Source organism: Streptococcus sp. IsoGale022 (assembly GCF_031142805.1).
GTDB lineage: Bacteria > Bacillota > Bacilli > Lactobacillales > Streptococcaceae > Streptococcus > Streptococcus sanguinis_A.
In genome coordinates this window covers 1-57,480 of sequence record NZ_JAKZJI010000003.1, presented here as the reverse complement: position 1 = coordinate 57,480, position 57,480 = coordinate 1, and the positions used below count along the sequence as shown (strand labels likewise).

57 protein-coding genes and 3 pseudogenes (1 of these 60 only partly in view) are annotated in these 57,480 nt (G+C 44.5%); 58 read left to right on the top strand and 2 right to left on the bottom strand.

Annotated features, from left to right (window positions below):
• The 28 genes and pseudogenes from RG608_RS02680 to RG608_RS02545 form a co-directional block, all read left to right on the top strand.
• Positions 1-272, top strand: the final stretch of a protein-coding gene (locus RG608_RS02680; RefSeq protein WP_308946515.1) for an ABC transporter ATP-binding protein. The gene continues 628 nt to the left of window position 1, outside the view; only the last 272 of its 900 coding nucleotides appear in the window; its start codon lies off the left edge, out of view; the stop codon is at positions 270-272.
• Complete coding sequence (locus RG608_RS02675; RefSeq protein ID WP_308946514.1) at positions 262-1,002, top strand: ABC transporter permease; 741 nt, start codon at positions 262-264, stop codon at positions 1,000-1,002. The genes RG608_RS02680 and RG608_RS02675 overlap by 11 nt, the downstream gene beginning before the upstream one ends.
• On the top strand, positions 995-1,576 hold the full coding sequence (locus tag RG608_RS02670; protein ID WP_308946513.1) for a hypothetical protein: 582 nt from the start codon (positions 995-997) through the stop codon (positions 1,574-1,576). Before RG608_RS02675 ends, RG608_RS02670 begins: the two co-directional genes overlap by 8 nt.
• Before the next feature lie 166 nt (positions 1,577-1,742).
• Positions 1,743-3,308: an ABC transporter ATP-binding protein gene (locus RG608_RS02665; protein WP_268687334.1), complete on the top strand. Its 1,566-nt coding sequence runs from the start codon at positions 1,743-1,745 to the stop codon at positions 3,306-3,308.
• Positions 3,309-3,546: 238 nt separating this feature from the next.
• Positions 3,547-4,233, top strand: a complete 687-nt coding sequence (locus RG608_RS02660; RefSeq protein WP_118105779.1) for a hypothetical protein — start codon at positions 3,547-3,549, stop codon at positions 4,231-4,233.
• Positions 4,234-4,524: 291 nt separating this feature from the next.
• Positions 4,525-6,282: a glycoside hydrolase family 13 protein gene (locus RG608_RS02655; protein ID WP_308946512.1), complete on the top strand. Its 1,758-nt coding sequence runs from the start codon at positions 4,525-4,527 to the stop codon at positions 6,280-6,282.
• Between the two features lie 84 nt (positions 6,283-6,366).
• Entirely contained in the window at positions 6,367-6,855 is a 489-nt protein-coding gene (locus RG608_RS02650) for a hypothetical protein (RefSeq protein ID WP_268687332.1), read from the top strand.
• 58 nt (positions 6,856-6,913) lie between these two features.
• Positions 6,914-7,456, top strand: a pseudogene (locus RG608_RS02645) (ClbS/DfsB family four-helix bundle protein).
• 34 nt (positions 7,457-7,490) lie between these two features.
• Positions 7,491-8,336 carry a DUF4300 family protein gene (locus tag RG608_RS02640; protein WP_268687331.1) on the top strand — a complete coding sequence of 282 codons (846 nt, stop codon included), beginning with the start codon at positions 7,491-7,493 and terminating at the stop codon, positions 8,334-8,336.
• Between the two features lie 46 nt (positions 8,337-8,382).
• Complete coding sequence (locus tag RG608_RS02635; RefSeq protein ID WP_268687330.1) at positions 8,383-8,694, top strand: hypothetical protein; 312 nt, start codon at positions 8,383-8,385, stop codon at positions 8,692-8,694.
• A 201-nt stretch (positions 8,695-8,895) separates the two neighbouring features.
• Complete coding sequence (gene rexB, locus RG608_RS02630; protein WP_268687329.1) at positions 8,896-12,177, top strand: ATP-dependent nuclease subunit B; 3,282 nt, start codon at positions 8,896-8,898, stop codon at positions 12,175-12,177.
• Positions 12,174-15,848: a helicase-exonuclease AddAB subunit AddA gene (gene addA / locus RG608_RS02625; protein ID WP_308946511.1), complete on the top strand. Its 3,675-nt coding sequence runs from the start codon at positions 12,174-12,176 to the stop codon at positions 15,846-15,848. Before rexB ends, addA begins: the two co-directional genes overlap by 4 nt.
• Positions 15,849-15,881: 33 nt before the next feature.
• On the top strand, positions 15,882-16,187 hold the full coding sequence (locus RG608_RS02620) for a DUF4298 domain-containing protein (protein WP_268687327.1): 306 nt from the start codon (positions 15,882-15,884) through the stop codon (positions 16,185-16,187).
• Between the two features lie 472 nt (positions 16,188-16,659).
• The gene (gene hisC / locus RG608_RS02615) at positions 16,660-17,718 is read left to right on the top strand and encodes a histidinol-phosphate transaminase (protein WP_268687326.1); all 1,059 of its coding nucleotides are present in this window, start codon (positions 16,660-16,662) and stop codon (positions 17,716-17,718) included.
• A gap of 55 nt (positions 17,719-17,773) precedes the next feature.
• Positions 17,774-18,763 (top strand): ATP phosphoribosyltransferase regulatory subunit, encoded by a 990-nt coding sequence (locus RG608_RS02610; RefSeq protein ID WP_268687325.1) that lies wholly within the window; start codon positions 17,774-17,776, stop codon positions 18,761-18,763.
• On the top strand, positions 18,760-19,404 hold the full coding sequence (gene hisG / locus RG608_RS02605; protein ID WP_268687324.1) for an ATP phosphoribosyltransferase: 645 nt from the start codon (positions 18,760-18,762) through the stop codon (positions 19,402-19,404). Before RG608_RS02610 ends, hisG begins: the two co-directional genes overlap by 4 nt.
• On the top strand, positions 19,401-20,693 hold the full coding sequence (hisD, locus tag RG608_RS02600; RefSeq protein WP_308946510.1) for a histidinol dehydrogenase: 1,293 nt from the start codon (positions 19,401-19,403) through the stop codon (positions 20,691-20,693). Before hisG ends, hisD begins: the two co-directional genes overlap by 4 nt.
• An 11-nt stretch (positions 20,694-20,704) precedes the next feature.
• Entirely contained in the window at positions 20,705-21,289 is a 585-nt protein-coding gene (hisB, locus tag RG608_RS02595; RefSeq protein WP_268687322.1) for an imidazoleglycerol-phosphate dehydratase HisB, read from the top strand.
• Positions 21,290-21,323: 34 nt separating this feature from the next.
• Entirely contained in the window at positions 21,324-21,947 is a 624-nt protein-coding gene (gene hisH / locus RG608_RS02590) for an imidazole glycerol phosphate synthase subunit HisH (RefSeq protein WP_308946509.1), read from the top strand.
• Positions 21,925-22,647 carry a 1-(5-phosphoribosyl)-5-[(5-phosphoribosylamino)methylideneamino]imidazole-4-carboxamide isomerase gene (hisA, locus tag RG608_RS02585; RefSeq protein ID WP_268687320.1) on the top strand — a complete coding sequence of 241 codons (723 nt, stop codon included), beginning with the start codon at positions 21,925-21,927 and terminating at the stop codon, positions 22,645-22,647. Before hisH ends, hisA begins: the two co-directional genes overlap by 23 nt.
• Before the next feature lie 2 nt (positions 22,648-22,649).
• Positions 22,650-23,408 (top strand): imidazole glycerol phosphate synthase subunit HisF, encoded by a 759-nt coding sequence (hisF, locus tag RG608_RS02580; RefSeq protein ID WP_268687319.1) that lies wholly within the window; start codon positions 22,650-22,652, stop codon positions 23,406-23,408.
• The gene (hisI, locus tag RG608_RS02575) at positions 23,408-23,752 is read left to right on the top strand and encodes a phosphoribosyl-AMP cyclohydrolase (RefSeq protein ID WP_268687318.1); all 345 of its coding nucleotides are present in this window, start codon (positions 23,408-23,410) and stop codon (positions 23,750-23,752) included. Before hisF ends, hisI begins: the two co-directional genes overlap by 1 nt.
• Positions 23,753-23,883: 131 nt before the next feature.
• Entirely contained in the window at positions 23,884-24,198 is a 315-nt protein-coding gene (hisE, locus tag RG608_RS02570) for a phosphoribosyl-ATP diphosphatase (RefSeq protein WP_268687317.1), read from the top strand.
• A 33-nt stretch (positions 24,199-24,231) separates the two neighbouring features.
• Positions 24,232-24,981, top strand: a complete 750-nt coding sequence (locus RG608_RS02565; protein ID WP_268687316.1) for a PHP domain-containing protein — start codon at positions 24,232-24,234, stop codon at positions 24,979-24,981.
• 11 nt (positions 24,982-24,992) lie between these two features.
• Complete coding sequence (locus RG608_RS02560; protein ID WP_268687315.1) at positions 24,993-25,463, top strand: GNAT family N-acetyltransferase; 471 nt, start codon at positions 24,993-24,995, stop codon at positions 25,461-25,463.
• Between the two features lie 16 nt (positions 25,464-25,479).
• A complete protein-coding gene (locus RG608_RS02555) occupies positions 25,480-26,406 on the top strand; it encodes a YafY family protein (RefSeq protein WP_268687314.1) in 927 nt (308 codons plus the stop codon).
• 83 nt (positions 26,407-26,489) lie between these two features.
• Entirely contained in the window at positions 26,490-26,855 is a 366-nt protein-coding gene (locus RG608_RS02550; protein ID WP_268687313.1) for a hypothetical protein, read from the top strand.
• Between the two features lie 196 nt (positions 26,856-27,051).
• Positions 27,052-27,449 (top strand): annotated as a pseudogene (locus RG608_RS02545) (hypothetical protein).
• Between the two features lie 91 nt (positions 27,450-27,540).
• Here RG608_RS02545 and RG608_RS02540 read toward each other — a convergent pair.
• Positions 27,541-27,711 (bottom strand): DUF3042 family protein, encoded by a 171-nt coding sequence (locus tag RG608_RS02540; protein WP_002895160.1) that lies wholly within the window; start codon positions 27,709-27,711, stop codon positions 27,541-27,543.
• An 82-nt stretch (positions 27,712-27,793) separates the two neighbouring features.
• On the opposite strand from RG608_RS02540, the gene miaA reads away from it, so the two are divergent.
• From miaA to RG608_RS02400, 28 genes are all read left to right on the top strand, one after another.
• Positions 27,794-28,678 (top strand): tRNA (adenosine(37)-N6)-dimethylallyltransferase MiaA, encoded by an 885-nt coding sequence (gene miaA / locus RG608_RS02535; RefSeq protein ID WP_268687311.1) that lies wholly within the window; start codon positions 27,794-27,796, stop codon positions 28,676-28,678.
• Between the two features lie 31 nt (positions 28,679-28,709).
• Positions 28,710-29,948, top strand: coding sequence for a GTPase HflX (gene hflX / locus RG608_RS02530; RefSeq protein WP_268687310.1), 1,239 nt, complete (start codon positions 28,710-28,712; stop codon positions 29,946-29,948).
• Positions 29,941-30,564: a cystathionine beta-lyase gene (locus RG608_RS02525; protein WP_268687309.1), complete on the top strand. Its 624-nt coding sequence runs from the start codon at positions 29,941-29,943 to the stop codon at positions 30,562-30,564. The genes hflX and RG608_RS02525 overlap by 8 nt, the downstream gene beginning before the upstream one ends.
• Positions 30,565-30,574: 10 nt before the next feature.
• Positions 30,575-31,504: a ribonuclease Z gene (rnz, locus tag RG608_RS02520; protein WP_268687308.1), complete on the top strand. Its 930-nt coding sequence runs from the start codon at positions 30,575-30,577 to the stop codon at positions 31,502-31,504.
• Positions 31,501-32,256, top strand: coding sequence for an SDR family oxidoreductase (locus tag RG608_RS02515; RefSeq protein WP_308946508.1), 756 nt, complete (start codon positions 31,501-31,503; stop codon positions 32,254-32,256). Before rnz ends, RG608_RS02515 begins: the two co-directional genes overlap by 4 nt.
• 6 nt (positions 32,257-32,262) lie before the next feature.
• Complete coding sequence (locus RG608_RS02510) at positions 32,263-32,973, top strand: class I SAM-dependent methyltransferase (RefSeq protein WP_268687306.1); 711 nt, start codon at positions 32,263-32,265, stop codon at positions 32,971-32,973.
• 58 nt (positions 32,974-33,031) lie between these two features.
• Positions 33,032-34,066, top strand: coding sequence for an acyltransferase family protein (locus RG608_RS02505; protein WP_268687305.1), 1,035 nt, complete (start codon positions 33,032-33,034; stop codon positions 34,064-34,066).
• Positions 34,067-34,130: 64 nt separating this feature from the next.
• Positions 34,131-34,721, top strand: coding sequence for an HD domain-containing protein (locus tag RG608_RS02500; RefSeq protein WP_308946507.1), 591 nt, complete (start codon positions 34,131-34,133; stop codon positions 34,719-34,721).
• A 105-nt stretch (positions 34,722-34,826) separates the two neighbouring features.
• Entirely contained in the window at positions 34,827-37,046 is a 2,220-nt protein-coding gene (gene recJ, locus RG608_RS02495; RefSeq protein ID WP_308946535.1) for a single-stranded-DNA-specific exonuclease RecJ, read from the top strand.
• A gap of 46 nt (positions 37,047-37,092) precedes the next feature.
• Positions 37,093-37,620 (top strand): hypothetical protein, encoded by a 528-nt coding sequence (locus tag RG608_RS02490; RefSeq protein ID WP_004186488.1) that lies wholly within the window; start codon positions 37,093-37,095, stop codon positions 37,618-37,620.
• A 197-nt stretch (positions 37,621-37,817) separates the two neighbouring features.
• On the top strand, positions 37,818-38,330 hold the full coding sequence (locus tag RG608_RS02485; RefSeq protein WP_002906315.1) for an adenine phosphoribosyltransferase: 513 nt from the start codon (positions 37,818-37,820) through the stop codon (positions 38,328-38,330).
• A gap of 147 nt (positions 38,331-38,477) precedes the next feature.
• Positions 38,478-39,419 (top strand): homoserine O-succinyltransferase, encoded by a 942-nt coding sequence (gene metA / locus RG608_RS02480; RefSeq protein ID WP_002930858.1) that lies wholly within the window; start codon positions 38,478-38,480, stop codon positions 39,417-39,419.
• A gap of 8 nt (positions 39,420-39,427) precedes the next feature.
• A complete protein-coding gene (locus tag RG608_RS02475; protein WP_002897343.1) occupies positions 39,428-40,108 on the top strand; it encodes a DnaD domain-containing protein in 681 nt (226 codons plus the stop codon).
• 67 nt (positions 40,109-40,175) lie between these two features.
• Positions 40,176-40,964 (top strand): glutathione-dependent disulfide-bond oxidoreductase, encoded by a 789-nt coding sequence (yghU, locus tag RG608_RS02470; RefSeq protein ID WP_268687303.1) that lies wholly within the window; start codon positions 40,176-40,178, stop codon positions 40,962-40,964.
• Between the two features lie 141 nt (positions 40,965-41,105).
• Entirely contained in the window at positions 41,106-41,795 is a 690-nt protein-coding gene (locus tag RG608_RS02465) for a tRNA (adenine(22)-N(1))-methyltransferase TrmK (RefSeq protein ID WP_268687302.1), read from the top strand.
• On the top strand, positions 41,782-42,579 hold the full coding sequence (locus RG608_RS02460; RefSeq protein WP_268687301.1) for a Nif3-like dinuclear metal center hexameric protein: 798 nt from the start codon (positions 41,782-41,784) through the stop codon (positions 42,577-42,579). Before RG608_RS02465 ends, RG608_RS02460 begins: the two co-directional genes overlap by 14 nt.
• Positions 42,580-42,590: 11 nt before the next feature.
• Positions 42,591-43,685, top strand: a complete 1,095-nt coding sequence (locus RG608_RS02455; RefSeq protein ID WP_268687300.1) for an FAD-binding oxidoreductase — start codon at positions 42,591-42,593, stop codon at positions 43,683-43,685.
• Position 43,686: 1 nt separating this feature from the next.
• Complete coding sequence (locus RG608_RS02450) at positions 43,687-44,157, top strand: 8-oxo-dGTP diphosphatase (RefSeq protein ID WP_268687299.1); 471 nt, start codon at positions 43,687-43,689, stop codon at positions 44,155-44,157.
• A 23-nt stretch (positions 44,158-44,180) separates the two neighbouring features.
• Positions 44,181-45,005, top strand: coding sequence for a ZIP family manganese transporter TmpA (tmpA, locus tag RG608_RS02445; RefSeq protein ID WP_308946506.1), 825 nt, complete (start codon positions 44,181-44,183; stop codon positions 45,003-45,005).
• A gap of 135 nt (positions 45,006-45,140) precedes the next feature.
• Complete coding sequence (gene rfbA / locus RG608_RS02440) at positions 45,141-46,010, top strand: glucose-1-phosphate thymidylyltransferase RfbA (protein ID WP_002913447.1); 870 nt, start codon at positions 45,141-45,143, stop codon at positions 46,008-46,010.
• 4 nt (positions 46,011-46,014) lie between these two features.
• Positions 46,015-46,608, top strand: a complete 594-nt coding sequence (locus tag RG608_RS02435; protein ID WP_015605114.1) for a dTDP-4-dehydrorhamnose 3,5-epimerase family protein — start codon at positions 46,015-46,017, stop codon at positions 46,606-46,608.
• A gap of 241 nt (positions 46,609-46,849) precedes the next feature.
• Positions 46,850-47,896, top strand: coding sequence for a dTDP-glucose 4,6-dehydratase (rfbB, locus tag RG608_RS02430; protein ID WP_268685750.1), 1,047 nt, complete (start codon positions 46,850-46,852; stop codon positions 47,894-47,896).
• A gap of 203 nt (positions 47,897-48,099) precedes the next feature.
• Positions 48,100-48,699 (top strand): hypothetical protein, encoded by a 600-nt coding sequence (locus RG608_RS02425; RefSeq protein ID WP_002917067.1) that lies wholly within the window; start codon positions 48,100-48,102, stop codon positions 48,697-48,699.
• Between the two features lie 90 nt (positions 48,700-48,789).
• Entirely contained in the window at positions 48,790-49,650 is an 861-nt protein-coding gene (locus RG608_RS02420; RefSeq protein WP_268687297.1) for a GNAT family N-acetyltransferase, read from the top strand.
• 64 nt (positions 49,651-49,714) lie between these two features.
• Complete coding sequence (locus tag RG608_RS02415; protein ID WP_268687296.1) at positions 49,715-50,347, top strand: copper homeostasis protein CutC; 633 nt, start codon at positions 49,715-49,717, stop codon at positions 50,345-50,347.
• Positions 50,348-50,381: 34 nt separating this feature from the next.
• A complete protein-coding gene (locus RG608_RS02410; RefSeq protein WP_268687295.1) occupies positions 50,382-51,053 on the top strand; it encodes an MmcQ/YjbR family DNA-binding protein in 672 nt (223 codons plus the stop codon).
• An 87-nt stretch (positions 51,054-51,140) separates the two neighbouring features.
• Positions 51,141-52,883, top strand: coding sequence for an ABC transporter ATP-binding protein (locus RG608_RS02405; RefSeq protein WP_268687294.1), 1,743 nt, complete (start codon positions 51,141-51,143; stop codon positions 52,881-52,883).
• A gap of 1 nt (position 52,884) precedes the next feature.
• Complete coding sequence (locus RG608_RS02400; RefSeq protein ID WP_268687293.1) at positions 52,885-54,624, top strand: ABC transporter ATP-binding protein; 1,740 nt, start codon at positions 52,885-52,887, stop codon at positions 54,622-54,624.
• Between the two features lie 49 nt (positions 54,625-54,673).
• Here the strand turns inward: RG608_RS02400 and RG608_RS02395 are convergent, their stop codons facing one another.
• On the bottom strand, positions 54,674-55,993 hold the full coding sequence (locus tag RG608_RS02395) for a PLP-dependent aminotransferase family protein (RefSeq protein ID WP_268687292.1): 1,320 nt from the start codon (positions 55,991-55,993) through the stop codon (positions 54,674-54,676).
• A 39-nt stretch (positions 55,994-56,032) separates the two neighbouring features.
• Between RG608_RS02395 and RG608_RS02390 the strand changes: the two are divergent.
• Positions 56,033-56,898: pseudogene (locus RG608_RS02390) on the top strand (pyridoxamine kinase).
• Complete coding sequence (locus tag RG608_RS02385; RefSeq protein WP_268687290.1) at positions 56,879-57,478, top strand: ECF transporter S component; 600 nt, start codon at positions 56,879-56,881, stop codon at positions 57,476-57,478. The pseudogene RG608_RS02390 and the gene RG608_RS02385 overlap by 20 nt, the downstream one beginning before the upstream one ends.
• Positions 57,479-57,480: the final 2 nt, after the last annotated feature.

Here is a 57,480-nt window from a genome sequence, read left to right as displayed (position 1 = left end):
GGAAAATAATCCAGCAAGGTAGTTTCTCAGAAATCTTTGGGAAAAATACCAGGTGGATTAAATATAGAATTGGTATTTCAGATTCTGAAAAAGATGCTTTTGAGAGACTATTTCCTGATTTATCTTACCAAGTAGAAAATGAAAGATTGATTGTTGAAGTGAAAGATAGTCAGGTGAAAAATAATATCTTTAATAATTTTGAGATGATATTTTTTGAAGAAGTTGAGGAAAGCATCGAAGAAATATTGTATGAGGTTATCAATGATGATTAAAGAAATAAGAAGGGAGTTAAAGAGACAACTGCAAGAGATGATGCAGTTTAAATTCAATTTATTTTTTTCAAATTTTGAAATTTTGATAATGGTTTCAGCTTATCTTCAATACTTTAAAGATACACAAAGTAAATTTTTATTGTTATGTTTATTATTTACTTGGTATTTTACGAGTCATAGTATTACGCACCCAACTTTTTTTATTGAGGATGACCTTTATGATAGAACTTTGATAAGTGTAATCCAGAGCAGTAAGAGTGTTTTTCATGTCTTAATGTTTAAAATTATTGTTCAGATATTGGTGGATCTAGTTAAAGCCATACCTATATTTATCGTTTTATCGACGCTTAATGATATTGATTTTCCGGATAGTATTTTAAAGTTAGTTGGAAACCTGGCTGCATGTATGCTAACTGTTATTAGCATATATGGTTTGGGTTTTTGCCTATCAAGTCTCTGCTTCATTTTTAATCGTACTTCTAGCATTACATCGTTAATTTCTTATTTCATGCTGTATTTTACTGGCATACTAACACCGCTAGGTGGTTTATTTGGCTTTATAGGAAAGCTTTTCCCTTACTATGCCTTGAGAAATTTTATTATTTCTCCGTCCTACCAGAGTGTTTTTTTAATTATAGTTTATTGTGCAGTATATTGGTCAGCTGGAACTTTCCTATTTTTCACTTTATTGAACATTGCTAAAAAAAGAGGGAGCCTTTTCCATGTTTAGTGAATTAAGAAGATATTTTAATTATAGAGTTCGATACACGTTTGATAGTATTTGCGAAGTGATTTATTCCATAATTTTTATTACAGGAATCATTATTATTTTCAATAGTAATAAACCGATAAATCTACTCTATTTTTTTATTTATTATTCTATAACTAATGTGATATTGCTTGCTAATGAGGAGTTGGAATTTGAAATTCGCACTAATCAATATACAAATATCAAAACAACTAGACGGACAACAATGATGATTTATATTGCTAGATCAACAACTTATTTTATTTGGTCAACACCCATTTTTTTGATTTCAATCATTCTATCGCATATGTTTTTTAATGGAAAATTTTTTATGCCTTCATTCCATTTAGTGGATTTGATTTTGATGTCAATACTTAATTATGCTGTATTTTTTATCTTATATACCATTGCAATTAAGTTAACAGAGCACTTTAAACGAGTATCCGTCTTATTGAATTTATTTAATACCATAATGCTATTTTATTCTGGACTAGTATTTCCAGCTCCCTTTGTTAGCTATGCAGATATGTTGAATATATTTTTGAATAAAAAATAAAAGTAAATTGCTATGTTTAGAACTTGTCATTTAAATCTTTCTCTGAAAGATTATAAAGTAGCCCTACGTTTAATGGTTTCATTCAAATATTCAGGCTCCTATTATATCCCCGTCTAGAAAAAACGACTATCTAAGTTGGTAGATAACTTCAGGAGGTTTATATGCTATGCTTAGATCTTATGTAACTAAAAAGTATTTATTCTTCTATTTCGTGGCGATTATGATTACTTGGCTGGAGGCTGTGATTACACCAGCTTTGATTCAGTATATTGTCTCTAGTTTTACCAATCACCAGTTGCATTTGCTGTGGCAGGTCTTGATTTGGGGGATTGTGGGGAATTTGATTCTCTTGGTGGGTTTAGCGGGTAAACGCTATTACTATGCACGAGTGCTGACGGACTTCAAGTCGGGTATTAAGCAGGCTATCTTTCAGACTTTCTTATATAGCCGTCGGATAGCGGATGAAGAGGTTTTGTCCGACCTGGAAAATGATGTAAAACAGCTAGAAGATAACTATATTGAGCCGACTGTCATTATCATTTCTTCTTTGGGATTTACAACTGTCTCCATCTGTTATGCACTCTGGACTAATTTTTTTCTAGGCTTGCTCTTTATCGTTTTTTATTCGATACCTGTCCTTTGTAGTAGTATAGGTTCCAAGCGCTTGGATGCGATTACTAAGCAGAAGTCTATGGCTAACCAAGGCTATGTCTCTCAAGTGACCAATATGATTTCGGGCGCTCGTCCGATACGGCATTATCGGGGACAAAGCATGTTTTACAAACTGTTTTCTAAAGATTTACACAAGGCTTTAGAGCAAGAAATCGCCTATGAAAAGCAACGGACGCTAAACAGTCTCTTTATCAATGGGATTGATGCCTTTTGCTCGGTTGCGCCTATTGTCATTGGTGGTTTCATGACCTATTATAACTACCTATCTGCAGCCAGCTTTGTTGGGATTTACCTAGTATCGCATAATATCGGCTACCAATTTCAGGAGTTATCTTACTTTATCAATACTAGGAAATCAGCTAAGTCTCTTTGTGATAAATATCAAAACTTGCTGGGAGAGGAGTCGACAATGTCTTCTGTTCTTAAAGGTTCCGTCTTTCCTATCCAGCTAGAGCGAGTCAGCGTAGAGCGTGATGGTCAAGAAATCCTAGCCCCTTGCGACCTTACCATTGAGGAAGGAGAAAAGATTGCCATTATCGGAGAAAGCGGGTCTGGGAAAACAACCTTACTTAACCTTATTTATGGAGAAATCAAGCCTAGTCAAGGTCGGATTCGCTACCATGGACAAGAGATAAGCTCGGATGAACTTTATCAGGCAGGAGCCTACATTCTCCAGTCCAGTCATGTCTTTGATGGATTGACACTAGAGGAAAATATCGCTCTGGGGCAAGAGGTAGATTCCGTAAGGATGGAAGAAATCCTGCAGCAAACTGGTTTGGAAGCACTCCAAGGCAAAACACCTAGCAATCAAACTCTGTCAGGTGGTGAGAAGCAACGGCTAGAAATTGCCCGTGCTCTCTATCACAATCGCCAATTTATCCTGGCTGATGAGGTTAAGGCCAATCTGGACCTTAAAAACCAAGAGAAAATCAGCCACCTTCTCTTCTCTCTCCCACAAGCAGTCGTAGAAGTGATTCATCACTATAGCGAAGAGGACTTGAAGCGCTATGATAAGGTGATAAAATTGGAGAGAAGTAGATATGTGGTTGAAAATAAGTAGATGTATATTATTGTAATCTGAGAAAAATAGAAATTAACACAAACCTTGTTATAGGTATTTTGCATACGCATATTATTGATTCTGGTTCGTGCCTATGTTTATTTGTAAAAAGCTATAAAGAATGTTATTTTTCTAAGATACACACTGGAAAAATTAACGGATGTTGTTGGAGTACTATTTGAACAATCATTTGTATTTTCGGATAGGGACAGGTATAAATAAATAGGGAGTAAATATTATGGATACTGTCGATTTGATTATTGATTCGTCAATAAAATTTTTCAATGATTTAAAAGCTGACGAACATGGTCGATATCGTTCGTGGGAGCACTGTTATTCACATTTTACAAATGCTCGAAAGAATAACAATGTAAATGTTGATTATTTAAGTTTACAACTTGCGTTTTATTTAGCAAGCTGGGGGATGTATCGAGGTTCATCGTTTTTACTGCAAAAGGATTATAGAGTTCATATACCAGTAGTGAAAGAATTGTTAAGAAAAAAATATAATCCTTTAGCTGGGATAGAATGTACAGATTTTAGAGAGGTATATAATCAAAAATTGCTACTGGAGATTAATGCATTTTTAAATGAATATTACGATAAGATTAGACGCGAAGTCAAAGGGATAGAACTGAAAAACAAATTATCAGATACGCTCATTACAAAAATTCTCATGGGCACACTTGGGTGTGTACCTGCATATGATAGATACTTTATTGATGGTATAAAAAAGCAGAAGATTGCAACGGGAAATTATAATATTAAATCCATTTTGCAGCTTGTAGAATTCTATGAAAAATATAGTGAACAGCTAGAATCTGCTAGGAAAAAAATGAAAGTGGCAGATATGCTCTACCCGCAGATGAAAATACTTGATATGGGATTTTGGCAGGTAGGGTTTGACTTTGATAGAAATAAGTAACACTAGAATTGAATTTATTAAACAACAATAATCTTGAGCCTTATCTGGTTGTTAGATTCAGCAAAAGTGGGCTAGATGACTTGATTTAGAAAAGTAAGGAATCTTTTTAAAAACTTGAATAACTAAAAGCCTTGTCTCCAAGGCTTTTTAACTTGCACAGATAAGCTCCTGCTCATAAACTAGCCCACAACTTGCAATCCTTTTTTTAAAATAGTATACTAGGGCTAGCTATGGAATCGTTTGCATAAAGTTGCGATGAGTTTAAACAGAGAAATCTAGGAGATGAAAAGTATGGAATTAACAGCCATTTATCATAGACCGGAGTCGGAGTATGCCTACCTTTATAAAGAAGGTCAAGTGCATATCAGAATTAGGACTAAGAAAGAGGATATAGAGAAAATCCTTTTGCACTATGGGGATCCCTTTGTCTTTCTTGAGGATTCTTATGAAGATGTGAAAGAGATGGTCAAAGTGACCTCTGATGCCTTATTTGACTATTGGCAAGTAGCAGTGTCGGTTGATTTTGGTCGGCTCCAGTATCTCTTTGAGCTGAGAGATAAAGAAGGTCAAAGTGTCTTGTATGGAGATAAAGGTTTCACTGCCAATATTCCAGAAAATCTTGCTTCGGAAGGAAACAGATTTAAACTCCCTTATATTCACGAAATTGATGGTTGCCAGGTTCCTGAATGGGTTTCAAAAACGGTCTGGTATCAGATTTTCCCAGAACGATTTGCCAATGGAAATGCTGGACTTTCACCAGAAGAAGCTCTAGATTGGGATTCGTCTATCAGACCTAAAAGTAGTGATTTCTTTGGTGGGGATTTGCAAGGAATTATTGATCATCTTGATTATTTGCAAGACCTAGGGATTACAGGGCTTTATCTCTGTCCTATCTTTGAATCGCCAAGCAATCACAAGTACAATACGACAGATTACTTTGAAATTGATCAACACTTTGGGGACAAGGAGACTTTCCGTCAACTGGTGGAGCAGGCTCATCTGCGTGGTATGAAGGTCATGCTGGATGCGGTTTTCAATCATATGGGCGATCAATCCGCTCAATGGCAGGATGTTCTCAAGCATGGTGAAAAGTCAGCTTATAAAGACTGGTTTCACATTCAAAAGTTCCCAGTGACGAATGACAAGCTTATGAATCCCAAAGAACTGCCTTATCATACCTTTGCCTTTGCCAGCTATATGCCTAAGTTAAACACGGCTAACCCTGAGGTGAAAGACTATCTCTTAAGCGTTGCGACCTATTGGATTGAACATTTTGATATTGATGCTTGGAGATTGGACGTGGCCAATGAGGTTGATCATCAATTCTGGCGAGATTTTCGGAAGGCTGTTTTGGACAAAAAGCCTGACCTCTATATTCTTGGAGAGGTTTGGCATACGTCTCAGCCTTGGTTAAATGGCGATGAGTTTCACGCAGTCATGAACTATCCTCTATCAGATAGTATCAAGGACTACTTTTTGAGTAGGAGCAAGAAGACCAGTCAATTTATAGCTGAGATTAACTGCCAGTCCATGTACTACAAGCAGCAGATTTCTGAGGTCATGTTTAATCTCTTGGATTCGCACGATACAGAGCGCATTTTGACGACAGCTCAAGGAGATATCCAGCTTGTCAAATCCGCACTTGCCTTTCTCTTTTTACAAAGAGGAACGCCTTGTATCTATTATGGGACCGAGTTAGAATTGGGTGGAGGTATGGACCCAGATTGTAGATGGGTCATGCCTTGGGACCGGGTTTCCAATAACAATGATATGCTCAATTTTATGAAGAACTTGATTCAGCTTCGCAAAGATGTTGCGGGCATTATTCAGTATGGGAAATTTACCCTAGAAGAAATCAAGCCTAATGTGCTGGCATTAGAATGGCAACATGATCATCAAGCAATCAGAGCTATTTTTAATCAGTCGAATGAGAATTATCTTTTAGACAGAGATTTAGCTGATTTGGTGAGCCATTGCCAAACTGATGACCAGCAAGTGCTCATCTTACCAAAGGGATTTGTAGTTTATTGTGATGAGTCTAAAAGGTAATGAAGTAGAAATATAGGAATTCGGATAAACAGGAACTTTAAAACTTATTTTTTAAAGTGGTAGATTTTTTTATGGTGGTGTAAGATGAAATCAAAAGAATTTCTGAAGAAAAAGTTGACTAATTTAGCTAGCGGGGAAGTGGCAGCTGTTTTAGTATTTTGGATGAATTTCATTCTGCTTAAAAAGTGGATTTTTACTACCGAAGGCTTCATTTCTATTTCCTTCTCCTTGTTTCTCCTAACTTTTATCTTGATACAAGGTTCCGTTTTTTGGTGGATTTTAATCAAGAGGATTTCCAATCCAGGATTTGCTGGAAAGTATATGGGAAAGATATTGAAGAAATTAGATTTTATTTTACTAGCTGTGGGAATTTTTGTGATATTATTGAATCATGGAGAATTTTCCATATTGTTCATTTCTTTAGGGATTTGGATGTTTGCGCTTATAGAGTGGGTAAATTACTATCTATTGCAATTATCATACAGCTTGAATCCCGCTATTTTATGGAGATACCTTCGACATAGGAAATTGAAAAAGAGTAAAATAGCAAAGGAAATTGAGAAAATCTTATAATGCTGATGATTAGCAAAATGATTTCCAAGAGCCGAAAGTCGCAAAGGAGTGCAATCTTATGCCCAGACCGAAATTTAAAGAAGATTTGCTGTTAGCTGCTAAGGAAAACTATGAGAAACTACAAACTCTCATCTCCAATATGTCTGATGAGGAACTAAACACTCCCTTTGATTTTTCTCAGGATGAAAAGAAGAAAGAGGCCCATTGGAGACGAGATAAAAATCTAAGAGATGTTTTGATTCACCTCTATGAATGACATCAGCTCTTGTTGAATTGGGTGCATTCCAATCAAAAGGGGCAAGAGCGGCCCTTTCTTCCTGCTCCCTATAACTGGAGGACTTATGGAGAGCTGAATCTGGAATTTTGGAAGAAGCATCAGAATACTTCTCTTGAAGAGGCAACTGAGATCTTTCATCAGTCCCATCAAGATGTTTTGGACTTGGCAGACACATTTACAAACGAAGAATTATTTTCAAAAAATGTCTATAAATGGGTCGGAGGGACTGTACTAGGTTCCTATTTTGTAAGTGCTACCTCCAGCCATTATGACTGGGCCATGAAAAAGTTGAAGGCTCATCAGAAAAATTGTAAATTAAAATAGTTAATTGAATACGAGTAGTGGAGAAAAATAAAATATGAAAAAATACAGTAAAATAATCATGTCCTGTGCCTGCCTAGCTTTGACTTTGGGGCTGGCAGCATGCGCTAGTTCCCAGAAAAATAAAGAAAAAAGTCAAACTACATCGACTTATTCAAATCTAAACAGTAAAAAGAGTGTTGAAGAAGTCAAGAATTTGTTGGCGGCCGATTTGGATAAAGACAGTGTCGATAACTTTGTCAATCTAGTCAATGACTACAATGGACTAGTCGGTTCTACTGGATTAACGGGCGATTTCACTAAATTTACCAAAACGGAATATGATGTAGAAAAAATCAATCCTCTCTGGCAGGCAAAGAAGGGCGATTTTATCGGGACAAATTGTCGGATTAATACTTACACTTTGTTGAAAAATAGCATTGACATCCCTCAAATAGAAAAAGATGACGAACTCTTGTTCATAGATAATGATTCGATTGACAAGGGCAAGCTCTTTGATGCCAAGGATAAGGAAGAATTTAATATCCTGTTTTCAAGAGTCAAGACTGAAGCGACTCAAGATGTAAAAGTCCATGCTAAGAAGATGGAGGAATACTTCAAGCAGTTCAAGTTTAGCGAAAAGGCGAGAATGCTTTCTGTCATAGTCCACGACAATCTTGATGGTGATTCTCTCTTTGTAGGCCATGTCGGCGTCTTGGTTCCAGATAAAGACGGCTATCTGTTTGTCGAAAAGCTGACCTTTGAAGAGCCATACCAGGCAATCAAGTTTGCGACCAAGGAAGATGTCTACAAATACTTGCAGACCAAGTATAAAGACTATACAGGGGAAGGACTGGCCAAGCCCTTTATCATGGACAATGATAAGTGGGTAGAGGGTAAGTAGTCTGCTTCAGTTAGCATTAAGAAAATAGAACTGGGAGATTTAGCGTATGGAATTAAAAGATTTTACAGAAAAGGAACAGGAGCAGATCAATCAAGGGCTCAGCACTGCAGAAATTTCCGATAAGGAAGCTGCCAAAAAGATTCTGGCACTTGTGCCCAAAGAGTGGATTAAGAGGATTCCTTTCTTCGTGAGAGGGCATGCAACGACCAAGACGGTTGAGCGAGTTGCCAAGCAATATCCTGAACTATACGCTGTCGCCAAGCAGCAAGGCGAACTTCCTGACAAGGAAAGAGAAGCATTGCGCGTGATTATGACCAGCATTTTTGAAGAAAAGATGAATAAGCATAAGATTAAATGAGCCCTTACTTTGAAAGAAGTAAGAGCCTTAGGAAGTCACTGGAAGCAGTGGCTTTTTCATTTGTTTATGGAAATGACGAGGCTATTCACTAAGGCTATCTTTGGATGATGGGTTCTAATTGGGCTTTGGGACTATTCTCCATGAGAATTATTGGTAAAAATGGTATAATGTTCCTATATTTTCTAGAGGAAAAGGCAGGCTATGAAATTACTTTATACAGATATTCGCCATTCTTTGACCAAGGTTTTGGTGGCTGAGGCTGAGAGCTTGGTGGCGGCTGGTAAGCGAGTCTTTTATATTGCACCAAATTCGCTTTCTTTTGAGAAGGAGCGGGCGGTTTTGGAGTGTTTAGAAAATCAGGCTTCCTTTGCCATTACGGTAACGCGCTTTGCCCAGATGGCTCGGTATTTTGTCCTTAATGATGTTCGGCAAGGGCAGAGTTTGGACGATATTGGTCTGGGAATGTTGATTTATCGGACCTTGACAGAGTTAGATGATGGAGAGCTTAAGGTCTATGGCAGGATTAAGAAGGATCCCCAGTTTATCCAGCAATTGATGGATCTTTACCATGAACTGCAGAGCGCCCAAATGTCCTTTGCGGATCTGGAATTTCTTGAGGAGCCTGAGAAGCGGGAGGATCTGGTCAAGATTTTTACAGCGCTGACCGCTGCTCTGAATAAGGGTGATTTTGATTCATCTTCTCAGATTGCTGCTTTTGCCCAGCATATTCGGTCAGGTGATACAGATGAGGAATTGGAGAATTTAGCCCTGGTCATCGATGGTTTTACTCGTTTTTCTGCCGAAGAGGAATACCTGGTCGGTCTCCTGCATCGAAAAGGTGTGGAGATTGTTATCGGGACCTATGCCAGCCAAAAAGCCTATCGAGCAGCCTTTCGTGAAGGCAATCTCTATCAAGCCAGCGTGGATTTTTTGAGAAAGCTGGCCGAGGACTATCAGGTCAAGCCTGACTATATCCCTCATGCAGAAGCAGAAGATGCCTTCGGACGAATTTCCAAGGTCTTGGAGAGTCGTTATGACTTTTCAGAATCAACGGTTAGTCTTAGTGAGACAGACCGCTCACAGCTTCAAATTTGGGCTACTATGAACCAGAAAGAAGAGCTGGAGTATGTGGCTAAGTCCATCCGGCAGCGGGTTCATGATGGTGTGCGCTATAAGGATATTCGTCTGCTTTTGGGAGATGTGGAAGCCTACCAGCTTCAGCTCAAGACCATTTTTGACCAGTATCAGATTCCCTACTATCTGGGGCGGAGCGAGTCAATGGCCCAGCATCCGCTGGTCCAGTTTGTCAAGTCCTTAGAGCGGCTCAAGCGCTATAACTTCCAACTGGAAGATCTGCTCAATCTCTTAAAGACGGGGCTCTACGGAGATTTGAATCAGGAGGAGCTGGATCATTTTGAGCAATATCTGCGTTTTGCGGACATTAAGGGGGCAGGCAAGCTAGCCAAGGATTTCACGGCTAATAGCCAAGGGAAATTTGACCTAGACCGTCTCAATCATATTCGCCGCCGGGTCATGACTCCGCTGCAAGACTTTTTCAAATCCCGCAGCCAGACGGCGTCGGGGCTCTTAGCTAAGTTTACAGAATTTGTCCAAGCAGCTCGTTTGTCGGATAATTTGACAGCTCTGCTGCAGGGAGCAAGTCAGCAGGAGCAGGAGCGTCATGAGGAAGTCTGGAAGGCTTTTAGTCATGTTCTAGAGCAGTTTGCTCAGGTCTTTGCAGATAGCAAGGTCAAACTGGATGATTTTCTAGCCTTGGTCTTGTCAGGTATGCTTTTGTCCAATTATCGGACGGTGCCAGCGACAGTAGATGTGGTTAAGGTCCAGTCTTATGACCTGATAGAGCCTTTAGCAGCACCTTATGTCTATGCAATCGGGCTGACCCAGGAGCGTTTTCCGAAAATCGCGCAAAACAAGAGTTTGCTCAGTGATGAAGACCGGGCTCGGCTCAATGATGCGACGGATTCTCAGGCGGAACTGCAGATTGCCAGTTCAGAAAATCTCAAGAAGAATCGCTATACGGCTCTATCGCTGATGAATTCTGCTACCAGAGAACTGGTCTTGTCTGCGCCGGCCTTGGTCAATGAAGTAGAAGACAGTATGTCGACCTATCTGCTGGAATTGACTGCTGCTCCCCTTTCCTTGCCCATCATTGTCAAAAAGCCCCAGGCTTCCAGTGACGACATTGGCAACTACCGAGCTTTGCTATCTCAAATCATCGAGCTCCATCAAGAGGAGATTGATCGAGAGTGGACAGCAGAGGAGCAGACTTTTTGGGCGGTGGCTGTCCGGGTTCTCCGCAAGAAATTAGCAGCAGAAGGCATCAGCATTCCGCAAATTAGTAAGGAACTAAAAACAGAGTCTCTACAGTCGGAAACTCTGCAAGCCCTCTACCCTCAGGAACAGCCTCTCCGACTTTCAGCGTCTGCTCTAAACGAGTATTTCCAGCATCAGTATGCTTATTTTCTCAAGTATGTTCTGCGCCTGCAGGAAGAGTGGACCATTCATCCAGATGCTCGCAGTCATGGGATTTTCCTCCATCGGATCTTTGAAAAGGTCCTGCAGGATGATTCGTCAGCTGATTTTGACCGGCGTTTAGCGCAGGCTATGGAAGAGACCAGCCGAGAGGCCGAGTTTGAGAGTATCTACAGTGAGTCAGGACAGACCCGTTTTGCGCGCCAGCTCTTGCTAGATACAGCGCGGGCGACCGGTCGTGTGCTGGCTCATCCAACCGGGATTGAGACCATTGGTGAGGAGACTGGCTTTGGTTCTGCTTCTAAGCCTTTCCTGATCTTGGAAAATGGCAGAGCAGTGACCGTGAGCGGTAAGGTGGACCGAATTGACCGTTTGACCAAGACCGAGAGTCTGGGAGTGGTGGACTATAAGTCTGGCGATATTAAGTTCAGCTTTGAAAAGTTCTTTAACGGACTTAATTCTCAGCTGCCGACCTATCTGGCGGCGATTGAGGAGTTAGCAGACTATCAAGAGGATAAGGGTACTTTTGGCGCCATGTATTTGCAGATGACCGATCCGATTGTGGCGCTTAAAGATACCAAGACCTTGGCTGATGCAGTCAATCAGTCTATGAATCCACTCCAGTACAAGGGACTTTTTGTGGCTGATGCTGTCAAGGAGCTTGGTCCGCTCTATGAGAAAAATAAGACCAACTTGCTGAGCCAGGGGGACTTGGACTTGCTTCTGGCCTACAATGCTTATCTCTACAAAAAAGCTGCAGAAGGCATTTTATCAGGTCATTTTGCAGTCAATCCTTATACAGAGAATGGGCGCAGCATTGCTCCTTATGTAGAGCAGTTTAAGGCCATTACAGGCTTTGAAGCCAATCTCCATCTGGGACAGGCACGTCAGCTGGAAAAGCTGGATACAAGCAAGTTTGATAGGCGGCCGACTGGTGAGAAGTTGCGCCAGGCCTGGCTAGAAAAGATGAGGGAGGAGATGGAAAAATGAAGAGAATTCCTTTTTTAACTTCAGAAGAAATTGCTCTTAAGCAAGCCCAAGAAGCTGCTTCGGACAAGCCACAGAAAAAGACGGCAGAGCAGATTGAGGCCATCTACTCCTCTGGCCAGAATATTCTGGTCTCCGCTTCGGCCGGATCGGGTAAGACTTTTGTCATGGTCCAGCGGATTATAGACCAGATTCTTAGAGGCGTTGCGGTCAGCCAGCTCTTTATCTCGACCTTCACTGTTAAGGCGGCAGGCGAGCTAAAAGAGAGGCTGGAGAAGGAACTGGGTCAGGCCTTGAAGGAGGCCGAGAGTCCTGAACTCAAGCAACATTTGGCCCAGCAATTAGCTGACCTGCCCAATGCTGACATTGGTACTATGGACGCCTTTACCCAGAAAGTGCTGAGTCGCTATGGTTACCTGCTTGGTTTAGCGCCGAATTTTCGGATTCTCCAGTCTGCCAGTGAGCAGCTGATTCTGCAAAATGAAGTCTTCAGTCAAGTGTTTGACCGTTACTATGACAGCGAGCGTCAGGCTTTGTTTAGCCGTTTGGTCAAGAACTTTACTGGTAAGCGCAAGGATTTATCAGGCTTTCGGGAGCAAGTTTATCGGATTTACAGCTTTCTGCAGTCAACCAGCAGTCCTCAGCGCTGGCTGGAAGAAACCTTCCTCTATGGCTATGAGCACAGTGACTTTGCAGCAGAGAGAGAGCGGATATTTGGTCAAATCAAATCAGCCCTTTGGGAGCTGGAAGCTTTCTTTTCTGCCCATCTAGAGCATGAGGGAAGAGAGTTTGCGGGCGCCAAGTATCAGGAAAATGTCCAAGATGCTCTGACCCTCTTAGCATGCCTGAATGAACTGTCACCAATAGAGCAAACAGCTCAGATTCTCAAACAGATCGTGGCGCTTTCCCAACTGTCCAATGGCCAGGCCTTTACAGCTCGGGTTGGCAAGAATGCAGACGAGTTTAAAAAAGAAATGGCCAAGGACTACAATGAAGCTCGGAAACCTTTGATTGAGAGGCTACGCAGCTTTGACCAGCAGCTTTATCAACTGGACTTTATTGAGCAGCACCGGGGAGAGTGCCTGCCTCTGGTTGAGCTTCTGCGGGACTTTGTGGCGGACTTTGCACAGGCTTACTTGGAGCGTAAGAAAGCAGAAAATGCCTTTGAATTTGGCGACATCAGCCATTTTGCTATTGAAATTTTAGAGACATTCCCAGAGGTGCGTCGCTTTTATCAGGAACGCTACCACGAGGTCATGGTGGACGAATATCAGGATACCAACCACACGCAGGAGCGCATGCTGGACTTGCTTTCCAGAAGGCAAAATCGCTTTATGGTGGGTGATATCAAGCAGTCTATCTACCGTTTCCGTCAAGCTGACCCGCAGATTTTTAGCGATAAATTTAAGGCCTATCAAGAGGATAGCAGTCAGGGCAAGCTAATCGTCCTTAAGGAAAATTTCCGCAGTCATCTTGAGGTGCTGGAAGCGACCAACGATGTTTTCAAACGCCTGATGGATGAAGAAGTCGGAGAAATTGACTACAATGAAACCCACTATCTGGTGGCTGGCAATCCAGCCAAACGCGAGCCTAATCCAGCTAACCGCGCTTCCTTCTTAATCTATGAAGGCTCCAAGGAGAGTCCGGAAGAGGAGGGCGATGAGGGCTTGCCACAGGCGGTATCAGCTGGTGAAGTGGACCTAGTCATCAAGGAAATCATCCGCCTGCACAATGAAGAAGGAGTGGCTTTTAAAGATATTACGCTGCTGACGGCTTCCAGAACCCGCAATGATTTGATTTTAGCTGCCTTTGAGCAGCACCAGATTCCTCTAGTACCAGATGATGGCGCAGCAAACTATCTGCAGTCGGTAGAGGTATTGGTTATGCTAGATACTCTGCGGACCATCAATAATCCGCTGAATGACTATGCCCTGACCGCCCTTCTCAAGTCTCCCATGTTTGACTTTGGTGAGGACGAGCTGGCTCGGCTGTCCCTGCAGGCCAGTCAAGAGCATTCTCAGGAAAACCTTTATGAAAAGCTGGTTAATGCCCTTGAAGGAAGAGGTTTGCATCCTGCTTTAGTCACCCAAGAACTGCAGAAAAAACTGCAGCATTTCCATGAGACCTTACAAAGCTGGCGGACCTATTCCAAGACGCATTCACTGTATGACTTGATTTGGAAGATCTACCAGGACCGTTTCTACTATGACATGGTGGGAACTCTGGCCAATGGTGCCCAGAGACAGGCCAATCTCTATGCCCTCTCTTTGCGGGCTAATGAGTATGAAAAGTCTAGCTTTAAAGGTCTCTCTCGCTTTATCGGAATGATAGACCGTATCTTGGAAAATCAGCACGATTTGGCCAGTGTGCCAGTGGCGGCGCCTAAGGACGCTGTTCGCCTCATGACCATTCATAAGAGTAAGGGGCTGGAGTTCAAGTATGTTTTCCTGCTGAATATGGACAAGGCCTTCAACCGTCAGGATAGTAGCTCTGCTATTATCCTTAGCCGGACCAAGGGAGTTGGCATCAAGTATGTAGCGGATGTATCGGTGTCTGTGGAAGACCCGTATGCACCGAATCAGCTGCGCATTTCCATGGATACGCTGCCTTATCAGCAGAATCTAGCGGAGCTGCAGTTGGCTAGTCTGTCTGAGCAGATGCGCTTGCTTTATGTGGCCATGACGCGGGCTGAAACCAAGCTCTATCTGGTCGGCAAGGGCAGTCAAGAGGTTTTGGATAATCGTCAGTGGGGCAAGAGCCAACAAGGGCGTTTGTCTGCCAGTCTGCGCAGCCAGCTCAGTAATTTCCAAGACTGGCTCTATGCCATTCAGGCTGTTTTTTCTGATGAGAATCTCGCCTACGAGACCCATTTTGTCACTGATGAGGAGCTAACTGCTGAAGAGATAGGGCGAATTAATGAGCCTGTGCTCTTTCCAGCGGATGATTTGGCAGATAATCGTCAGTCGGACGACATCCGTCGAGCTCTGGATATTTTAGAAAGCGTGGACCAACTGAATAGCCAGTACCGCTCTGCCATTGAGCTGCCTAGTGTGCGAACTCCAAGCCAGATTAAGAAGTTTTATGAGCCAATCATGGACACGGATGGTCTGGATATTATGGATGAGCGAGCAGCTTTTCGGCCTCAGCCTAGCTTTGAGTTGCCTGATTTTGGCAAGAAAGCCAAAGTGACTGGAGCGCAGGTCGGTAGTGCCGTTCATGAGCTCATGCAGCGAATTCCCTTGGATAGCAGTCCCAGCATGGCTGTACTTCGTTCTGCCTTGGCTCAGGTTCAGGCCGATGAAGCGGTCAAAAAGCAGATTCAGCTGCCTAAGATTGCATCTTTCTTCGAGACAGATTTGGGACGTCTCTTGATTGAGAACAGTGACAGAGTTCGTCGAGAAGCACCATTTGCCATGCTCAAGAGGGATGACGCTAGCGGTCAGAACTTTGTTTTGCGGGGGATTTTGGATGGTTACCTGCTCTTTGAGGATCGGATTATCCTCTTTGATTACAAGACGGATAAATACAAGGATTCATCTGAGTTGATTGCTCGCTACCATGGCCAGCTAGACTTATATGCTCAAGCTCTCAGCCGCTCTTATGGCATTTCTCAAATTGAAAAATATTTGATTTTGCTAGGAGGTGAGCAGCTGCAGGTGGTTAAGGTGAATTGATTATTTTGTCATGTCTAGAAAGGAAGGAAGCCTGTGGAACAGTTAGAACGCATTCAAAAAATGGAAGGACATTTGAATAAATATGCTCAAGTCCTAGCAGATGCTCAGAAAGCTCTAGATCAACTGGAGCGCTGCCAGTCAGATTATATCCAGTTGAGGGACTACTATATTGGTCAGGAATTTTTTGATGATTTAGAATTCTCGAATGGACCGGATTTCCCTGAAAATATAGCTTGCGGCGTCTTAAGCGAAGATGCTGTCTATGACCTGTTGGGGGAGCATTTTGAGACAGCGATTAATCTGTTGGATTTGTCTAGCTCTATGCTGAAAGAACGTTAATACATTTAGAAAGAAAAAAATATTTAATTTTTTTCAATTTTCCTCTTGCTTTTTAATAAAAATTCATGTAGAATATTCAACAATAAATTGAAAGCGATGAGAGAAAAAGTCTAAGACAAGAAACAGAGAGTGCCTAATGGTGAGACGGCATACAATCCTTAGACGACACATTCTTGAGTGCGGATGCGAAATCAGTCAGCAGTCTGAGACTAGTGTCCGACGGCTGATTACCGTTATCAATCTGGAGTCTCGTACTCCCAGAGGGTCCTCAGGCGACTGGGGTCCGAATAAAGGTGGAACCACGTGTCAACGTCCTTGCAAAGTTTTTTGCGAGGGCTTTTTATTATATTTAACTCAGAAGATTCCCCTATTTTTCGTTACCAAAGCGGTAAATTTCGTCTTTCATTTATTAGAAGTTCTAAAAGATAATCAGAGTCAGGTAATGGCTAGTGTGTGAAAGAGAGGTGGAAAGATGGTTAAGCTAAAAGGTCTCAGGCAGATCAATCCCTATGTAGCAGGGCAGCAGCCCAATGAGCCAGACATGATTAAGCTCAATACCAATGAAAATGCTTATGGACCGAGTCCTAAGGTGGCAGAGGCCCTGCAGAACTTTGATGCTCAGGACTTGCGCAAGTATTCCAGTTTGGATCAGGCGGAGCTCTGTCAGGCTTTGGCGGCAAACTTGGGTGTATCACCCGACCAGCTCATTATTGGTAACGGCAGCGACGACATCTTGTCCATGGCTTTCCTAGCTTTCTTTAACAGTGGCGAGTCGGTCTTGTTTCCGGACTTGACCTATGGTTTTTACAAGGTCTGGGCGGACCTCTACCACGTGCCTTTTCGAGAAATCCCTCTGACAGATGATTTTGAGGTCCATCCCTCCGACTATTTTGGAGACAATGGCGGCATTATCTTAGCCAATCCCAATGCTCCGACGGGGATGTATCTACCACTTGATCAGTTGGAGGAAATTCTAGCGTCCAATCAGGATGTGGTAGTGGTGGTGGATGAGGCCTATATTCACTTTGGCGGTCAATCTGCCCTGCCTCTTCTAGAAACCTATCCCAACCTCTTTATCACACGGACCTTTTCCAAGGATGCTGCTTTGGCTGGTCTGCGGGTGGGCTACGGCATCGGCCATCCAGACTTAATAGCTGTCATGAAAGCTGTCAAGGACTCCATCAATCCTTACTCAGTGGATATGTTAGCAGAGCGCTTGGCTCTTGCTGCGGTAGAAGATTGGGATTATTATCTGGAGACCAGCAGAGCCATTCAAGAGACCCGAGATTGGTTTGCTGGGGAATTGGCTGCGCTGGATTTCCAAGTCCTGCCTAGTCAGACCAACTTTGTCCTAGCCCAGCCTAGTGGAATCTCTGCAGCAGAGCTTTTCCAACAGCTAGAAGAGCGTCAGATTTATGTGCGGTATTTTCCAAAAGTGGAACGAATCAAAGACTTTTTACGCATCTCTATCGGACAGCGAGAAGAGATGGAAACAGTCCTGGCAGCTATCAAGGAAATTTGCAGCAGCTGAGAGTTTGACTCAAAGCCAGCCAGTGTAAGAATAGAGCAAGAAAGGAAAGCAGCCTATGAATAAAATCACCCTTCCGATTGGCATGCATGACAAGCTTTTCAAGAGGGCGCGTGTGACCTACGAGATTGAGCGGGACATCAGTGATTTCCTGATGGTTCAGGGCTTCAATCGGATTGACACACCGACTTTGGAGCACTTCGAGGTCTTCAGTGACCATGTGGAGCCCCATCATTATCATCTTTTCGATAAAAAAGGCGAGCTACTGGTGCTGAGGCCAGATGTGACCAGCCAGATTGGTCGGGTTATTGCTTCGACCAGGGTGCATACGCCGACCAAGTTTTCCTATTCAGGCAAGGTCTTTCACTATCAAGAAGAGCTGCGCGGTCTCGCCAACGAGCTCAGCCAAGCTGGTATTGAGATTATCGGCTATCCAGCTCGCGAGGCGGTGCTTGAGGCTATCAAGACAGCCAAGCAGTCACTGGATTTGGTGCAGGTTAAGTCTTATCAGTTCGAGTTTTCCCATGCAGCAATCTTACAGACAATCCTAGAGAATCTGGCCTTGGATTCGCAGGAGGAGGCTCAGCTGCTAGATTATATTCGCAAGAAAAACAGGACGGGGATCTTTGAATTCACCCAGACCAGATCGAGTGAGTTTGATGATTTTTTACAGGAGCTGCCCTATTTGTTTGGTCCTAGCCAACAGGTTTTAGCTAGGGCTAGAGAGATAGTTGACAACGAGCGGATATTGACGGCTTTAGATGATGTGGAGCAAGTTTTGCAGAGCCTATCAGGCTTGCTAGATCAGACAACTATGGACTTGGGGCAGGTGGCGGCCATGCCTTACTATACCGGCCTGACCTTCAAGGTCTTTGGCGACCGAGTACCAGCTGCCTTTCTATCTGGTGGGCGCTATGATCAGCTTTTCAATCGCTTCGGGGCAGCAGAGCTGACAGCTATCGGCTGGTCTCTTGACATTGACAGTGTCTATCAGGCCATTCATGATGACCTACCGGACGAGGGCGGAAAGGAAGGTGACAGCAGATGAGTCAGATTACTATTGCCCTGACTAAGGGGCGGATTGAGGAAGATACCGTCAAGCTCTTGACCAAGGCTGGCTTTGATATGTCCTTCATGGCAGACAAGGGGCGCAGCTTGATTTTTGAAAGTCCAGACAGTCGCTTTCGCTTTCTCTTGGTCAAGGGGCCTGACGTGACGACCTATGTGCGCCATGGAGTCGCTGATTTGGGCATTGTCGGCAAGGACATTCTCTTTGAGCATCCGACCGGCTATCTGGAGCTGCTGGATCTGAACTTTGGGCTTTGTAAATTCTCACTGGCCTCGGTGCCCAGCTATAACCCTCATGATCACAAGCGCAAGCGGATTGCGACCAAGTACCCGACAGTAGCGACTGATTATTTTAATCAAAAGGGGGAAGATGTGGAAATTATCTCCATTCAAGGCAGCGTGGAGATTTCACCGGTGCTGGGCTTGGCGGATGCCATTGTCGACATTGTGGAGACGGGGCATACCCTGTCAGCTAACGGCCTGCTGGTTTTTGAAGACATTTGTCGGGTGTCAGCCCGGCTCATTGCCAATCAGGCTTCCCTGAAAAATAACCCGGATATCATGCCTTTTGTGGCAAAGATTGAATCCCTAGTAGGAAGAAGAGAGGTGGCTTTTAAATGATAATTATCAAACGTTTAAGCGGAAGTAACGAAGAAATTTCACGGATTTTATACGAAGAGCAGCTGCAGCTCAGCCAGCAAAACCTAGATGTGGAAGAAGCGGTGGCTGAGATTATTGAAAGAGTCAAACAAGACGGTGACCAAGCTTTAAGAGACTATACCATGCTCTTTGATAAGGTTGAGGTGACAGATTTTGAGATTGGGCAGGAGCTAATTGACAAGGCCTTTGAGGAGATTGTTCCAGAGGTCTTGGCTGCCCTGAAAAATGCCCAAGCTAATATCGAATCCTACCACCGCCAGCAATTGGAGACAGGTTTTGAAGACAGTCCAAGTGAGGGTGTTATCCGTGGTCAGCTGATTCGGCCGATTGAGCGGGTCGGCACCTATGTACCTGGCGGCACCGCAGCCTATCCGTCCTCCGTTCTCATGAATGTTATCCCAGCAAAGATTGCTGGTGTCAAAGAAATCATCATGATTACACCGCCCCAAGAACACTTTACCCCAGCGATTTTAGTCGCAGCCAAGCTGGCCGGTGTAGATCGGATTTTCCAAATTGGCGGAGCCCAAGGTGTAGCAGCTCTGGCTTATGGAACTGAGACCATTCCCAAGGTGGATAAGATAACTGGACCGGGCAATATCTTTGTGGCTACGGCTAAGAAGATGGTCTATGGTGTCGTGGGAATTGACATGATTGCCGGTCCTTCGGAGATTGGGGTCATTGCAGATAGTTCAGCCAGTCCAGTCTATGTGGCTGCTGACCTTCTGTCGCAAGCTGAGCACGACAAGCTAGCTCGGGCTATTCTGGTGACCGACTCGGAGGAGCTGGCAGACCAAGTCGAAGCAGAGCTGGACAGACAGCTCAAAGAGCTACCGCGGGAGGAAATCGCGCGTGCTTCGATTGAGAACAACGGCCGCATCATCCTTGCGCCTTCTAAGGAAGCCATGTTTGAGCTTATGAATCAGGTGGCACCTGAGCATTTGGAGATTGCCATGGATAATGCTTACAGCTATCTGGATCAGGTTGAAAATGCCGGATCTGTCTTTCTGGGGCATTATACCAGTGAGCCAATTGGTGACTACTATGCGGGAGCTAATCACGTTTTACCGACAACCAGCACCAGCCGCTTTTCATCAGCTCTGGGAGTTTATGACTTTATCAAGCGCATCCAGTACACTCAGTACAGCCGTGCTGCTGTAGGAGCCGCTGACAAGGATATTACCAGTCTGGCCTATTCAGAAGGCCTGCAGGGACATGCCAAGGCCATCGAAGCCCGCAGACAGGAAAAATAGAAGGAGTTGCCATGAGACAAGCTGAAATCAAGCGTGAAACACAGGAGACCGATATTGAACTGGCTGTGAATCTGGACCAACAGGAGCCGGTAGCTATCGAGACCGGTGTCGGATTCTTTGATCATATGCTGACCCTTTTTGCCCGCCACAGTCGGATTGCTCTGACGGTCAAGGCTGAAGGTGATCTTTGGGTGGACAGCCATCATACGGTCGAGGATGTGGGCATCGTGCTGGGGCAGGCTCTGCGTCAGGCTTTGGGAGACAAGGCAGGTATCAACCGCTACGGCACTAGCTTTGTGCCTATGGATGAAACGCTGGGTATGGCCAGTCTGGACTTATCCGGTCGCTCTTATCTGGTCTTTGAGGCTAATTTTGACAATCCCAAGCTTGGGAATTTTGATACTGAGCTGGTAGAGGAATTTTTCCAAGCCCTAGCCTTTAATCTGCAGATGAATCTGCACCTGAAAATCCTTCATGGCAAGAACAGCCACCACAAGGCGGAAAGCCTCTTTAAAGCGACTGGACGAGCTCTGCGGGAGGCTATTACGATCAATCCAGAGATTCATGGAGTCAACTCCACCAAGGGCTTGCTCTAGCTTGTCCTTCTGAGTGAAAGGAGTTGATGTAGAGATGATGATTGTTATTGATTATGACGCGGGAAATACTGCCAATGTCCTCCGTGCTCTGGCTCAGGTCGGAGTAGAAGCGCGTCTGTCAGCTGACCCGCAGGAAATTTTAACTGCCGATGGCTTGATTTTACCAGGAGTAGGTGCTTTTCCTACTGCCATGCAGGAATTGGAAAGACGAGGGCTGGTGTCCATTATCCAGCAGGCTGTGGCTACAGGCAAACCTCTCTTGGGCATTTGCTTAGGTATGCAGCTCCTACTGGAGTCTGGATTGGAGAATGGTCAAAGTTCTGGACTGGGCTTGATTCCCGGTGTTTGCTGTAGGATTCCAGACCAGGCTGGTCTGCCTGTGCCTCACATGGGCTGGAATGACTTAAAAATCCAGCAGTCGTCTGCTTTGACAGCTGATCTTGATGGACAGTCAGTCTATTTTGTCCATAGCTACTATACAGATGTTCCGGAGGAGTACTTGGATGTGACGGCTGATTATGGGTTGCCTATCCCAGCCATGATTCACAGAGGCTCGGTCTTTGGCTGTCAGTTTCACCCAGAAAAGTCAGGGACTGTCGGTCTCGGTATCCTAGAGAAGTTTAAGGAGTATGTCTATGAAAATACTGCCCGCTATTGATATCAAAGACGGCCAGGCCGTCCGCCTTTTTAAAGGGGATTTTAGTCAGAAGACGGTGGTCAATCCCGATGTTTTGGAGCAAGCCAAAATTTTCAAAGAAGCCGGGGTTACCATGATTCATGTGGTTGACTTGGATGGGGCCTTAGAAGGTCGGGCGGCCAATCGGGATTTGATTGCCCGAATTAAGTCGGAGACTGGTCTAGCTATCCAAGTTGGGGGTGGTATCCGCAGTCTGGAGCAGATTGAAGATTATCTAGCGGTCGGTATTGACCGTGTCATTATTGGCTCTATGGCTGTTAAGAATCCTGCCTTTGTTGAGGCCGCGCTGGAGCGCTTTGGAAGCAGCAAAGTCGTGATTGGCATCGATGCGAAAGGGGGGCTGGTTGCGACTGAGGGTTGGCTGGAAACCAGCAGTCAGGACTATATCAGCCTGGCCTTGGCCATGGAAAAAATCGGTGTCCGTCTCTTTGTCTATACGGATGTAGACCGAGACGGAACTCTGACTGGCCCTAATATCCAGCATTATCAAAAATTGCTGGCAGCACTCAAGCATGCTCAAGTCATTGCCTCTGGCGGCATCCAGTCAGCAGATGACTTAAAGGAGCTGAAAAAACTGGGCTTGGCTGGTGCCATTGTGGGCAAGGCCTATTACAGTGGACGAGTTAGCCTAGAGCAGATCAAGGAAGCAGAAAGGGGCTAGCCATGCTGAAAAAACGAATCATTCCCTGTCTAGATGTCAAGGACGGCCGGGTGGTCAAGGGCATCAACTTTGTCAATCTGACTGATGTGGGCGATCCAGTTGATGCTGCCAAGGCTTATTATGAAGCTGGCTGCGATGAGTTGGTCTTTCTGGACATCACCGCCACCCATGAGGAGCGGGACACGACGGTCGAGATGGTCCGGCGAGTGGCGGAGCAGGTTTTCATTCCTTTTACTGTCGGGGGCGGCATTCGTACGGTTGAGGACATGAAGCGGATGCTCCAAGCTGGTGCGGATAAGGTTGCAGTTAATTCCTCAGCACTTGCAAATCCTCAGCTTTTAGCTGACTGTGCTGAGAAATTCGGCAGTCAATGTGTGGTGCTGGCCGTGGATGCTAAAAAAGAAGCGGATGGCAGCTGGCATGTCTATCTGGCTGGCGGCCGTAAGGACAGCGGTCGCGACCTGTTAGACTGGATCCAAGAAGCTGTCAGTCTTGGAGCAGGGGAAATTCTTTTGACCAGTATGGACAAGGACGGGACCAAGTCTGGTTTTGACTTGCCAATGCTGGAAGCCGTCTCCCAAGTGGTTTCCGTTCCGATTATTGCATCTGGTGGTGCTGGCTCTAGACAGCATATCATAGAAGTTTTTGAAAAGACTGCAGCGACAGGTGCTTTGGCAGCCTCGATTTTCCATTATGGTCAGGTCTCCATCTCAGATACCAAAAAAGCCATGCTGGAAGCTGGATTGGAGGTACGCATCTGATGACAGAAGTGAAGTTAGATTTTCAAAAGCAAGGTGGTCTTATACCTGCCATTATCCTAGACTACACCAGCAAAGAAGTCCTCATGCTGGCCTATCTCAATGAAGAAGCCTATCAGCTGACCCGCACTAGCGGTCAGATGTGGTACTGGAGCCGGTCTCGTCAGGAGCTTTGGCATAAGGGAGCCACCAGCGGCCACTACCAGACTGTCAAAAAAATCACAGCTGATTGCGACCAAGATACCCTGCTGATCGAGGTAGCCCAGCTGGGAGCAGCCTGCCACACCGGTGCCAAATCCTGCTTTTTCCATACAATCTGGGATGAAGAAGACAGCAAAACTGACTAAAGGCTCCCTTGCTTTACTTTAGTACTTGGTTAATGCAAGAATAAAACTAAGAAGCCAGTATCAAGACACCAGCCTGCCATTGGAAAGAATTGTATTTTATAGTAAAATAAGGACAGTAACAAGGAGATACTATGTTAGAAACCCTCTATCAAGAAGCCCTCAAACGCAAAAAAGAGCCCAAGGAAGGCTCCTATACCAGCTATCTCTATGACAAGGGGCTGGACAAGATTCTCAAAAAAGTCGGTGAAGAAGCGACAGAAGTGGTCATTGCGGCTAAAAACGCTGATAAGGAAGAGATGGCCAATGAGACAGCTGATCTGCTCTACCATCTGGCGGTCGCTCTCGTCGAGACTGGCATCAGTCTGGAAAAGGTAGAGGCCGTCCTCCAGGCCCGTCAGGGCAAGCAGAGCCGGATTCATGATCGACCTGAAATTAACCATTACTAAAGTGATACAAGATTTGCAGAAAGGCGGCCCCGCATGCGCGACAACCATCTTCATACCTGTTTTTCCTATGATTCTGAGGCGGATTTCTGTGACTATCTGAACCATTACGAGGGCGAGATTGTCACCACTGAGCATTATGATTTGTCCAATCCCTACCCCTATGAAGCAGCCTCGCCCCACGATGATGTGCCTGACTATGAGGCCTATTCAGCAAAAATAGCAGAGCTGAACCAGCAATATGGCAACCGCATCAAAAAGGGCATTGAAATTGGCTATTACGCTCCGCGTAAGGACGATATCCTAGCTTTCCTAGCGGACAAGGAATACGACCTCAAACTCTTGTCTGTCCATCACAATGGTAGTTTTGACTATCTGGAAGATCCGGTCTTGCAGCTGGATAAGACGGAGTTAATTACCCGCTACCTGAGAGAGTTAGAAGAGGCTATCGAGGCTGTGCCAGCAGATGTACTAGCTCACTTTGACTATGGTTTCCGAAAATTTGCGCTTACCGTAGAGGAGTTAAAAACTTTTGAACCAGAGCTGCGACAGCTTTTTCAAAAGATGATTAATCATGGCCTGGCCTTTGAGCTCAACTGCAAGTCCATGTATCTTTACGGTCACGAGGAACTCTATATCTACGCTCTCTCTCTAGTCAAGGAGCTGGGCGGTCAGTGCTTTTCAGTGGGATCAGATGGCCACAAGCTGGAGCATTTCCGTTTGCAGTTTGACCGAGTTTCCAAAATCTTAGCAGAGGCTGGCATAGGTGAGGAGCAGTTGATCTAGAAGGAGAAATCATGACTGAGATTAGGTCCTTAAAATCAGAGGAAATCCCGCTCTTAGAGGAATTTCTTTACCAAGCTATTTTTATCCCCCCAGGTCTAGCGCCGTTGCCCAGAAGTATCTTGAAGGAGCCAGAACTTGAGATGTATATCAAGGACTTTGGTCAGCAGCCAGATGATTGGGCTTTAGCGGCAGAAGTGGCCGGCCGGCTGGTCGGAGCAGTTTGGGTTCGCATCATGAAAGATTATGGCTATTATGACGACCGGACTCCCTCTCTGTCCATTTCATTCCTGCCTGAGTTCAGGGGTCAAGGTCTAGGGCAGCAGTTGATGACGGCCATGCTGGACTTACTCAAGTCCAAAGGCTACCCAAGTGTTTCCCTCTCCGTTTCCAAAGACAATCCCGCCGTTGGCTTTTATCAAAGACTGGGCTTTGTCACGGTTGAAGAGAGGGAAGATGATTATTTGATGCTGTGGCGATTGTAATAAGAAAAGAAAACTCATGAAACTAGAACGATTAATCTATATTTTGCTAGCCCTTTTGAATAAGAGACAGATAACGGCTAAAGAAATTGCTGAACGTTTTGAAATATCTACCCGCACAGTATATCGAGATATGGATACGCTCAGCTTAGCCGGAATCCCTATCTACTCTGAACGTGGAGATAAGGGCGGCTTTTATATACCGGATGACTACAAGATGGACAGCAGCTTTTTCACAGAAGAAGAAAAGCAGTTTATCATCAATATGAGCCAAAATGTTGGCAAAATTGTTGGCCGTCCAAGTTTTGACAATATTGAGCATAAGCTTGCTTCTCAAGAAGCGACCGACAAGGTCAATCCATTTTATTTTGATCTCAGTTCATGGTCTCTCAATACAAATTATTTACTTGAAATTGAGCAGGCTATACAAACTGGGAAGAAAGTTTCCTTTTCCTACTATTCTAAAAAACAAGAACGAAGCCAGCGAACGATTCTTCCTTACCGTCTGATTTTTAAATTGAATGCCTGGTATGTTATCGGCTACTGTTTAGAAAAGTTAGATTTTCGTTTTTTCAAACTTAGCAGGATTCGCGATTTGCAGCAAGTAGAAGAGGGTATCGAAGCTGGAGATTACCCTCTTTTATCTCAAGAAAAGCTAGATCTTTTTCTAAATCCGTCTAAAGATAAAGTTGAGGGCAGTAAAGAAGAAGTAAAGCTGATTTTCACAGAGTCTGCGCTTCCAAAAATTTATGACCATTTCACAGAAGAAGAAATCACTGTTGAGCAAACAAGGATAAAGGTACATGCTTTCAGAGCATTGACACCGGCCTTTTTCGAATTGATTTTAAGTTTTGCTCATCAAGTAAAAGTCATATCACCAAAAGAACTGCAGGATAAATTAATTATTACTCTTCAAAAAAATCTTCAGCAATATGACAGACTGTAGTCATATTGCTTTTTGTATAATCTTAAATGGCTTGAAAATCTCATTGGTTGAGTGCTTGCCTAAATTATTTTTGGAGGTTCCAAATGGATACGAAAACATTAGCAGAAAGCTATTTTACCGCAGTTAATAAAGGTGGCTGGGAAGATTTCGTAGCAGAAAACTTTAATTATGGAATGTGCGACAGTCAGGAGATCAGGCAAGGGCGTGATGTTTATCTGCAAGGTGCAGGTCAATTCTATGCTTTAAGCCAGCATCTTGAAGTGAAGAAGTTATTGGTAGAGGGACGAGAAGCAGCAGCTTTAAATCGCTATCGCATGCAGTCACCACACGGAAAAGAACTAGAATTGGATGTCGCAGAATTTTTAAAATTTGACGAATCAGATAAATTAATTGCTTCTACTATTTACTTTGATACTCATCGTTTCCAAGAGTTTATGCAAGGGAAATAGGCATGTAGAAAAGTCACCGAATGGTGGCTTTTTCAGTAACTAATGACTTCTACAAATGCTTTATCGTATTATTTGTAAGTTTTCTTGCCAAGTGGTAAAATAAAGCCGAAATAAAATATGTTCTCCTAGAGCAATCTAATCGATTAGTAATAATTAATTTGACTGTTCTTCGTAGTCATATAGAGGAGTTGATTTTATGGCTACTACTAGGCGAGCAGTGGTGGCGCTGAGCTTGGGTGTTTTGTTATTGCTAGCAATGGGAATTCTACTGCAGGTTCATTTTTGGAGAATAATCATTTTGCTAGGTCTATTCTTTTTTGCGGAAGTATTTTTCATCTGGTACTCGAGAAGTAAGTCTAAGTCGCAGATCAGTAGCAGGCAAAGCCTTGAACTCTTCTGGCTTTATATCAAACGCTTGAAAATTCTTTATATCATACTTATGTGTGTCGCGATTCCTTTCGTTTCTCTGTCTTCCAGTCCTGCTTTCGATTTGTTTTTTGTGCTTGAGTTGTTAGTATTCTTGCTCTTAAGCAATTATATCTTTAGCTCTCTGGCATTCAACCGCCCAAGAAAGAGAGAACTTTTAAAGTCTAATAGCTTTGTTTGTAGCAGTTGATTTGACTGCTGTTTTTTCAAAAAAGAAAAAGCCTGGAAAAATCCAGGCTTTGTAGTGAAACGTGTAAGATTAGTGTGCTACACGTTTGCGAGCTGCTTTTTTACGGTTTTCTTCGATGAAAGCCGCTTTTTGTTCTTCAGGTTCGATGACTTTTTTCTTGACGGCATATACTGCGCCTGCCACAGCAGCTACAGTAGCTGCAACTCCTGTAAGAACGCCTTTTCCAAATCCTTTAGCCATGTGATTTCTCCTTTTCTGAACTTTTATTATTTATGTTATAATTAATAGTAACGAAAAATCAAAATTTTTTCAAGGAAAAACGATGAAAACCAAAATAATTGTGATAGTGGGGCCTACTGCGGTCGGGAAAACGGCTTTGAGTATTGAGGTAGCCAAACGCTTCAATGGCCAAATCATCAGTGGTGATAGTCAGCAGGTCTATCGTGGCTTGGATATTGGCACGGCCAAGATTCGTCCTGAAGAGCAGGAGGGCATTCCCCATCATCTGCTGGATGTGCGGGAGGTTGGAGAAAGCTACTCGGCCTATGATTTTGTGACTGAGGCGGATCAGGCTATTCGTGAGATTGAGTCTCAAGGTCAGCTACCTATCATTTGCGGCGGCACAGGGCTCTATATCCAGAGCTTGCTCGAGGGCTACCATCTGGGCGGCTCCGTCCCTCACGAGGAGATTCTGGCCTATCGGGCGCAGCTGGACAGTTGGTCAGATGAGGATTTGTTTGGAAAAATAGCAGAGCTGGGTATCGAGATTCCTCAGATAAATCGACGCAGGGCTATGAGGGCGCTGGAGATTGCTCAGTTAGGTGGTCAGCTAGAAAACAATCTTCCAGATTATGAAGTCCTGCTGATTTGCCTAGATGATGAGCGTGAGCGACTTTATGAGCGAATCAATCAGCGAGTAGATCTGATGATAGAAGATGGTCTCTTAGAAGAAGCCCGCTGGCTGTTTGAGAAAGCTCCAACCAGTCAAGCCAGCAAGGGGATCGGCTACAAGGAACTTTTCCCCTACTTTGAAGGTCAGATAAGTCTTGAAGAGGCGGTGGATAAGCTCAAGCAGAATACCCGCCGTTTTGCCAAGCGCCAGCTGACTTGGTTTCGCAACCGGATGTCCGTGACCTCTTATCAGGTGGGAAATCCAGACTATAAAAATCAGGTCATGGAGGACATCAGGAAGTTTTTGGATAAGTAGCTGGCTGACCAAGTCTTAGTAAGGATATGAGATGATAGAAACAGAGAAAAAAACAGAGCGTGTCTTTCTGGTCGGTGTGGAGTTGGCAGACACGGAAAATTTTGACCTATCCATGGAGGAGCTGCAAAGCCTAGCTAAGACGGCAGGAGCTGAGGTAGTCGGTTCCTATAGCCAGAAGCGAGAAAAGTATGACAGCAAGACCTTTGTTGGCTCTGGTAAGTTAGAAGAAATCCGACAGATGGTTGATGCCGAAGAGATTTCGACCGTTATTGTCAATAACCGTCTGACACCTCGCCAAAATGTTAACCTAGAGGAAAGTTTGGGGGTCAAGGTCATTGACCGTATGCAGCTGATTTTGGATATTTTTGCCATGAGAGCTAGGAGTCATGAGGGGAAACTTCAGGTGCATTTGGCCCAGCTCAAGTACCTCCTGCCTCGCTTGGTCGGCCAGGGCATTATGCTCAGCCGTCAGGCAGGTGGCATTGGCTCCCGCGGTCCTGGTGAAAGCCAGCTGGAGCTCAATCGCCGCAGTGTCCGCAATCAGATTCACGATATTGAGCGCCAGCTCAAGGCAGTGGAGAAAAATCGGGCAACTGTTCGTGAAAAACGGCTGGAGTCCAGCATTTTCAAAATCGGCCTCATCGGCTATACCAATGCTGGCAAGTCCACTATTATGAACTGCTTGACTAGTAAGAGTCAGTATGAGGCAGACGAACTCTTTGCGACGCTAGATGCCACGACCAAGAACATCAATCTCAGTGGTCAGCTCAATGTCACGCTGACAGACACGGTTGGCTTCATTCAGGATTTGCCGACAGAGCTAGTATCTAGCTTTAAGTCGACTCTGGAAGAGAGCAAAAATGTTGATTTGCTGGTCCATGTTATTGACGCCAGAGACCCTCATCATGAGGAGCATGAAAAGACCGTTCTTGACATCATGAAAGAGCTGGATATGCTGGATATTCCCCGGCTGACTCTCTATAACAAAGCGGACAAGACTGAGGATTTTACTCCGACCTTGACTCCTTATTCTTTGATTTCGGCTAAGGCGGACAATAGCAGAGCTCTTTTGCAGCAAGTCCTGCTGGAGCGAATGAAAGAGCTCTTTTTGCCTTTTACTATCAAGGTAGCTCCGGCTAAAGCTTACAAGATTCATGATTTAGAGAAAGTCGTGATTATGGGAAATCGAGAATATACAGACGATGTCGAAGTCATTTCAGGCTGGATTGCCGAGAAAAACAAATGGAAATTGGAAGAATTTTATGACTGATTATATTGACTTGGCCCTGAAATACGGCGGTTTTACTAGTCTAGACAGGGTCTACTTAGAGCAAGTGTTGGCTGGTCTGACAGAAGAGCAGAAGCTTAGCTTTATCACACCGCCGCCCAGCGTTATCAATGCTTACTTTGCTGAGCTTTATCAAAAGAAAAGTCCGGAAGCCGCGACAGCCTATTTTTTAGAAATCAGTCAGGCACTGGATTTGTGGAATGCGGAGCCTAGCTTTGTAGAAAATAAGCCTTTTGTCCGGCTCAATCTTTCTGGCAAGTCCTATGGATTTTGCTATGAGAGCGAGGGAGTCGGCTTGGTCTTTCCTGAAATGCCAGAGTCGGTAACAGCTGACTTGCTCTTTGAAATTGCCCAAGTCTTTCCACAGTATTTGGTCTACGAAGAAGCTGGGAGCATAAAAATGGTACCTCTCAAAGCTGAATCTCAAGTCGTGGACAGTCAGGCTCTGACTGCTTTGACCGATTGGCAGCAGCTAGCGGATGGCCGCCAGAGAGTTCTGGGCTACAATCAAGAGGAAGTCAGTCAGCTGGCTCAGTCCTATGTTGGCAGAAAATACTATCACTCGCAGAATCGCTCTGCCATGATTTATATCATTTAGAAAGAAAAACATGCAATTACAATTTTTAGGAACCGGAGCCGGTCAGCCCTCCAAGGCTCGCAATGTGTCCAGCCTTGTCCTCAAGCTTTTGGAGGAAATCAACGAGGTCTGGATGTTTGACTGCGGTGAAGGTACCCAGCACCAGATTTTGGAGACGACGATTAAACCGCGCAAAATCAGCAAGATTTTCATCACGCATCTGCATGGCGACCATATTTTTGGCTTGCCAGGCTTTTTATCCAGTCGTTCTTTTCAGGCTAATGAAGAGCAGACGGATTTAGAAATTTATGGTCCTAAAGGCATTAAAAGCTTTGTCCTGTCTAGCCTGCGCGTGTCTGGTTCTCGCCTGCCTTATCGGATTTATTTTCATGAGTTTGATGAGAACAGTCTTGGCAAGATTCTGGAAACGGACAAGTTCACTGTTTATGCGGATAAGCTAGATCATACGATTTTCTGTGTGGGCTATCGGGTCATGCAGAAAGATTTGGAAGGAACGCTGGATGCGGACAAGTTACGGGCAGCGGGTGTTCCCTTTGGTCCCCTCTTTGGTAAGGTCAAGAATGGTCAGGATATCGTCCTAGATGATGGAACCAAAATCATTGCAGCCGACTATATATCAGCCCCTCGTCCGGGCAAGACCATTGCTATTCTAGGTGATACCCGTAAGACTGCTGCCAGCGTCCGCTTGGCTGTGGCAGCAGATGTACTGGTCCATGAAGCAACTTATGGCAAGGGAGACGAAAAACTTGCTCGTAATCACGGCCATTCTACTAATATGCAAGCAGCAGAAGTAGCCAAGGAAGCTGGTGCCAAGCGCCTCCTACTCAATCATATCAGTGCTCGCTTTCTAGCCAAGGACATCAGCCAAATGCGCCGCGATGCAAGTAGCGTCTTTGACAACGTCCATGTGGTTAAGGACTTGGAAGAGGTGGAGATATGAGAACCATCATCATCACAGGAGCTAGCGGTGGGCTGGCTCAGGAAATGGTTAAGCTCTTGCCCCATGACCGACTGATTTTAGTTGGCCGGAGCAAGGACAAGTTGGAAAAATTATATGGACAAAAAGAAAATCTTGACCTAGTGGAGCTGGATATCACAGATAGCTCAGCTTTGGAAAACTTTGCTGAGCAGATTGACAGTCAGTACGGACGCGTGGATGTCCTTGTCAATAACTCTGGCTATGGGATTTTTGAAGAATTTGACAAAATCAGCTCCAGTGATATCGAGGCCATGTTTGAGGTCAATACCTTTGCCCTGATGAATTTGTCCCGTATCTTTGGAGTTCGTATGAAGCAGGCAGGTCAAGGACATATCGTCAATATCGTTAGTATGGCCGGCCTCATTGCAAGTAGCAAGTCCAGTCTTTATTCGGCGACCAAGTTTGCTGCTATTGGTTTTTCCAATGCCCTTCGACTGGAGCTCCTGCCTTTTGGGGTTTATGTCACGACGGTGAACCCTGGTCCTATCAAAACTTCCTTTTTCGATCAGGCAGATCCTGACGGCTCCTATGTAAAAGCAGTGGACAAGTATATCTTGGAGCCTGACTTTGTAGCGAGCAAAATTGTCAGTTCCTTTGGTAAAAAGAAGCGGGAAATTAATCTACCTGGAATTCTCAATTTAGCCCACAAGCTTTATACACTTTTTCCAAGAATTGCCGACAAGATGGCAGCCAATATGTTTAACTATAAGTGAGGTTTTATGACAGCTAATCTACAAGCCTACAAAGCTCATCTGCAGGCGCCTTGGGGCAAGCTTCAGTATGATATTGTTTTTGCCTTTCTAGAGTCGCTGAAGGGCCAGAAAATTCTTGATTTCGGCAGTGGTTTTGGAATTGTAGCCGATTTTCTAGCGGAAAACAACCAAGTGACCGCTATCGAGCCTAGTTCAGAAATGATTGCCGAGCGCAAGCAGGACTTTTCCTATGAGCAATTGCAAGGCAGTTTGGACCTTCTTCAAAATCTGCCTGACCAGTCTTTTGACATCATCATCTGTCATAATGTCTTAGAGTATGTATCTGATCTTGCTCTCTATTTGACAGAATTTTCCCGCCTCTTAAAAAAGGACGGCAAAATTTCTCTGGTCAAGCACCACGAGGTTGGGCGCATTATGCATACGGTGGTTTTTGAAAATGATCCAGAAAAGGCCCAGCAGCTTTTAGCGGGTCAGAAATATCAAACCCACAGCATGGGAGCTGCTAAGGTTTATCAGGTTCAAGATGTGATTTCAGGTCTGCCTTTAGAAGTTGAGGATTATCAAGGAGTACGGATTTTTTATGGCTTGCAGGCCAATGACTATAAAACTGCCCCTGGCTGGGCTGAAAAGATGCTTGAGATGGAGCTGGCTGTCTGCAACCAATCACCTTATCGGGACATTGCTGCCTTTCAGCATGTTTGGCTAGTCAAGTCCTAGGTCAAAGGAAAAAAGTGCTCATTTACATCTTAAACAAACCTCGTAAGGAGAAATCTTGATGCAAAGGAGAGAAGTCGTAGGGTCAGGGCAGACAGTCAATTATGCCCTCCTCAGCCTTTTTCAATATATTGCTTCCGTTTTGGTAATTCTGGTTCACTGCCAGAGGCTTTTTGAACATGAAGCCCTGCATTTTATTCAGAAGAGTATGTTTGGCCGCATGGCGGTCCCTTTCTTTTTAATTTCTTCAGCCTATTTTTTCCGAGTACGCTGGAAGCAAGAGCCTCAAGCTGTGAAACTAACTCTGTATATTAAAGGCATTTTAAAGGTCTATGGTTTTTGGAGTCTGGTCTACCTTCCCTACGCTTTGACTTATTTCCAATCTCTGCATTTGCCCCTCTACCTAGCTCCGCTGGCTATTCTAGCAGCGCTCTTCTACATAGGAATGAGCTACCAGCTTTGGTATATTCCTGCCTTTCTCTTAGGTTTGCTGCTGGTCCATTTCTTGTATAGGAAGTTAGGCTCCAAGAAAACATTTGTCCTTTTACTGGTTCTCTATGCCTTAGGTGCTATTGAGACTTATCACGCCTATCTGGCTCCTAGTCTGCTGACGGACTGGTACGATGCCTATGCCAAGTTCTTTTTCACCAGCAGGAATGGCCTCTTCTATACGCCCATTTTTATCTATTTAGGCTACTTTCTAGCTGATTACGGGCAGATAGCCTTATTTCAGAAGAAACGCTGGCTGTTTCTTCTGTTGGCAAGTCTTTTTCTAGCAGGCGAAGGAGTGCTGGTTTACATCAGGCAGGGACTGGATAAAAACTTTTTCTTTGCTCTCATTCCCTTTACACTTTTCTTATTCAATTGGCTGTTAAAAGCAGAGTGGAAGCGCGAAAAAAACTGGCGACATTTAAAAGATCTAAGTATCCTTTATTTCTTCCTCCATCCTATCTTTATTGAGTTATCTTTTTTTCTGCTCAAATCCCAGCAGCTGTCCAAGTGGGAAAAGGGCCGTTGGGTCTTCCTTCTGACGATTATCCTGACCCACCTGACGTCAAAGTTGGTGATTGGATGGCGAGGGAAGAAAATCATATAGAGCGTTAAGAGCAACTATCAATTTTGAATAGAATTAACTATAAAACATTTCAAAGGAGTTCCACATGCTTGAACGTCTACAACAGCAGCTGGCTTTTACCAATGAGCTGGAAAAGCTGAAAGCCACTCATCGTAACAATCGGACCTTGGATGCCTATCGTTTTGAGAATTCTGCTGAGCATAGTTGGCAGGGTGCGCTCATGGCCCTAGTCTTTCGAGAATATATCACCGAAGAAGTCAATCTGGAAAAGGTCATGTCTATATTACTAATTCATGATTTGGGCGAAATATATGCTGGCGATACTTTTATCTTTGACGATGTAGGCAAGAGCGATTCTTACGATAGAGAGCTTGAGTCCTTGAAAATCAGTTTGGGCAAGTTGCCGTTAGATCAGCAGGATTCCTTTTTAGAGCTTTGGCAGGAATTTGAAACCGGCATGAGCATAGAGGCTAAATATGCTCGAGTGCTGGACGCTCTGGTTCCTCTGCTCAATCACTTGGAAGTTGCTCAGCCCCATGACAATCCTCATAGCCTGACCAAGTCGCAGGTCATCGCTAAGAAATCCTTTATCCAAGAAAACTCTTTAGCTCTTTGGGAATTAGCTCAGGAAGTTATTGATCAAAGTGTTGCCAAAGGACTATACCTGGATGAATGAGGTCGGGGACCTTGCCCGTAGATAAGAAGTTTGAGACTGGTTGAACCAGTCTTTTCATGTTATAATATTCAGACAAGATTGAACGGAGAAAATGTATCACTCATCATGATTAGCTCAAAATACGACTGGCAGTTTGCCACAAATTTTACAGACGAAAAATTTTTAAAAAAGGCCAAGAAAGCCGGATTAGAATCTGCCGTTGCAAGTCTTCTTTACCAAAGAGGTGTGCAGACTGAGGAGGCTTTACAGGAGTTTTTGGAGCCTAGTTTAGACCAGCTTCACGACCCTTATGATCTGCATGATATGGAGCGGGCAGTGGAGCGCATTCGCGCAGCGATTGAGAATTACGAGCAGATTTTGATCTATGGCGATTATGATGCTGATGGGATGACTTCGGCATCAATTGTCAAGGAAGCCTTGGAGCAGCTGGGGGCTGAGTGTCAGGTTTATCTGCCCAATCGCTTTACGGATGGCTATGGACCTAATAGCAGTGTTTACAAGTATTTTATTGAAAATCATGGGATCTCGCTCATTGTTACAGTGGATAATGGAGTGGCTGGCCTTGAAGCTATCGAGCTGGCTCAGTCTCTCGGCGTGGATGTCATCGTGACGGATCATCACTCCATGCCTGAGGAGCTACCAAACGCCTATGCGATTGTCCATCCGGAACATAGCGGAGCGAATTACCCTTTCAAGCATCTAGCTGGTTGTGGGGTGGCTTTTAAGCTGGCAACAGCCTTGTTGGAAGAAGTCCAAGTCGAACTTTTGGACTTAGTTGCCATTGGCACTATTGCCGATATGGTCAGTCTGACGGGGGAAAATCGGATCTTAGTCAAATACGGCCTTTCCGTCCTCAAAAACACTCAGCGCGTAGGACTTCAGGAGCTCTTTAAAATCGCTGGTATTCAGTCAGATGAGCTGGATGAAGAAACGGTTGGTTTCCAGCTTGCCCCCCGACTCAATGCCTTGGGACGGTTGGATGATCCCAATCCAGCAGTTGAGCTTTTGACTGGCTTTGATGACGAAGAAGCTCGCGACATTGCGCTTATGATCAACCAGAAAAATGACGAGCGCAAGGAAATCGTCCAGCAGATTTATGAAGAGGCAAAAAGTATGCTGGACCCTAAGAGACCAGTGCAGGTGCTGGCCAAGGAAGGTTGGAACCCTGGTGTGCTAGGGATTGTCGCTGGGCGCTTGCTGGAAGAGCTGCACCAGCCAGTCATAGTGCTTAATATTGAGGATGGCATCGCGAAGGGCAGCGCCCGCAGTATTGAAGCGGTTAATATTTTTGAGGCCTTGGACAGCCACCGTGATCTCTTTGTAGCTTTTGGTGGACACGCTGGAGCAGCAGGTATGACTCTCGAAGCAGATAAGCTGGCGGAGCTTGCCGATATTTTGACGGCCTACATCTTAGACAATGATTTGGATTTGACAGGCAAAACAGCTCTGTACTTAGATGAGGAACTGCACTTGCCAGAACTGACCCTAGATACGCTCAAAAGCTTTGAAAAACTGGCGCCTTTTGGTATGGACAATAAGAAGCCGCTTTTTTACCTCAAGGACTTTAAAGTGGACAATGCTCGGACTATGGGGGCTGGCAACAGTCATCTCAAGCTGAAAATTTCTCAGGAAGATGCTGCTTTTGAAGTAGTAGCTTTTGGGCAAGGAAACCTGGCGACAGAATTTGCCCAAACCAAGAATCTGGAGCTGGCTGTCAGCCTCTCTGTCAATAAATGGAATGGAAAGACCAGTCTCCAGCTCATGCTGGTAGATGCCCGTGTGGACGGTGTTCAACTTTTCAATATCCGCAGCAAAAATGCGACGCTGCCTGACAAGGTTCCAGTCTTGCGTTTCACTGAGGAATTGCCAGATTTGACAAATAGCAGAGCAGTTGTGGTTTATGACCTGCCTGATGATTTGCAGGACTTGAAGAAGATTATTCAGTCTCAGGATTTTGAAGCGATTTACTTTAAGAATGAGATTGCCAAGCCCTACTATCTGACAGGTTTTGGCAATCGTGAGCAGTTTGCCAAACTCTACAAGACCATCTATCAGTTCCCCGAGTTTGATGTTCGCTATAAGCTCAAGGATTTGGCAGCTTACCTGAAAATCGACCCTATTCTCTTGGTCAAAATGATTCAGATTTTTGAAGAGCTGGGCTTTGTAAGCATCACAGAAGGCGTCATGACGGTCAATAAAGAAGCAGAAAAGAAAGAAATTGATAGCAGTCTTATTTACCAAGACCTCAAGCGCCTAGTCAAAGAACAAGAACTCATGGCACTGGGCACCGTGCAAGAGATTTATAATTATTTGATGGAGAGATGAGATGGTACCAGACTAAGCCAAAGCCTTGCAAAGGAGAACATTTTAGATGAATGAAATTATCCTGAGCTTTAAACCAGAATTTTTTAAAGCTTTGCTAACAGTAAAAAAGCATTTTGAATATCGTTCAAGGATTCCTGAAAAAGAAACGGTAGCCTATTTATATCTTTCCTCACCCGCTAAGATGATTGTTGGGAAAATGGTTTTAGGTCAGCGTAATAATATCCAACACTTTTTAGAAAATTCAGATTTAGCCAATAGTAGTCGTTCATATTTGGAAAAACATTTGCAAGAAGGTGCTAAGTATTTTTCTCCAATTTACTCCCTGTCTCTTCTTGACTCGCCTATATCATTGAAACAAGCTAAAGAATTATCACCGAGATTTAACGCTCCTCAAGGCTATAGTTATATGTCGAATTATAAAGAATTGAATGATTTTCTTGAAAAATCTGTATTTTCAATATTTGAGATTAATCCATCTAATGATTTGGACTTATTAGGCTTATTTACGAAGGATATTGTAAAAAATTATGAACAAGAAATAGCAACACCACTTTATTTAGAGCAATACATTTAATTTTGACTTGCCTAGAAAAAACGATTATAAAGGTTAACCAACTCAATCCCAGCCTCAATAAGGTGGTCTATAAATGAATGAAACATACTCTTTTAAATTAAATAATCTATCCCCTTAAAAAATAACTTTTCTATTACCATTTGGAGGAAAAAGTGATATAATAGAGAGTAAAAAATTTTTTTGAAAGAAAGTATATCATGAATTTAAAAGACTACATTGCAACAATCGAAAATTATCCAAAGGAGGGCGTGACATTCCGTGATATCAGCCCATTGATGGCAGACGGAAATGCTTATAGCTACGCTGTTCGTGAGATTGTTCAATATGCGACAGACAAGAAGATTGACATGATCGTTGGACCGGAAGCTCGTGGCTTTATCGTGGGTTGTCCGGTTGCATTTGAGTTGGGAATTGGCTTTGCTCCAGTCCGCAAGCCTGGTAAGCTTCCTCGTGAAGTTATCTCAGCTGACTATGAAAAAGAGTATGGTATGGATACCCTGACCATGCATGCAGATGCTATCAAGCCAGGTCAGCGCGTTCTGATTGTAGATGATCTCCTTGCGACTGGTGGAACAGTGAAGGCGACGATTGAGATGATTGAGCGCCTTGGTGGTGTAGTAGCTGGCTGTGCCTTCCTTATTGAGCTGGATGAGCTCAAAGGTCGCGAAGTTATCGGCGATTACGACTACAAGGTTCTGATGCACTATTAATACATAGTTTCTAGCTATATCTAGTTAGAGAAAAAGTATAATTGAAAACTATATCTCCTTTCAGTATAATGAAAGTACATTGGATAAACAAAGAATAGGCTGGAAAAGTATTTCCAAGCCTTTCTAACGATTGAAGGAGATATTTTCATGCCAATTAAGATTGATAAGAAACTGCCAGCTGTTGACATTTTAAGTTCTGAGAATATCTTTGTCATGGATGACGACAGGGCGGACCATCAGGATATCCGCCCTCTGAATATTCTGGTACTCAATCTCATGCCCCAGAAAATGGTGACGGAGACTCAGATACTGCGCCACTTGGCTAATACTCCGCTGCAGTTGACTATTGACTTCCTCTACATGAGCTCTCACCAGTCTAAAACTACACGTGCAGAGCATATGGAGACTTTCTATAAGACTTTTGATGAGGTTAAAAATCGCTATTTTGATGGCTTGATTATTACTGGTGCGCCTGTAGAGCATCTGCCTTTTGAAGCGGTGGACTACTGGGAAGAGTTCCAGCAGGTGATTGAATGGTCCAAGACCCATGTCTTTTCGACTCTGCATATCTGTTGGGGAGCTCAGGCTGGACTTTACGCTCGCTACGGCGTTGACAAGCACCAGATGACGCGTAAATTATCGGGTGTCTATAGCCAGTCAGCTGACAGCAGCAATCTGCTTTTTCGTGGCTTTGACGATGAGTTTTATGCGCCGCATTCCCGTCATACGGAAGTTCTGAAGGAAGATATTGTCAATCTGACTAATCTGGAAATTCTCTCATATGGTGAAGATACTGGCCTCTCTGTGCTGGCTAGCCGAGACTTGCGAGAGGTATATAGTTTCGGTCACATGGAATACGACCGCGATACTCTATCTAAAGAGTATTTCCGCGATTTGAAGGCAGGGAAGAATCCACACATTCCAGAGAATTATTTTAAAAACGATGATGTCCATGCGACACCGGCCTTGCGTTGGAGTTCGGCCGCGGCACTCTTTTTCAGCAATTGGGTCAATTATGCTGTCTATCAGGAGACACCTTTTGACTGGGAAAGTCCTGAAAATGATGTATCGTTTTTTGCTTATCTATAAGAGGTGACATGACTTATTTATCAGCTTTTAAATCGGGCAATCTAGTAATCCCGAGTGCTCTTCTTTTACATTTTAAGGACATCTTTGATTCCAGCGATGATTTTTTGGTCTGGCAGTTTTTCTATCTGCAAAATACGACTTCTCTGGAAGAGTTGGCACCTAGTCAGATTGCGGAGCATATTGGCAAGACCCTGTCAGAAGTCAATCGCTCTATGTCCCATCTGACAGAGAAAGGTCTCTTGCAGTATAAAACCATTGAACTGAATGGAGAGACAGAGGTTATTTTTGATGCTTCACCGGCTTTAGAAAAGCTGGATGAACTTCTTGCAGCCAAAAGTGGTCCGCAGACTGTGGCAAAGGCGCCACAGAATGTTTTAAAAGACTTGGTGGAGACCTTCCAGCAGGAGCTGGGCCGTCTCTTGACACCTTTTGAAATTGAGGACTTGACTAAGACTGTTCAAGACGATAAAACCAATCCTGACTTGGTCAAGGCTGCCCTTCGTGAGGCTGTGTTTAATGGCAAGGCCAATTGGAAGTATATTCAGGCTATCTTGCGCAATTGGCGTAAAGAAGGCATCACCACGCTTGCTCAGGTAGAAGCCAAGCGGGAAGAGCGCGAAGCAGCTAATCCTCAAAATGTGACAGTTTCAGATGATTTCCTCAATGCCATGAATTTGTGGAAGGACTGACTTTATTAGATTTGCAGTGGCCTGTTAGATATGACAGGCCCTTGGTTTTATAAAAAAGGAGAAAAGTATGACCTATCAATTGCCAAAAGTCTGGTCCGCTGCGGACAGCGACCAAGGAAAATTTTCAGGTATCAATCAGCCTACTGCTGGAGCGCGCTTTGAGCAGAAGCTTCCTGTCGGTAAAGAACCTTTTCAGCTTTATTCACTTGGGACTCCTAATGGAGTCAAGGTGACGATTATGCTGGAGGAACTACTGGCATCGGGTATCACTGAGGCAGCCTATGACCTCTATAAGATCAGCATTATGGACGGCGACCAGTTTGGCTCAGATTTTGTGAAAATCAATCCCAACTCTAAGATTCCGGCCTTGTTAGATCAGTCAGCTGATAAGCCTATTCGTGTCTTCGAGTCAGCCAATATCCTACTCTATCTAGCAGAGAAGTTCGGAAAGCTGTTTCCTTCAGATTTGGCTGGTCGGACTGAGGTGCTCAACTGGCTCTTCTGGCAGACAGGCGCGGCGCCCTTCTTGGGCGGTGGTTTCGGTCATTTCTTTAACTATGCTCCAGAAAAGCTAGAATATCCTATCAACCGCTTTACCATGGAAGCCAAGAGACAGCTGGATTTATTAGACAAAGAATTGGCTAAGAAAGCTTATATCGCTGGAGAAGACTACAGTATTGCTGATATTGCTATCTGGTCTTGGTATGGGCAGTTGGTGCAGGATAAGCTCTATCCAGGCGCAGCTGAGTTCTTGGATGCTGCATCCTACAAACATCTATCTGCTTGGGCGGAGAAGATTGCAGCTCGTCCGGCAGTCCAGCGTGGTTTAGCTGCCGAGTATCAGGAAATCAAATAAAAAAGTGATGGGTAGGAACACCCCATCATCAAGTGGCGAGACAAAATCAGTTTATCAACAGGCTGATTTTTCCTCCGCTGCTTTTTTTATACCTTTAAAAATGATATACTGAATAGAAGAATGTTTAGAAAAGAGTGAGCAATGCAAAAAAAGACTATTTCCCAACGCTTGGAGCGAGTAGCTGCTTTTGTGCCGGATGGGGCAAAGTTGCTGGATGTTGGGAGCGATCACGCATATCTGCCTATTTACCTGATTCAGGAAGGACGGATTGAGAAGGCTCTGGCCGGAGAAGTGGTAGAGGGGCCTTTTCAGTCTGCCCAGAAAAATGTGGCAGAGCATGGGCTGACGAAGCAGATTGAAGTTCGCTTGGCTAATGGTTTAGCTGCTTTTGAAGCGGAAGACCAGATTGATACCATCGTTATCGCTGGCATGGGTGGTCGCTTGATTTCAGAGATTTTGGAAAATGGCAGAGCTAAGCTTGGAGCTATTTCCCGCTTGATTTTGCAGCCCAATAACCGAGAGGATGAGCTTCGCAGCTGGCTTGTATCTAACAGCTTTCGCTTGCTGGCTGAGGATATCTTAGAAGAGGCTGGAAAGTTTTACGAAATCCTAGTGGCAGAAGCTGGCCAGCAAACTTTGACAGAGCAAGAAAAGCGTTTCGGACCTTTTCTGATGAAGCAACAGTCACCTGCTTTTCAGCTAAGATGGCAGAAAGAACTGAAGAAACTAGAAGGAGCTCTAGCCCATATCCCAGAAAAAAATGAGCTAGAACGCTCTGCTATGTCCCAAAAAATTGAAAGTATCAAGGAGGTACTCCATGCTAGCAAGTGAAATCATCGCCCGTTATGAAGCCTACTGCCCGCAAGAACTGTCCATGGAGGGCGATATTTCAGGCCTGCAAATCGGAACATTGGACAAAGAAGTGGACAAAGTTCTAGTGGCACTGGATATTCGTGAGCAGACAGTGGCGGAGGCTATTGAGGTAGGCGCTGGACTGATTATCGTTAAACATGCGCCTATCTTTCGCCCGCTCAAAGACCTAGTGGCGGACAAGGCTCAAAATCAGATGATTCTAGACCTCATCAAGCATGATATTGCTGTCTATGTCAGCCATACTAATATTGATGTTGTGGAGGACGGGCTTAATGATTGGTTCTGCCAGCTATTGGATATTGAGGAGACAAGTTTTCTCAGTCAGACGGGACCAGAAAACGGTATTGGCCGCGTGGGAAGGATTGCTACTCAGACCTTTGGGGACTTTGCGGCTAAGGTCAAGGCAAGTTTTGGACTAGATTGTTTGCGTCTGGTCACTTATGAAGAAGCGGATCTCAATCGTGTGATTGAGCGAGTTGCTATTTGTGGTGGCAGCGGTCAGTCCTTTTATCCGGAGGCCATTGCCAAGGGAGCGCAGGTCTACATTACAGGTGATATTTACTATCATACAGCTCAGGAGATGCTGACAGAGGGACTTTTAGCGATGGATCCTGGACACCATATTGAGGTTCTTTTTACGGAAAAATTAAAAGAAAAGCTTGATACTTGGAAGGCAGAAGAGGGATGGGAGATTGAGATTCTGGCTAGTCAGGCTTCGACCAATCCTTTCCGACATATTTGAGAGGGAGCGACATGAAAAAAGTAGCAGTGATTGGAGCTGGGATTGTCGGATCAACAGCAGCTTACTATCTGTCCAAATCACCAGATGTGGAAGTGACTGTCTTTGATGACGGTAAGGGGCAGGCAACCAAGGCAGCCGCTGGCATTATCAGTCCTTGGTTTTCCAAACGTCGCAATAAGGCTTGGTACAGGATGGCACGTCTGGGCGCTGATTTTTATCAGAACTTGATTGCGGATCTGAAAGCGGCTGGAATCCAGACAGACTTTTACCAACAGACAGGTGTTTATCTGCTGAAAAGGGACGAGAGCAAGCTGCAGGAACTTTATGATTTGGCTGCTAATCGTCGGGAAGAGTCGCCGTTAATCGGGGAGGTGAGTCTTCTCAGCCGTCAGGAAGCTCAGGAGAAATTTCCAGATTTGCAAGGCTTTGAGCGACTTCTCTATGCTTCCGGCGGCGCCCGTGTGGAGGGAGCACTCTTGACGGAGACGCTTCTGAAAGCCAGTAAGGCAGAACTGGTTGAGAAAAAGGTAAGCCTGGCAGTAGAGGGAGAGAAACTTCTTGTGGACGGACTCAGCTTTGACAGTGTTATATTAGCTGTGGGGGCTTGGTTAGGAGAAATCTTGCAGCCACTGGGCTATGAGACAGATGTTCGGCCACAAAAAGGACAGCTACGTGATTTTAGGCTGGCTGAGCAGACAGATGACTACCCAGTTGTTATGCCTGAGGGCGAGCTGGATATCATTCCCTTTCTGGCAGGCAAGGTCAGCGTCGGTGCTAGCCATGAAAATAATCAGGGCTTTGATTTGACGGTAGATAGGAAAGTGCTGAATCAGTTGCAGCAAGAAGCGGAAACTTACTTGCTAAGGCTGTCTAAAGCAGAGATTTTAGGCGAGCGCGTGGGAACACGGGCCTATACCAGCGACTTTGCTCCTTTCTTTGGAGCTGTGCCAGACTTACCGCATGTCTACGCTGCCAGCGGATTAGGCTCTTCTGGTCTGACAACTGGCCCACTCATCGGACGCCAATTGGCCCAGATGGCTCTAGGAGAAGCGGGGCTGCTGAATCCAGCTGACTATCCTATTGAGTGGTATGTAAAGAAGGTTTGATATGACAGAAACTATTTTGAATTGGGTCAATATTTGTGTAAAAAAAGATGAAGAAATCCTACTGCTCAATCGCCAGCATGATAATTTTAAAGGGTGGATACAACCAGGCGGGAAGGTGGAGTTTCCAGAATCTTTTTTTGAAGCTGCAAGGCGCGAATTAAAAGAAGAAACGGGGCTGACTGCTCTAAACTTGGAATTGAAGGGGATTTCAGGCTTCACTAATCCAAGTAAAGAAGAACGGTATGTATATTACGATTTTCTTTGTACTGCCTTTGAAGGACAAGTCAGGGGAAACGATCATGAAGGGGAGCCCAAATGGTGGAAGATTTCGGAACTTGGCCAAATAGATATGCAGGACGACATACGTGAACGTTTGCCTCTCTACTGGCGGAAAGGCTCTTTCGAGCGGATTCATTACTGGAATGAGGAAAAACACTGTATCGGGGAAACCAAGACGATTTTGTATGATTGATTTCAGAGGATAAGGAGAAGTTTATGGACTGGTTACGATCGCAGCCTGTAGTTATGCAGGCTTTCTTGGCTGGGCTTTTCACGTGGGGATGTACCATTGTAGGCTCGGCTGTTGTATTTTTCTTTAAGAATATCAGCAGAAAGCTGCTGGATATTATGATGGGGTTTGCAGCAGGCGTCATGATTGCGGCTTCATTTTGGTCACTTCTGGCACCGTCGATTGAGTATGCGCAAAGTTCTTATGGCAAGCTGTCCTGGTTGCCGGCAGCGATTGGTTTTTTAGTAGGAGGTTTTTTCTTGCGGCTGATTGATGCTGTGGTGCCTCACTTGCACTTGAGCAAGGATATTTCAGAGGCAGAGAGTGTTCCTGAGCATAGCCGAAAGAAGCTGTCCAAGACGGCCTTGCTCTTCTTAGCCATTACCATTCACAATTTTCCTGAAGGTTTAGCGGTAGGGGTAGCCTTTGGTGCTTTGGCCGCCAATCCTAGTCCGGAAGCCTTTATTGGGGCTGTCGGCCTAGCTTTGGGAATTGGCCTGCAAAATGTCCCGGAGGGGGCTGCTCTGTCCATTCCGATTCGGACGGACGGCAAGTCTCGGCTTAAAGCCTTTTACTGGGGTTCCATGTCAGCTATTGTAGAGCCAATCGGGGCTGTCCTGGGAGCTGTAGCTGTCATGGCTATGACGGCTATTCTACCTTATGCCCTCTCCTTTGCGGCAGGAGCTATGATTTTCGTGGTGGTAGAGGAGTTGATACCAGATTCGCAGACCAATGGCAATACCGATGTGGCGACTTTAGGCCTCATGGTGGGCTTCGTTCTCATGATGGTCTTGGATGTGGCTTTGGGTTGATACTAACTTGGAATCAAAGAGCGAAAGAAAGCGGAATTTCCGCTCTTTTTCTTTTGTTTGAGGGTAGTGAAAAGGATGACATCCGCTTTCAAAAATGGTAGAATAAGGAGAATACATTAAGAGAGGAAACTCATTATGAAAGGTATTATTCTTGCAGGTGGTTCTGGTACACGTCTCTATCCATTGACCCGCGCTGCATCAAAACAGCTCATGCCGGTTTATGACAAACCCATGATTTATTATCCACTGTCAACTCTTATGCTGGCTGGTATCAAGGACATCTTGATTATCTCCACTCCGACGGATCTGCCTCGTTTTGAGGATCTGCTGGGAGATGGCTCTGAGTTTGGTATCAAGCTCTCTTATGCAGAGCAGCCAAGTCCAGACGGACTGGCACAAGCCTTTATCATTGGGGCTGATTTTATTGGAGATGACCGCGTGGCGCTGATTCTTGGGGATAATATCTACCATGGACCAGGTCTGAGTAAGATGCTCCAAAATGCTGCTGCTAAGGAAAAAGGAGCAACTGTTTTTGGCTACCATGTCAAGGATCCAGAACGCTTTGGTGTAGTAGAATTTGATGAAAATATGAATGCTATCTCCATCGAAGAAAAACCGGAACAGCCACGCTCTAACTATGCAGTGACAGGACTGTATTTCTACGATAATGATGTCGTAGAAATTGCCAAGAACATCAAGCCAAGCCCTCGCGGAGAACTGGAAATCACAGATGTCAACAAGGCTTACTTGGAACGTGGTGATTTGTCTGTGGAGCTTATGGGACGTGGTTTTGCTTGGTTGGATACAGGTACCCACGAAAGTCTCTTAGAAGCTGCTCAATATATTGAAACAGTTCAGCGTATGCAGAACGTTCAAGTGGCAAATCTGGAAGAAATTGCCTATCGTATGGGCTATATCACTAAAGAGCAAGTGCATGAATTGGCGCAACCATTGAAAAAGAATGAATATGGCCACTATCTCTTGCGCTTGATTGGAGAAGAATAAGAAGATGACGGAACAATTTTTTGATAAGGAATTAGCAGCGCGTGAGGTTCCCGGAATCCCTGGAATGCTGGAATTTGATATCCCTGTACGCGGGGACAACCGAGGCTGGTTTAAGGAGAATTTCCAAAAGGAAAAAATGCTGCCGCTAGGCTTTCCTGAAAGCTTCTTTGCAGAAGGAAAACTGCAAAATAATGTCAGCTTTTCTCGTAAAAATGTCCTGCGGGGTCTTCATGCTGAACCATGGGACAAGTACATCTCTGTTGCAGATGACGGCAAGGTGCTGGGATCTTGGGTCGACCTGCGCGAGGGAGAAACCTTTGGCAATACTTACCAGACAGTAATCGATGCCAGCAAGGGAATTTTTGTGCCACGTGGTGTAGCAAACGGCTTCCAAGTCCTTTCTGACACCGTTTCCTATAGCTATCTGGTGAATGACTATTGGGCTTTGGAACTCAAACCGAAGTATGCCTTTGTCAACTATGCAGACCCAGCTCTAGGCATCCAGTGGGAAAACCTAGAAGCAGCAGAAGTCTCAGAAGCAGACAAGAACCATCCACTACTTAAGGATGTCAAACCTCTAAGAAAAGAAGATTTGTAAAAAAGAATTCTTTTCTGACGCATTAATTTATATTGAAATATATGATTTAGCTCAGCTCCTATCCGAGCTCAGCGAGTGGAAGAAATGATTGCCTCTGTGGTGTAAGTCATGTAACAAATTATTTAGTTTGTTACATGACAGGGGATTTTTGAGACATGAGGCTCAAAAATAAGCAATGAAACCGAAGGTTTGCTTGCGTCCCTACCACTTAAGGCAATTATAAAAAAGTTAAGGAATAAAAATGACTGAATACAAAAAAATTATCGTGACAGGTGGAGCTGGTTTTATCGGTTCTAACTTTGTCCACTATGTTTACAACAACTTTCCAGATGTCCATGTGACAGTGTTGGACAAGCTGACTTACGCGGGGAATCGTGCTAATATTGAAGAAATTTTAGGCGACCGTGTTGAGCTGGTTGTTGGAGATATTGCTGATGCAGCCTTGGTAGATAAGCTGGCAGCTGAAGTGGATGCTATCGTTCACTACGCAGCAGAAAGCCACAATGATAACTCGCTCAATGATCCGAGTCCATTCATTCATACCAACTTCATCGGAACATACACGCTTTTGGAAGCAGCTCGTAAGTACGACATTCGTTTCCACCATGTATCTACTGATGAAGTCTATGGTGACCTGCCTCTGCGTGAAGATTTGCCAGGTCATGGAGAAGGACCAGGTGAGAAATTTACGGCTGAAACCAAGTACAATCCAAGCTCGCCTTACTCATCAACCAAGGCAGCTTCAGACTTAATCGTTAAAGCTTGGGTGCGCTCATTTGGCGTTAAAGCGACTATTTCTAACTGTTCAAACAACTACGGACCTTACCAGCACATCGAGAAGTTCATTCCGCGCCAAATCACCAATATCCTGAGTGGTATCAAGCCAAAACTCTACGGTGAAGGTAAAAACGTCCGTGACTGGATTCATACGAATGACCATTCATCAGGCGTCTGGACAATTCTGACCAAGGGACAAATCGGCGAAACTTACTTGATTGGTGCTGACGGTGAAAAAAATAACAAGGAAGTGCTGGAGCTGATTCTCAAGGAAATGGGACAGCCAGCTGATGCTTATGATCATGTGACAGACCGTGCCGGCCACGACCTCCGCTATGCCATTGATGCCAGCAAGCTTCGCGATGAGCTAGGATGGAAGCCAGAGTTTACCAACTTTGAAGCAGGTCTCAAAGAGACTATCAAGTGGTACACGGATAACCAAGACTGGTGGAAATCAGAAAAAGAAGCAGTTGAAGCCAACTATGCTAAGACTCAAGAAGTGATTAAGTAAGAATAGGCTATCTATGATGAGCCTTGTAAAACTAGCGCTATGAGATTGAGAGGCTGGGATTATCTGTTCCAGCCTTTTCTCACAGGATTGTTAGCTTTTTAATATGTTTGTTACAGAAAATTATGCAAAAATAGTGTAAAATAAGATAAATCCTTTCTGTGTTTTTAGCTAAAGGGATTTTCTCAAATTAAAGGAATACAAACATGAAAATGGTAAAAAGAGTAGTGGGAATTGGTCTGGTGCTGTTGCTTGCAGCAGTCCTGTTTCTGGTTCCTGCATCTGTTAATCAAAGTGAACAATTAAAGAATGTTCAAGGCAGTGCTTCCTGGATGAGTATTATTGAGCCAGCTTTGAGCAATGCCAATGTGACGGCTCAGGGAGTCAGCACGGAAGTTTCTCTCAATAGCGTCCAGCTTAATCAGGTGCTCAAGTCTTTTCTGGCTGACTCTGAGAATCAGGAGCTGCTGAACAGTGTTTACAGTATTGAAGGTAATAAGCTGCGCATCCAGTATCCGGTCAAACTGCTCTTTATTGACAGTAAGCTGGACCTAGAGGTGGATGTGACGGTGAGGGATAATGTCTTGCACATCACAATTGATAGTGCTAAGTTAGGCTCTCTTCCTATCCCTAAATCTTGGGTGACAGGCATGCTGAAGCAACAAATGCAGGCTTCAAATTCATCTATCACGACGGAGGGAGATAGTTTCCTTCTAGCTCTGCCGCAGAGTCAATACAGCATTAACAAAATCAGCTTCCAGAATGGAGCTGCTAAAATCCAGTTCAGCATGGGTTATGGAATCTAAAAAAGAAAACTTCATTTGAGGAAGAAGTCTTCCGAATCAAATGGAGTTTTTATACTATTATTTGAACAATAGCATTGTGAGGGAGAAAAGATGCCTATTCCTAATATCCTGCAAGAGGAGTTGATTGTTATTGATGACAATCTGCGTTTGCGAGCCTATGATGGCGAGTTTGAGTTGGCCATAGACTGGTACCAAGATCCAGATATGATTTATATGATTGATGGTAGTAGAGACCCCTATCCGCCAGAGCGAGTTCAAAGGATGTATGAATATCTTGCCAGGCAAGGTGAAGTGTATTTTATTGAAGTATGGGAGAAGGAGTGCTGGCTACCCATTGGGGATGTGACCTTTTGGCAAGATGATTTGCCGATTGTCATTGGAAAAGCGGACTACCGCGGGAAAGGCATTGGCAAGAAAGTTCTTTCTGCTTTGATACAGCGCGCACGCAATCTAGGCTATCAGAAACTAGCAGTTCAAGAAATTTATGATTTCAATCAGCCCTCTCGCAGTTTGTTTGAGTCGCTTGGTTTCTATCCAACTCTTGCTAGGGAGAAAGGCAGGTCCTATACACTTGATTTGACCTTGCCCATAGCGCAGATCCAGCCCAGTCAGTTCTACCTTTCACGGGAAAAACTGGACAGGATTTGTATTGATTTTGACCAACAAGAACTTGAACCTTTACCTATCAAGCGCATGGATGGAAAAGTTTTCTTTACTGATGGACATAGCAGAGCCTTTAAGGCATATCAGGCTGGCCTCTCTCATATCCCCATCTATTATGATAGAGACGAGCTTAACTGGGACTTTTATCAATACTGTGTTCAGGCTTGTCAAGAAAGAGGCATATTCTCTATAGCTGACTTACAGAACCGCATCTTGTCCAAGGAAGACTATCAGACCAAATGGCTTGATTGGTGTCAAAGAGAAGCTAAAAAATTTGATAAGAGCTGATATCGCGAAGTTCTTGTGTTATAATAGATAAAAGGAATTAATATATCAAATCAGAGGTGAGATGATGCTTTATGAATTTTGTGCGGAAAATGTAACCTTGCTAGAAAAGGCTATGAAGGCTGGAGCCCAGCGGATTGAACTCTGTGATAATCTTGCTGTCGGTGGCACGACGCCTAGCTATGGCGTAATTCAAGCAGCAGTTGACTTGGCCAAGCTTTATGATGCGACTGTGATGACCATGATTCGGCCACGGGGCGGTGATTTTGTTTACACTGACCTGGAGATTGAAATTATGCTGACTGATATCCAAAAGGCTAAGGATGCTGGCAGTCAGGGAGTCGTTTTTGGTGTCTTGACGGAGAAGAACGAAATAGATGTTCCGAAGATGCAGCGGCTGCTAGAGGCTTGCAAGGGACTGGAAGTAGTCTTTCACATGGCTTTTGATGCGATACCAGCTGAATACCAGTTTGGCGAAATGGATTGGCTGATTGAGAATGGTGTCCAGCGAATTTTGACCCACGGAGGACCTGCCAGTGAGCCAATTGAGGAGCATTTTGCTTGGCTGGACGAATTAATCGACCATGCTGCTGATCGGATTGATATCATGCCGGGAGGTGGGATTCATCTGGGCAATCGTCAGGAAGTTATAGATAGTCTGGCAGTAGACCAGCTGCATGGAACTAAAATTGTATTTTAAGGAGGGGGAAGCTGCGCTAGCAGCGGCTAAGTAGATGTTGGAACTATTTGAAAAATACAAGGCTAATCTAGACAAGCTTCAGACTTACGGCTTTAAGAAGTCTGATGGAGCTTACCGTTTCTCGCAGAAGATTATGAAGGGTGACTTTCGCTTGGAAGTAACTATCAGAGATGGGAAGCTGGACTATCAGGTCTTTGACTGTGATACTGATGATGCCTATCTGCAGGTCAAGATGGAGCAGGTGACGGGGGAGTTTGTCGGTCAGGTTCGTGAAGCTTGTCAGGAAGTACTGCTGGCTATCCGTCAGCACTGTTTTGATGAGGTTGGCTTTCTCTATGAGCAGAGTAAGCGACTGCGGGATCACGCGGCTGAGGTTTATCAGGGTCAGATAGAGTACCTCTGGGAGAAGTCGTCCAGAAAGAGCTCGACTAAAGCTGGGGTTTTCCGCCACCAGGACAGTAAAAAATGGTACGGAGCCTTTCTGACCACAGACTGGTCTAAGTTTGAAGCAGAGCGAAGCGGCGCTATTGAGGTGCTGAATGTTAAGAATGACCATGTCGCAGAGCTAATTCAGAAAAAGGGGATTTACCCGGCCTTTCACATGAATAAGAAATACTGGCTCAGTCTGCCCTTGGATGATAGCCTGAGCGATCAGGAAATCTTTGATTTACTGGCTGTTAGTTACCAGCTGACCAGTAAAAAATAGAATCGAAGCACAGCGCTCTAATCCGCTGTGTTTCATTTTTCCTCAAAAAACAGTATAATAAAAAGACTAGTAAGAATAGGAGAAATTATGAACCTCATTAGAAAATTAGCCTGGTTTTTTAAGTTGGAAAAGCGGCGCTATATCATCGGTATCTTGGCCTTGTCCTTGGTCAGCGTCTTCAATCTGATACCGCCCAGAGTCATCGGTCAGGTTATTGACCGAATTGCTAGCAAACATCTGACTTCTCAAGAGTTGCTCTTTAATTTGCTGTTGCTGATTGCTTCAGCTTTTATCATGTACGGCCTACGTTATGTCTGGCGCCTTTATATCTTAGGGACGTCCAATAACCTGGGACGGATTCTGCGCTCTCGATTGTTTGAGCACTTTACTCACATGTCTCCCTCTTTTTATCAAAAATACCGAACAGGGGACTTGATGGCTCATGCGACCAACGATATCAATGCAGTTGTCAGTCTGGCTGGGGGCGGAGTCATGTCAGCTGTGGATGCTTCTATTACAGCTCTGGTGACCTTGCTGACTATGTTTTTCGTTTTGGACTGGCGGCTGACTTTGATTGCCATTGTGCCTATGCCTTTCTTGTCCTGGGGAACGGGCTTGATTGGCCGAAAAAATCATGAAAGTTTTAAGGCTGCTCAAGAGGCTTTTTCGGATTTGAACAATAAGGTTCAGGAGAGTGTTTCAGGGATTCGAGTGACCAAGTCCTTTGGCTATCAGGAAGCTGAGACTCAGTCTTTTGCCAAGACAAATCAGGAAGTCTACGAAAAAAACGTTTTGGCTGCCAAGTACGATTCTCTTTTTGATCCCTTGGTTTTGCTTTTTATTGGTCTTTCTTATGTTTTGACCTTAATTTTCGGTGGAATTTTTATCTCCCAAGGACAGTTTACCATAGGAGAGTTGGTTACTTTTATCACTTATCTGGATATGCTGGTTTGGCCGCTGCAGGCGACAGGCTATCTTTTTAACATCGGCCAGCGAGGGGCTGTTTCCTATGAACGGATTGAGAAGTTGCTGGCTCAGGAGTCGGAGGTCAAGGAAGCTGAACAACCCCTTTCTCATGCGGAAAATGGTCGATTGGATTATGACATTCAGAAGTTTTCTTATACCGAGGAGACTAGTTTATCGGATATTCATTTTTCCATTGAGCAGGGACAGACACTGGGAATTGTCGGGCAGACTGGCTCAGGGAAGACCACTCTTCTGCGCTTGCTGCTGCGGGAGCAGGATATTCAGGAGGGGGCTATCTATCTGAATGGCCATGATATCCGGGAGTACCGCCTCAAAGACTTGCGCCGTCTCATCGGCTATGTGCCACAGGAACAGATGCTCTTTGCTCTGTCCATTCGGGACAATATCCGCTTTGCTAACCCCCAGCTGACAGATAGCCAGGTTCTAGCTGCTGCTCAACTCTGCGGTGTTTATGAGGATATTCAGGCTATGCCAGAGGGGTTGGATACAGTCGTTGGCGAGCGGGGCTTGTCCCTATCTGGTGGGCAGAAGCAGCGTTTGGCGATGAGTCGAGCTATTATTACCAATCCTGAAATTTTGATTTTGGATGATTCCCTGTCGGCTGTTGATGCCAAGACGGAGCATCTGATTTTAGAAAATCTAAAGTCTGAGCGTGCTGGCAAGACAACCATCATCACAGCTCATCGGCTGTCAGCCTTGGTGCATGCAGACCTGATTTTGGTTATGGAAGAGGGACGGATCAAGGAGCGGGGTACTCACCAAGAGTTATTGGAGCAAAAAGGCTGGTATGCTCAGACATACCATAATCAGCAGCTGGCAGAAAGCTTGAAGGAGGAAGATTAACATGAAAAAGAAAGCAACTTTTCATCGCCTCCTAGGCTATATGTGGCGCTACAGGATAGTGAGCATCATGGCCTTGACCTTCATTCTGCTGACGACTCTGGTCACAACGGCATTGCCGCTTCTGGCCCGCTATTTTATTGATCAGTTTATCGGCCGCAATCAGGCCTGGGCTGGCCTGCCTTTGCTGGCTCTTTACTATGGTCTTTTCCTCCTGCGGGTACTTTTTACCTTCTTGGGAAAGTATTTCTTTGCGCGTGTGGCTCAAAGTGTGGTTCGGGACTTGCGACAGGAAAGCTTTGCCAATATCCAGCGTCTGCAAATGGCTTATTTTGATAAAACGCCAGCTGGTGCTATCGTTTCCCGCCTGACCAATGATACTCAGGCAGTAGCAGATATGTTCAGTGAGATTTTTTCTAATTTTTTGAGCTCCCTGCTGATTTTAGTTGTTACTTTGAGCGCTATGTTTGCCCTCAACTGGCAATTGACCCTGATAATCGCTCTCTTTTTGCCTCTGATGGCAGCCTCTATCTTGCTCTATCAGCATTTATCCAATCGTCAGCTCAAGCAGGTCCGGAATAAACTCAGCGATTTGAATGTCAAGCTATCTGAGAGTATCGAGGGAATGCGGATTATTCAGGCATTTGGACAAGAGAAGCGCTTGCTGCGGGAATTTGAAGAAATTAACGGCCAACATTTAGGTTTCACCAATCGCTATCTCAATATCAACAGTCTCTTTCTGAGGCCAGCCATGTCCCTACTGAAAATCTTGGCTTATGGAGTGATTCTGACTTACTTTGGCTTGACTTGGCAAGTGGTGGGAATTACGGCTGGTATTATGTATGCCTTTATCCAGTATGTTAATCAGCTTTTTAATCCTTTGATTGATGTCATGCAGAATTACTCTGTTTTACAGACATCTATGGTTGCTGCGGATCGGGTTTTTGAAATTATGGACCGCACTGACTATGAGCCTGAGCAGGCTAATCAAGATCTGCAAATCCAAGATGGCAGTATCGAATTCAAGCATGTTTCCTTTTCTTATGATGGGAAGCGTGATGTTTTGCACGATATCTCCTTTTCTGTCAAAAAAGGCCAGACCATTGCCTTTGTGGGCTCGACTGGCTCTGGAAAGTCCTCTATTATCAATCTCTTCCTGCGTTTTTATGAGTTTGAGCGGGGACAAATTTTGATTGATGGCCGTGATATTAAAGACTATAGTCAGGCGGAGCTGCGTCGAAAGATTGGTCTTGTTTTACAGGATCCCTTTCTTTATCACGGTACCGTTGCTTCCAATATTCGGCTTTACCAAGAGCAGCTGACGCGTGAAGAGATTATAGAAGCGGCTAAGTTTGTAGATGCTCATGGCTTTATCAGTCAGCTGCCTCAAGCCTATGACGCCCCTGTGACTGAGCGGGGAGCGACTTTTTCCAGCGGCCAACGGCAGCTTCTAGCCTTTGCCAGAACTATCGCTACTAAGCCTAAAATCTTGATTTTGGATGAGGCGACAGCCAATATTGATTCGGAGACAGAGGAGCTGATTCAAGCTTCACTGAGGAAAATGCGGCGGGGACGGACAACCATTGCCATTGCCCATCGTCTGTCTACCATTCAGGATGCCGACTGCATCTATGTCTTAGACAAGGGCCGCATTATCGAATCCGGCAGCCACGAAGAATTGCTAGCTCAAGATGGAACCTATAAGAAAATGTACCAACTGCAGGCTGGGATGATGGAGTCTTGAAAAGCCTGATTATAAATAAAAGGTGTAGAATTCCGAATGAATTCTACACCTATTTTAAATAGTCTTTTAATTTCTCTACATTTTCTTCTAAGTTATCGTAAGGCAGCTTGGCATACTGGTAAGGGCAGCTAGTAAGGTAGCTCTGTTCAAAGAAGTCAAGCGGCAGGCTGCTGTGTTTGAGAGCACTGACGGAAGAAAGTGACCTTAAGTCTAGCAGAATGCCGTCCTTGGTCAGATAGCTGGATAGCGGCAGCTGAGCTTGCTCCAGTAGTATCTGGGCTTTTCTTGCTTCCTCTTCTTGAAGCTGCAGCAGCGCCAGCCTATTTTTTTCAAACATGAGACTGTCAATGTAGAGCGATAGGGCCTTCTGCATGATGAGGTTGCTGTCGTAGTCCACGGCACTTTTGTAAGCGATGAAGGTCTTTTGAATCTGGGGCGGAAGGAGCAGGGCGGTAATCCTCAGGGCTGGGAAAAGGCTGGTTGAAAAGGACTTGATGTAGATGACGCGCTGGCTATTGTCTAGATAGTGAAAGGTCAGCTCCCGCCGGCTATCAAAGTCTGATAGGTAGTCATCTTCTACGATATAGACATTATAGAGCTGGGCCAGCCGAAGAATCTCTTCCTTGTCCTGCCGACTGTAGGAGTGGCCCAAGGGATAGTGGAAACGCGGAATAGTGTAGAAAAACTTGATCTTTCCGCTTTGAAAAATCCTCTCAAGTTCTTGCAGATTAATCCCTTGCGGTGTCCTTTCAATGGTTTCATAAGGAAGTTTTTGCGCTAGCAGAAGATCATTAATCCGATGGTAGGTCGGCTGCTCCACCAAGATACGCTCTTTTTGATTGGGAAAATCAATCTGTGAAAGGATATAGAGGGCCTGCTGGGTGCCAGAAGTCAGTACCAGCTGATCCCTAGAAGCATAGACAGCAGAGTCAAGCATTAGCTTTTGCACGGAGCGACGCAAATCCTCCAGTCCTTCCTGTTGAGGGTAGTAGTTGAAGAGATAATTTTCCCGGCCGATCAGAGTTTCATTTACACAGAGTCGGAAATCCTCGTAGGCTTGGTGGCGGTCATCCCTCACAGGCAGCTCCAAATCCTGCTTTTCTTCCTGAGCATTCTCCAGCACATAGTAGCCGCTTTTGGGAACGGCATAGATGTATTTCTGATATTTGAGCTCAATCAGAGCCTTCTGCGCAGTATCCTTACTGCAATGATAACGCTCTGCCAGCTTCCGGACAGAAGGGATTTTCTGACCAGTAGCCAATTTTCCCTCTTTAATATCCTTAGTAATCTTATCGACGATGCGTTGGTATTTTGCCTTGGTCATAAAACTGTCCCCATACAGATTTGATTTTTTCATATTGTAACTCATTTTGAGATATTTTACAATAGAGAGCAAGTAGGAGGAGTCATGAAAACAAAAACAGTTATTCTGGCCACAGATATTTCTGGCTTAGGTAAGGTTGCTGCAACAGCTGCCCTGCCGCTCTTTGCAATTTGCCAGCTAGAGGTGGCCCTCTTGCCAACCATGATTTTATCGTCCCATACAGGCGGTTTTCAAGACGTCTATATAGATGATTACACGCACGGGATGCTTGCTTTTTTGAAACAATGGCAGAGCCTGGAGTTCGACTTTTCAGCTTTGGTAACAGGATATTTGAAGTCTGATATTCAGGTGGAAAATTTGCTGCACTTTAAAGAGGAAAAAAGCTTGCCCCTTATCGTGGATCCTATCATGGGGGACAAGGGGACTTTTTATCAGGGATTTTCAGATGCCCATCTAGACCATATGCGTCGCCTCTGCCAAAATGCTGATTTGGTTCTGCCCAATTTGACGGAAGCCTGTTTGTTGTTAGAAGAATCCTACGAAAAGAGTTTATCAGAAGATAGATGGGAGGACTATAGCAAGCGTTTGGCTGAGTTAGGACCGAGCAAGGTCTTGTTGACAGGCTTGCCAATGAAAGAGAATCAGATTGGTGTGGCCTATTTTGATGCGGCATCAGAGGAGTTTAACCTTTTTTCTAGTCCAGCTCTGCCCCAGCAATTTTTTGGAACGGGTGATATATTGACGACACTTGTAGCTGCAGCTTTTGTTCAGGGGATTGACATCAAGCAAGCCCTGCCTGTGATTTTGAAGTTTATTGAAAAGAGTTTGGCACTTAGCTTTAAAGAGCAAATAGATCCAAAGAAGGGCGTTTTTACCAGCCCTATCTAGGAGAGCTTTTTGCTGATTTTCAAGCCTTAATGGAGGAAAAAGATGAAGAAACAAACACTTGATTTACAAACCTTAACCATGATTAGTTTATTTGCTGCTTTGATTTTTCTGAGCATTCAGTTTTTTAAAATTCCTGTCGGAGCTCAGTTTATTCACTTTGGAAATGCACTAGTGGTAGTGGGCTGTCTGATTTTTGGCAGTAAACTCGGTTTTTTAGCGGCTGCCATTGGACTAGGAATATTTGACTTGCTGAATGGTTATGCAGCGGAAATCCCAATTATCTTGTTAGAAGCACTTGCGGTGGCCGTGGTGATTCATTTTCTGTATGAAGGACTCTTTCAAAGAAAGGAACGACTAAGAAATATTCTTGTGACAGCAGTAGCCGCAGCTTTGGTGAAGATTGTGCTTAATATTTTCAAGTACACTCTGACAGGAACACTGCTTGGCGGGAGCAGTTTGCCAGCAGCCTTTTTACTGGCAGTAGCTAAGATTACTGGTACATTTGGCTCCAGTCTAGCGACAGTCATCGCTGTCCCAATCTTATATCCAATCTTTCAGCAAGTCAGAAAAGCGCACAAGCACAGAAGGCCAATGAAAAGCAGGGATAAATCAATAATCAACATAAATGAAGAAACCGTCTGAGA

What these genes read in the sequence shown, in the direction of transcription:
- RG608_RS02675 (WP_308946514.1), top strand. Translation starts at nt 262, where the DNA reads ATGATGATTAAAGAAATAAGAAGGGAGTTAAAGAGACAACTGCAAGAG.
- RG608_RS02670 (WP_308946513.1), top strand. Translation starts at nt 995, where the DNA reads ATGTTTAGTGAATTAAGAAGATATTTTAATTATAGAGTTCGATACACG.
- RG608_RS02665 (WP_268687334.1), top strand. Translation starts at nt 1,743, where the DNA reads ATGCTTAGATCTTATGTAACTAAAAAGTATTTATTCTTCTATTTCGTG.
- RG608_RS02660 (WP_118105779.1), top strand. Translation starts at nt 3,547, where the DNA reads ATGGATACTGTCGATTTGATTATTGATTCGTCAATAAAATTTTTCAAT.
- RG608_RS02655 (WP_308946512.1), top strand. Translation starts at nt 4,525, where the DNA reads ATGGAATTAACAGCCATTTATCATAGACCGGAGTCGGAGTATGCCTAC.
- RG608_RS02650 (WP_268687332.1), top strand. Translation starts at nt 6,367, where the DNA reads ATGAAATCAAAAGAATTTCTGAAGAAAAAGTTGACTAATTTAGCTAGC.
- RG608_RS02640 (WP_268687331.1), top strand. Translation starts at nt 7,491, where the DNA reads ATGAAAAAATACAGTAAAATAATCATGTCCTGTGCCTGCCTAGCTTTG.
- RG608_RS02635 (WP_268687330.1), top strand. Translation starts at nt 8,383, where the DNA reads ATGGAATTAAAAGATTTTACAGAAAAGGAACAGGAGCAGATCAATCAA.
- rexB (WP_268687329.1), top strand. Translation starts at nt 8,896, where the DNA reads ATGAAATTACTTTATACAGATATTCGCCATTCTTTGACCAAGGTTTTG.
- addA (WP_308946511.1), top strand. Translation starts at nt 12,174, where the DNA reads ATGAAGAGAATTCCTTTTTTAACTTCAGAAGAAATTGCTCTTAAGCAA.
- hisC (WP_268687326.1), top strand. Translation starts at nt 16,660, where the DNA reads ATGGTTAAGCTAAAAGGTCTCAGGCAGATCAATCCCTATGTAGCAGGG.
- RG608_RS02610 (WP_268687325.1), top strand. Translation starts at nt 17,774, where the DNA reads ATGAATAAAATCACCCTTCCGATTGGCATGCATGACAAGCTTTTCAAG.
- hisG (WP_268687324.1), top strand. Translation starts at nt 18,760, where the DNA reads ATGAGTCAGATTACTATTGCCCTGACTAAGGGGCGGATTGAGGAAGAT.
- hisD (WP_308946510.1), top strand. Translation starts at nt 19,401, where the DNA reads ATGATAATTATCAAACGTTTAAGCGGAAGTAACGAAGAAATTTCACGG.
- hisB (WP_268687322.1), top strand. Translation starts at nt 20,705, where the DNA reads ATGAGACAAGCTGAAATCAAGCGTGAAACACAGGAGACCGATATTGAA.
- hisH (WP_308946509.1), top strand. Translation starts at nt 21,324, where the DNA reads ATGATGATTGTTATTGATTATGACGCGGGAAATACTGCCAATGTCCTC.
- hisA (WP_268687320.1), top strand. Translation starts at nt 21,925, where the DNA reads ATGAAAATACTGCCCGCTATTGATATCAAAGACGGCCAGGCCGTCCGC.
- hisF (WP_268687319.1), top strand. Translation starts at nt 22,650, where the DNA reads ATGCTGAAAAAACGAATCATTCCCTGTCTAGATGTCAAGGACGGCCGG.
- hisI (WP_268687318.1), top strand. Translation starts at nt 23,408, where the DNA reads ATGACAGAAGTGAAGTTAGATTTTCAAAAGCAAGGTGGTCTTATACCT.
- hisE (WP_268687317.1), top strand. Translation starts at nt 23,884, where the DNA reads ATGTTAGAAACCCTCTATCAAGAAGCCCTCAAACGCAAAAAAGAGCCC.
- RG608_RS02565 (WP_268687316.1), top strand. Translation starts at nt 24,232, where the DNA reads ATGCGCGACAACCATCTTCATACCTGTTTTTCCTATGATTCTGAGGCG.
- RG608_RS02560 (WP_268687315.1), top strand. Translation starts at nt 24,993, where the DNA reads ATGACTGAGATTAGGTCCTTAAAATCAGAGGAAATCCCGCTCTTAGAG.
- RG608_RS02555 (WP_268687314.1), top strand. Translation starts at nt 25,480, where the DNA reads ATGAAACTAGAACGATTAATCTATATTTTGCTAGCCCTTTTGAATAAG.
- RG608_RS02550 (WP_268687313.1), top strand. Translation starts at nt 26,490, where the DNA reads ATGGATACGAAAACATTAGCAGAAAGCTATTTTACCGCAGTTAATAAA.
- RG608_RS02540 (WP_002895160.1), bottom strand. Translation starts at nt 27,711, where the DNA reads ATGGCTAAAGGATTTGGAAAAGGCGTTCTTACAGGAGTTGCAGCTACT.
- miaA (WP_268687311.1), top strand. Translation starts at nt 27,794, where the DNA reads ATGAAAACCAAAATAATTGTGATAGTGGGGCCTACTGCGGTCGGGAAA.
- hflX (WP_268687310.1), top strand. Translation starts at nt 28,710, where the DNA reads ATGATAGAAACAGAGAAAAAAACAGAGCGTGTCTTTCTGGTCGGTGTG.
- RG608_RS02525 (WP_268687309.1), top strand. Translation starts at nt 29,941, where the DNA reads ATGACTGATTATATTGACTTGGCCCTGAAATACGGCGGTTTTACTAGT.
- rnz (WP_268687308.1), top strand. Translation starts at nt 30,575, where the DNA reads ATGCAATTACAATTTTTAGGAACCGGAGCCGGTCAGCCCTCCAAGGCT.
- RG608_RS02515 (WP_308946508.1), top strand. Translation starts at nt 31,501, where the DNA reads ATGAGAACCATCATCATCACAGGAGCTAGCGGTGGGCTGGCTCAGGAA.
- RG608_RS02510 (WP_268687306.1), top strand. Translation starts at nt 32,263, where the DNA reads ATGACAGCTAATCTACAAGCCTACAAAGCTCATCTGCAGGCGCCTTGG.
- RG608_RS02505 (WP_268687305.1), top strand. Translation starts at nt 33,032, where the DNA reads ATGCAAAGGAGAGAAGTCGTAGGGTCAGGGCAGACAGTCAATTATGCC.
- RG608_RS02500 (WP_308946507.1), top strand. Translation starts at nt 34,131, where the DNA reads ATGCTTGAACGTCTACAACAGCAGCTGGCTTTTACCAATGAGCTGGAA.
- recJ (WP_308946535.1), top strand. Translation starts at nt 34,827, where the DNA reads ATGATTAGCTCAAAATACGACTGGCAGTTTGCCACAAATTTTACAGAC.
- RG608_RS02490 (WP_004186488.1), top strand. Translation starts at nt 37,093, where the DNA reads ATGAATGAAATTATCCTGAGCTTTAAACCAGAATTTTTTAAAGCTTTG.
- RG608_RS02485 (WP_002906315.1), top strand. Translation starts at nt 37,818, where the DNA reads ATGAATTTAAAAGACTACATTGCAACAATCGAAAATTATCCAAAGGAG.
- metA (WP_002930858.1), top strand. Translation starts at nt 38,478, where the DNA reads ATGCCAATTAAGATTGATAAGAAACTGCCAGCTGTTGACATTTTAAGT.
- RG608_RS02475 (WP_002897343.1), top strand. Translation starts at nt 39,428, where the DNA reads ATGACTTATTTATCAGCTTTTAAATCGGGCAATCTAGTAATCCCGAGT.
- yghU (WP_268687303.1), top strand. Translation starts at nt 40,176, where the DNA reads ATGACCTATCAATTGCCAAAAGTCTGGTCCGCTGCGGACAGCGACCAA.
- RG608_RS02465 (WP_268687302.1), top strand. Translation starts at nt 41,106, where the DNA reads ATGCAAAAAAAGACTATTTCCCAACGCTTGGAGCGAGTAGCTGCTTTT.
- RG608_RS02460 (WP_268687301.1), top strand. Translation starts at nt 41,782, where the DNA reads ATGCTAGCAAGTGAAATCATCGCCCGTTATGAAGCCTACTGCCCGCAA.
- RG608_RS02455 (WP_268687300.1), top strand. Translation starts at nt 42,591, where the DNA reads ATGAAAAAAGTAGCAGTGATTGGAGCTGGGATTGTCGGATCAACAGCA.
- RG608_RS02450 (WP_268687299.1), top strand. Translation starts at nt 43,687, where the DNA reads ATGACAGAAACTATTTTGAATTGGGTCAATATTTGTGTAAAAAAAGAT.
- tmpA (WP_308946506.1), top strand. Translation starts at nt 44,181, where the DNA reads ATGGACTGGTTACGATCGCAGCCTGTAGTTATGCAGGCTTTCTTGGCT.
- rfbA (WP_002913447.1), top strand. Translation starts at nt 45,141, where the DNA reads ATGAAAGGTATTATTCTTGCAGGTGGTTCTGGTACACGTCTCTATCCA.
- RG608_RS02435 (WP_015605114.1), top strand. Translation starts at nt 46,015, where the DNA reads ATGACGGAACAATTTTTTGATAAGGAATTAGCAGCGCGTGAGGTTCCC.
- rfbB (WP_268685750.1), top strand. Translation starts at nt 46,850, where the DNA reads ATGACTGAATACAAAAAAATTATCGTGACAGGTGGAGCTGGTTTTATC.
- RG608_RS02425 (WP_002917067.1), top strand. Translation starts at nt 48,100, where the DNA reads ATGAAAATGGTAAAAAGAGTAGTGGGAATTGGTCTGGTGCTGTTGCTT.
- RG608_RS02420 (WP_268687297.1), top strand. Translation starts at nt 48,790, where the DNA reads ATGCCTATTCCTAATATCCTGCAAGAGGAGTTGATTGTTATTGATGAC.
- RG608_RS02415 (WP_268687296.1), top strand. Translation starts at nt 49,715, where the DNA reads ATGCTTTATGAATTTTGTGCGGAAAATGTAACCTTGCTAGAAAAGGCT.
- RG608_RS02410 (WP_268687295.1), top strand. Translation starts at nt 50,382, where the DNA reads ATGTTGGAACTATTTGAAAAATACAAGGCTAATCTAGACAAGCTTCAG.
- RG608_RS02405 (WP_268687294.1), top strand. Translation starts at nt 51,141, where the DNA reads ATGAACCTCATTAGAAAATTAGCCTGGTTTTTTAAGTTGGAAAAGCGG.
- RG608_RS02400 (WP_268687293.1), top strand. Translation starts at nt 52,885, where the DNA reads ATGAAAAAGAAAGCAACTTTTCATCGCCTCCTAGGCTATATGTGGCGC.
- RG608_RS02395 (WP_268687292.1), bottom strand. Translation starts at nt 55,993, where the DNA reads ATGAGTTACAATATGAAAAAATCAAATCTGTATGGGGACAGTTTTATG.
- RG608_RS02385 (WP_268687290.1), top strand. Translation starts at nt 56,879, where the DNA reads ATGAAGAAACAAACACTTGATTTACAAACCTTAACCATGATTAGTTTA.